Source organism: Halpernia sp. (genome assembly GCF_048269545.1).
GTDB lineage: Bacteria > Bacteroidota > Bacteroidia > Flavobacteriales > Weeksellaceae > Halpernia.
Genome location: NZ_JBLXIJ010000010.1, coordinates 1 through 52,214, shown reverse-complemented (window position 1 = coordinate 52,214; position 52,214 = coordinate 1). Strand labels below are relative to the sequence as shown.

The 52,214-nt window shown below is 32.0% G+C and carries 44 protein-coding genes, 1 tRNA gene and 1 CRISPR repeat array; of the genes, 12 read left to right on the top strand and 33 right to left on the bottom strand.

Annotated features, from left to right (window positions below):
• Positions 1–208: 208 nt before the first annotated feature.
• The 13 genes from ACN0WB_RS10670 to ACN0WB_RS10610 form a co-directional block, all read right to left on the bottom strand.
• Entirely contained in the window at positions 209–1,069 is an 861-nt protein-coding gene (locus ACN0WB_RS10670; protein WP_025069680.1) for an AadS family aminoglycoside 6-adenylyltransferase, read from the bottom strand.
• Between the two features lie 431 nt (positions 1,070–1,500).
• The gene (locus tag ACN0WB_RS10665; RefSeq protein ID WP_417431603.1) at positions 1,501–4,152 is read right to left on the bottom strand and encodes a hypothetical protein; all 2,652 of its coding nucleotides are present in this window, start codon (positions 4,150–4,152) and stop codon (positions 1,501–1,503) included.
• Positions 4,152–5,708 carry a glutathione S-transferase family protein gene (locus ACN0WB_RS10660; RefSeq protein ID WP_417431601.1) on the bottom strand — a complete coding sequence of 519 codons (1,557 nt, stop codon included), beginning with the start codon at positions 5,706–5,708 and terminating at the stop codon, positions 4,152–4,154. Before ACN0WB_RS10660 ends, ACN0WB_RS10665 begins: the two co-directional genes overlap by 1 nt.
• 222 nt (positions 5,709–5,930) lie before the next feature.
• Positions 5,931–7,913, bottom strand: coding sequence for an N-6 DNA methylase (locus ACN0WB_RS10655; protein ID WP_417431599.1), 1,983 nt, complete (start codon positions 7,911–7,913; stop codon positions 5,931–5,933).
• Between the two features lie 49 nt (positions 7,914–7,962).
• Positions 7,963–8,910 (bottom strand): hypothetical protein, encoded by a 948-nt coding sequence (locus ACN0WB_RS10650; RefSeq protein ID WP_417431597.1) that lies wholly within the window; start codon positions 8,908–8,910, stop codon positions 7,963–7,965.
• Positions 8,911–8,912: 2 nt separating this feature from the next.
• The gene (locus tag ACN0WB_RS10645) at positions 8,913–9,119 is read right to left on the bottom strand and encodes a helix-turn-helix transcriptional regulator (protein WP_417431595.1); all 207 of its coding nucleotides are present in this window, start codon (positions 9,117–9,119) and stop codon (positions 8,913–8,915) included.
• Between the two features lie 472 nt (positions 9,120–9,591).
• Complete coding sequence (locus ACN0WB_RS10640; protein WP_417431593.1) at positions 9,592–12,855, bottom strand: Eco57I restriction-modification methylase domain-containing protein; 3,264 nt, start codon at positions 12,853–12,855, stop codon at positions 9,592–9,594.
• 96 nt (positions 12,856–12,951) lie between these two features.
• A complete protein-coding gene (locus ACN0WB_RS10635) occupies positions 12,952–13,098 on the bottom strand; it encodes a hypothetical protein (protein WP_417431591.1) in 147 nt (48 codons plus the stop codon).
• A 203-nt stretch (positions 13,099–13,301) separates the two neighbouring features.
• Complete coding sequence (locus ACN0WB_RS10630; RefSeq protein WP_417431590.1) at positions 13,302–13,610, bottom strand: DUF6804 family protein; 309 nt, start codon at positions 13,608–13,610, stop codon at positions 13,302–13,304.
• Complete coding sequence (locus ACN0WB_RS10625) at positions 13,607–14,131, bottom strand: hypothetical protein (protein ID WP_417431588.1); 525 nt, start codon at positions 14,129–14,131, stop codon at positions 13,607–13,609. Before ACN0WB_RS10625 ends, ACN0WB_RS10630 begins: the two co-directional genes overlap by 4 nt.
• A 13-nt stretch (positions 14,132–14,144) precedes the next feature.
• Positions 14,145–15,173: a DnaJ domain-containing protein gene (locus ACN0WB_RS10620; RefSeq protein ID WP_417431587.1), complete on the bottom strand. Its 1,029-nt coding sequence runs from the start codon at positions 15,171–15,173 to the stop codon at positions 14,145–14,147.
• A gap of 1 nt (position 15,174) precedes the next feature.
• Positions 15,175–16,113 (bottom strand): hypothetical protein, encoded by a 939-nt coding sequence (locus tag ACN0WB_RS10615; RefSeq protein ID WP_417431585.1) that lies wholly within the window; start codon positions 16,111–16,113, stop codon positions 15,175–15,177.
• Between the two features lies 1 nt (position 16,114).
• Positions 16,115–16,339, bottom strand: a complete 225-nt coding sequence (locus ACN0WB_RS10610; RefSeq protein ID WP_417431583.1) for a hypothetical protein — start codon at positions 16,337–16,339, stop codon at positions 16,115–16,117.
• 110 nt (positions 16,340–16,449) lie between these two features.
• Between ACN0WB_RS10610 and ACN0WB_RS10605 the strand changes: the two genes are divergently transcribed.
• The 4 genes from ACN0WB_RS10605 (at position 16,450) to ACN0WB_RS10590 (ending at position 20,280) form a co-directional block, all read left to right on the top strand.
• Positions 16,450–16,599, top strand: a complete 150-nt coding sequence (locus tag ACN0WB_RS10605; protein ID WP_417431581.1) for a hypothetical protein — start codon at positions 16,450–16,452, stop codon at positions 16,597–16,599.
• 106 nt (positions 16,600–16,705) lie between these two features.
• Entirely contained in the window at positions 16,706–17,461 is a 756-nt protein-coding gene (locus ACN0WB_RS10600; protein ID WP_417431579.1) for a DNA adenine methylase, read from the top strand.
• A 444-nt stretch (positions 17,462–17,905) separates the two neighbouring features.
• Positions 17,906–19,264, top strand: a complete 1,359-nt coding sequence (locus tag ACN0WB_RS10595; protein WP_417431577.1) for a deoxyguanosinetriphosphate triphosphohydrolase — start codon at positions 17,906–17,908, stop codon at positions 19,262–19,264.
• 59 nt (positions 19,265–19,323) lie between these two features.
• Positions 19,324–20,280, top strand: a complete 957-nt coding sequence (locus tag ACN0WB_RS10590; RefSeq protein WP_417431575.1) for an SPFH domain-containing protein — start codon at positions 19,324–19,326, stop codon at positions 20,278–20,280.
• 60 nt (positions 20,281–20,340) lie between these two features.
• Here the strand turns inward: ACN0WB_RS10590 and ACN0WB_RS10585 are convergent, their stop codons facing one another.
• From ACN0WB_RS10585 to ACN0WB_RS10575, 3 genes are read right to left on the bottom strand one after another with little or no spacing between them, the layout of a single operon-like run.
• A complete protein-coding gene (locus ACN0WB_RS10585; RefSeq protein ID WP_417431573.1) occupies positions 20,341–20,859 on the bottom strand; it encodes a hypothetical protein in 519 nt (172 codons plus the stop codon).
• Positions 20,860–20,871: 12 nt separating this feature from the next.
• Entirely contained in the window at positions 20,872–21,183 is a 312-nt protein-coding gene (locus ACN0WB_RS10580) for an Mpo1-like protein (RefSeq protein WP_417431571.1), read from the bottom strand.
• Between the two features lie 50 nt (positions 21,184–21,233).
• Positions 21,234–22,910 carry an APC family permease gene (locus ACN0WB_RS10575; RefSeq protein ID WP_417431569.1) on the bottom strand — a complete coding sequence of 559 codons (1,677 nt, stop codon included), beginning with the start codon at positions 22,908–22,910 and terminating at the stop codon, positions 21,234–21,236.
• Between the two features lie 170 nt (positions 22,911–23,080).
• Between ACN0WB_RS10575 and ACN0WB_RS10570 the strand changes: the two genes are divergently transcribed.
• The 4 genes from ACN0WB_RS10570 (at position 23,081) to ACN0WB_RS10555 (ending at position 28,400) form a co-directional block, all read left to right on the top strand.
• Entirely contained in the window at positions 23,081–26,044 is a 2,964-nt protein-coding gene (locus ACN0WB_RS10570) for a tetratricopeptide repeat protein (RefSeq protein ID WP_417431567.1), read from the top strand.
• 112 nt (positions 26,045–26,156) lie between these two features.
• Positions 26,157–27,923, top strand: a complete 1,767-nt coding sequence (locus ACN0WB_RS10565; RefSeq protein ID WP_417431565.1) for a TonB-dependent receptor — start codon at positions 26,157–26,159, stop codon at positions 27,921–27,923.
• A 63-nt stretch (positions 27,924–27,986) separates the two neighbouring features.
• Positions 27,987–28,060: transfer RNA gene (locus tag ACN0WB_RS10560), tRNA-Arg, on the top strand.
• A 97-nt stretch (positions 28,061–28,157) separates the two neighbouring features.
• A complete protein-coding gene (locus ACN0WB_RS10555; protein ID WP_417431563.1) occupies positions 28,158–28,400 on the top strand; it encodes a GIY-YIG nuclease family protein in 243 nt (80 codons plus the stop codon).
• A 158-nt stretch (positions 28,401–28,558) separates the two neighbouring features.
• Here ACN0WB_RS10555 and ACN0WB_RS10550 read toward each other — a convergent pair whose 3' ends face one another.
• From ACN0WB_RS10550 to ACN0WB_RS10515, 8 genes are all read right to left on the bottom strand, one after another.
• Positions 28,559–29,725, bottom strand: coding sequence for an NAD(P)/FAD-dependent oxidoreductase (locus ACN0WB_RS10550; RefSeq protein ID WP_417431561.1), 1,167 nt, complete (start codon positions 29,723–29,725; stop codon positions 28,559–28,561).
• Positions 29,726–29,762: 37 nt separating this feature from the next.
• Positions 29,763–30,236: a CYTH domain-containing protein gene (locus tag ACN0WB_RS10545; protein WP_417431559.1), complete on the bottom strand. Its 474-nt coding sequence runs from the start codon at positions 30,234–30,236 to the stop codon at positions 29,763–29,765.
• A 17-nt stretch (positions 30,237–30,253) separates the two neighbouring features.
• On the bottom strand, positions 30,254–30,829 hold the full coding sequence (locus ACN0WB_RS10540) for a pentapeptide repeat-containing protein (protein ID WP_417431557.1): 576 nt from the start codon (positions 30,827–30,829) through the stop codon (positions 30,254–30,256).
• A gap of 13 nt (positions 30,830–30,842) precedes the next feature.
• Entirely contained in the window at positions 30,843–31,082 is a 240-nt protein-coding gene (locus tag ACN0WB_RS10535) for a hypothetical protein (RefSeq protein WP_417431555.1), read from the bottom strand.
• Positions 31,083–31,140: 58 nt separating this feature from the next.
• Positions 31,141–31,635 (bottom strand): peptide-methionine (S)-S-oxide reductase MsrA, encoded by a 495-nt coding sequence (gene msrA, locus ACN0WB_RS10530; RefSeq protein ID WP_417431553.1) that lies wholly within the window; start codon positions 31,633–31,635, stop codon positions 31,141–31,143.
• A 110-nt stretch (positions 31,636–31,745) separates the two neighbouring features.
• Complete coding sequence (locus tag ACN0WB_RS10525) at positions 31,746–33,629, bottom strand: chloride channel protein (protein ID WP_417431551.1); 1,884 nt, start codon at positions 33,627–33,629, stop codon at positions 31,746–31,748.
• 92 nt (positions 33,630–33,721) lie between these two features.
• On the bottom strand, positions 33,722–34,234 hold the full coding sequence (locus tag ACN0WB_RS10520; protein WP_417431549.1) for a GNAT family N-acetyltransferase: 513 nt from the start codon (positions 34,232–34,234) through the stop codon (positions 33,722–33,724).
• 117 nt (positions 34,235–34,351) lie between these two features.
• Positions 34,352–34,618: a hypothetical protein gene (locus ACN0WB_RS10515; protein WP_417431547.1), complete on the bottom strand. Its 267-nt coding sequence runs from the start codon at positions 34,616–34,618 to the stop codon at positions 34,352–34,354.
• Between the two features lie 244 nt (positions 34,619–34,862).
• Here ACN0WB_RS10515 and ACN0WB_RS10510 point away from each other — a divergent pair, with 244 nt between their 5' ends.
• The gene (locus ACN0WB_RS10510) at positions 34,863–35,837 is read left to right on the top strand and encodes a hypothetical protein (RefSeq protein WP_417431545.1); all 975 of its coding nucleotides are present in this window, start codon (positions 34,863–34,865) and stop codon (positions 35,835–35,837) included.
• A 39-nt stretch (positions 35,838–35,876) separates the two neighbouring features.
• Here ACN0WB_RS10510 and ACN0WB_RS10505 read toward each other — a convergent pair whose 3' ends face one another.
• Positions 35,877–36,395: an alpha/beta hydrolase gene (locus tag ACN0WB_RS10505; protein ID WP_417431543.1), complete on the bottom strand. Its 519-nt coding sequence runs from the start codon at positions 36,393–36,395 to the stop codon at positions 35,877–35,879.
• 478 nt (positions 36,396–36,873) lie between these two features.
• Here ACN0WB_RS10505 and cas9 point away from each other — a divergent pair, with 478 nt between their 5' ends.
• Positions 36,874–40,353, top strand: coding sequence for a type II CRISPR RNA-guided endonuclease Cas9 (cas9, locus tag ACN0WB_RS10500; protein WP_417431541.1), 3,480 nt, complete (start codon positions 36,874–36,876; stop codon positions 40,351–40,353).
• A gap of 95 nt (positions 40,354–40,448) precedes the next feature.
• Positions 40,449–42,526: a CRISPR direct-repeat array (repeat unit 36 nt; unit sequence GTTGTGGTTTGATTAAAGATTAGAAAAGACGATATT).
• Positions 42,527–42,632: 106 nt separating this feature from the next.
• Here the strand turns inward: cas9 and cas2 are convergent.
• Both cas2 and cas1 read right to left on the bottom strand, forming a co-directional pair.
• The gene (cas2, locus tag ACN0WB_RS10495) at positions 42,633–42,962 is read right to left on the bottom strand and encodes a CRISPR-associated endonuclease Cas2 (RefSeq protein WP_417431539.1); all 330 of its coding nucleotides are present in this window, start codon (positions 42,960–42,962) and stop codon (positions 42,633–42,635) included.
• Positions 42,953–43,846, bottom strand: a complete 894-nt coding sequence (gene cas1, locus ACN0WB_RS10490) for a type II CRISPR-associated endonuclease Cas1 (RefSeq protein ID WP_417431537.1) — start codon at positions 43,844–43,846, stop codon at positions 42,953–42,955. The genes cas2 and cas1 overlap by 10 nt, the downstream gene beginning before the upstream one ends.
• Before the next feature lie 378 nt (positions 43,847–44,224).
• Here cas1 and ACN0WB_RS10485 point away from each other — a divergent pair, with 378 nt between their 5' ends.
• Both ACN0WB_RS10485 and deoD read left to right on the top strand, forming a co-directional pair.
• Positions 44,225–44,956, top strand: a complete 732-nt coding sequence (locus tag ACN0WB_RS10485) for a hypothetical protein (protein WP_417431535.1) — start codon at positions 44,225–44,227, stop codon at positions 44,954–44,956.
• A 437-nt stretch (positions 44,957–45,393) separates the two neighbouring features.
• A complete protein-coding gene (gene deoD, locus ACN0WB_RS10480; RefSeq protein ID WP_417431533.1) occupies positions 45,394–46,104 on the top strand; it encodes a purine-nucleoside phosphorylase in 711 nt (236 codons plus the stop codon).
• A gap of 122 nt (positions 46,105–46,226) precedes the next feature.
• Here deoD and ACN0WB_RS10475 read toward each other — a convergent pair whose 3' ends face one another.
• From ACN0WB_RS10475 to ACN0WB_RS10450, 6 genes are all read right to left on the bottom strand, one after another.
• Positions 46,227–46,679, bottom strand: a complete 453-nt coding sequence (locus ACN0WB_RS10475; protein ID WP_417431531.1) for a hypothetical protein — start codon at positions 46,677–46,679, stop codon at positions 46,227–46,229.
• A gap of 268 nt (positions 46,680–46,947) precedes the next feature.
• Entirely contained in the window at positions 46,948–48,528 is a 1,581-nt protein-coding gene (locus ACN0WB_RS10470; RefSeq protein ID WP_417431529.1) for a glycosyltransferase family 39 protein, read from the bottom strand.
• 77 nt (positions 48,529–48,605) lie between these two features.
• Complete coding sequence (locus ACN0WB_RS10465) at positions 48,606–49,421, bottom strand: alpha/beta hydrolase (protein ID WP_417431527.1); 816 nt, start codon at positions 49,419–49,421, stop codon at positions 48,606–48,608.
• 265 nt (positions 49,422–49,686) lie between these two features.
• A complete protein-coding gene (locus ACN0WB_RS10460; protein ID WP_417431525.1) occupies positions 49,687–50,379 on the bottom strand; it encodes a hypothetical protein in 693 nt (230 codons plus the stop codon).
• A 137-nt stretch (positions 50,380–50,516) separates the two neighbouring features.
• On the bottom strand, positions 50,517–50,810 hold the full coding sequence (locus tag ACN0WB_RS10455) for a putative quinol monooxygenase (protein ID WP_065722183.1): 294 nt from the start codon (positions 50,808–50,810) through the stop codon (positions 50,517–50,519).
• A gap of 100 nt (positions 50,811–50,910) precedes the next feature.
• Entirely contained in the window at positions 50,911–51,771 is an 861-nt protein-coding gene (locus ACN0WB_RS10450) for a helix-turn-helix domain-containing protein (RefSeq protein ID WP_417431523.1), read from the bottom strand.
• Positions 51,772–52,214 lie beyond the last annotated feature (443 nt).

The window sequence follows — 52,214 nt, the reverse complement described above, 5'->3', positions numbered from 1 at the left end:
TTCAAAAGCCACCTTTTTTCCTTTCATTAGAGACTGCTTTTATTAGAAGCCGAATCTCAAATTGCACATAACGGTTTGGGTATTGCCGAAGGCGGGGATTTTTAGCGCAAAAGTTCAAACGAAGGACGAATGTTGAACCTTGCACAAATGTCCAATCGAAGTCGTTCAGCCCCGCTTTTGGCAATACCTTGTTGTACGACGTAGTTATTTATTTAGTTTTTAATTCGTCCAAATATTTTCGTATGTCTTTTTCTAATTTTTTGGGATAATCATAATTTAGTTTTTTCGATAATTCAGTTCCAATTTTTGAAACTAAATCAGCCATTGCAAATAAAGCATCCCAATTATCATTTTTTTTACTTCCTGAAAATGTTTGTTCTATTGTTTCCCACAAATCGGTAGTCAGGTATTTTTTAAAAAGTCTGCCGTATTTATTGGTTGTAATATTCCAATTATGTTCGCTTGAAATGTACCATTCGATTAAAGGGATTAAATAGTCTGTTCGGATATTATTTTCAGTCATAAACTTTGTATAAAACAAGTCATCCCTAATAATACATTTTGCGGTATGAGCAATGTCCCACCAAAAGTCATTTAAAACTTGTTTGAATTTTTTTTCTGTAGGTTTTTTTATTATAAAAATCTGGTGAGTAGGCTTTTTTAGACTATTTGTTAGCCCTTCTTTATCCACCAAAACTTTATAGCCAATATCCCAATCTTCGTGTAATTCATTTTTTTTTGCGTCAAGTAAAAATTCGGGTTTGCTGTATAATTTGAAATCTACTTTGACATAGTCAGCATATAAAACCATTTTCATAGCGTGTTTACCTTCGAAATAGGTTTCGTCTTCTTCAACCATTGCAATTGGATTTCCAAAATTTTCTGTCCAAGTATTGTCTGAAATATATTTGGCGTTATTTTCGAATATAAGTTCAATGTCTAAGTCGCTAAAATCGTCAACAGGTGCTAATGGATTTACAAGTGAACTTGTCAATAATACTGCTCTTATGTCTCGGTTATTTTTAGACCAATCAATTATTGCTTTTAGTTTTTCGTCACGAACTTTCATTTTTACGAGGTGGGTTTTACTATGTCGTACAACGTACGGCTCGGCTTTGTCGTCGTTCCGAAAAGGAAGTTGAGAACTTCTTTTTCGGAATGCGTCAAAGGCGACTGTTGTTACGGCTCGGCTTTGTCGTCGTTCCGAAAAGGAAGTTGAAAACTTCTTTTTAGGAATGCGTCAAAGGCGACTGTTGTGAAAACGTCGTGCGAATGCAACGATGGTTTCGCAACTGTCGGCGCAGTCGAGCCGTCCGTTGGGAAAAATCGTCCCGAAGGGCGATTTTTCCCAACGTTCCGGGTATTGCCGAAGGCGGGGATTTTTAGCACAAAAGTTCAATCGAAGAACGAAAGTTGAACCTTGCACAAATTTCCAATCGAAGCCGTTCAGCCCCGCTTTTGGCAATACCTTGTTGCCTGCTGCCCTGTTTCGTTCTGTCGTCATAAGTCAATTATTGTCAACTTTGTTAATGGTAAAGGTCGGTAAATTCTGTCGCCAAAATGATTGATATATTCGTTTTCTTGGTCGTTCCAATTAAACCCTGGTCTTGCCAAACAATACTCGTTTTGTTTTGTAGTAGAAACTACATAACAATAACCAACACCTGCGATTGATGAATAAATAATTTGTCCTTTGTCTGCTTTGTCAGCAAAGTTTCTGTTTTCTCTGTTTTTGGTTGCACGTCCAAACGCATTACAAACTTTATTTTCAAAATAACTTAATTGTTCGTCTAAATTTCTCGTTGCCTGTTTTAAGTTCTTGGATTTTTCTTTTACTTGTTTAATCAGATAGGTTAGGTTTTTGTCAATGTCTGTTGTTGATGTCCAACCTAAGTAATGTAATGCGTTTAATAAAAGTGTTTTCAAATATGGTCTTTCATCTTCTTTCCAGTAAGTGTTTAAAATACAAACAATCGTACTGATAAGTGCATCTTGTTGTAATTGCTCAAACTTTTTTCGTGTATAATCAAATGTATATTCTTTGAAACCATTTTTTGATAATCGTAAAAAGTCGCCAACTATATTTAGGCAACAACCTTTTACATTGTCATTTTCGTAATCGCCAGTTACAGGCAAATAAGTAAAGAAAAGTTGTTGCTGTTCATCTTCTATTTTTTCTGATTTCCCACCAAATTCGTGTATGAGTTCTAACGCAATTAAATACTTTGTTATGTCTGTTAAAGTCAGTTTATAGTCCGACACTTTCGTGTTTTTAAACAAAATGTCGTGATGAAAATAACTGTAAAGGTTTTTGAAAAAGTTTTTGAGTTTTCGTTTGTCGGTTTCTAAAATTTTCAAAGGAACGCTTTTGCCTTGTTGCACTTCGTTTTCATCATTCCCGCTTATGTTGCTAATGTCTTCTTCTTGTTCGTCTGTTCTTATGTCAGCTTCTAATGCTAAACTTTGTGTATGAGCCAATTTAAGTGCGTCTAACACACGAAGTGAAGGCGATAATAGCAAGGCGTTTTCGTGTAACTGTGAATTTGGTTCTATTGGTTTGTAACCTGATAAATCATAAAGTTGTGATTGGTCGGCTATTGCCTTTTCTTCTTTTGTGTTCAATTTGTTTTTAGAAGTACTGATAACCGAAGTTCCGTCTTCTTTCTCGCTTTCGTCAATTATGGCGAAATGAATTAAATCCAAAACATTTCGCAATTCGCCACTTTGAAGTTGTCCGCACAATCTTTCAAGTTCCGCATTTTTTGGATTTGGGTGTGTTTTAGCGATTGTAAAATAATTGCTGACAATGATTTTGTTTGAAAGAGTTTTATTGCTGTCTGTACTGTGTAATTGCACATACCGCAATTCGCTTTCATTAATATCAAGGTTTATTTCGTGCTGTGGTTTTAGTGATTGGATTATTTGACTTTTTATTAGCTGATTATTGTTGTCATACAATCCTACTGAAAAGAATGTATCAAAACCTTTTTCTGTATAAAGCGTTAATGTTGCGTAATTGATTTCGGCAGCCAACAGTTTTATTGTAAACCGATTGTTTTTGAGTATCGCTTGCTCTATTGAAACTCTATCATTGACCGCAAAGTTTGAAAGTTGTTTTTTACTACTTCCTTTTAGTTTCAAACCAATTTTATCTAAAATATTTCCTTTTTCTGAATGAATAAAAAGCGAAACTTCTGAATTTGCAGTGTTTGAAATTCCTAATCCTGCCGAAGTAATGTTTGCACTGCCGAACAAGCAAAATTCTTTGTTGCTTTTCGTCTTAAAATACAAAATTTTAGCGTGTAATTTTGATTGCTGTTTTGCACCAATATTCCTGCATAAATCCAATTCTTTCCAATCGTGAAAAACATATTTTTTATTGTCAGGTAATTCCGTAGGAATTGTGCCACTTTCATCAATTACTACATTGATTTTTGCATTAGGAAAAGTATTTTTAATTTCTTCTAATGCTTTTCCTTGTTTGTCGTAATAAGGCGAAACAGCAGTAATTTCTGTTATCTTTTCATTTGCCGTAAACCGTTTTACCTGTTGCCAAATGGTGGTTTTGTCTGTATTGAACAAAAAAGCCGTTTGGTTATCGGGTAAATCTAAAAATTGAAAATCATTGACTTTTGGCAATTCCATTAGCCATTGCGAATGTTCGTCAATCCAACGTGTTGTTTTTTCGCTTGCAATTCCTTTTGTGGTTGCACTTAGTTTTGAAACATAATTCCACGCTGTAGAAAATATAGGTGCATTTTGCGGTTGCTTAATGTCAAAATGGTAAGCACCCCAAATTTCGTCATTACTTCCATTTCCAGAATTGGTAAGATTGCCTGAACCGACAAGCAATAAGCCTTCATTTTCGCCAAAAAGCAACCAAATTTTTGGGTGGAAAATAGTTTTTTCAAAAACAGGATAAAGTGAATAACCTGTTGCTAATTTCATTTCATCGCCTGTTGCTTGTTGCATCAATTCAGAATAGAAATGTCCGTCAATAAAAACATTTACGTTCCTAATTCCGCAGGAACGTAGCCATTTCATTACTTTCATTTCAAAGAAATAAAAGTCAAAACTGAAAGTTGTGAGTATGCAAGAATGGTATCGTCCGTTACCAATAAGCGAAAGTATGTTGTTGCGTTTGATAGCCATTATTGGTAAGCAATTTTAGTGTGTAGTTCGGTGATATTCCCCTCGTCATTGATAACCTGTAAATCAAAAAGTAAATTTCTCAATGCGTTCATTCGTGGCGAAGTCCAACGTGCAGGAAAAATATCAATAAGGCGTATCATTTGTTCTTCAATGATAAATTTATTGGTTGCTTGTGTTCCATTTCCGATTTTTCGCAAGGCAACCATTTGGTGACGATAAATGATATTTTTATGAATGAAGAATGAAATAAAATCTTTCAAGTCATTTTGCAAATGGTTTGTAATTGCAAATAGTCCGTCTGTCATATTTCCCTCTCTGATAATTCCGTTTCGGCTCAAATATTCTTTTAGTTGTGGCAGTTGCTCTTTGTTGTTATCGTAAAGTTTGAAAAGTAAATCAAAACCGATTTTTGCATTTTTTTGTGGTGTGTTGTTTCTTTCAATTTGCTCTAATAAGTCAATTTCAGTTTCATCAATATTTGTGATGTAATTTTCAAGTGTTGTAGTTTTGTTTTCTTTGTTGATTAGCTTTGAAAAATCAGAAATGAATTTTGGCAAATATTCTTCTGTATGTAAGGTTTCTAAATGCTGAAGTGCGCCAAAGAAAATTAGTCCGCAAGCAAACTGCCAATATTCGTTTAATTGGTAGCAATACCAACCAACATTGGTATTTTCTTGGTTTTCAAATTTCTGTTCGTAACAATCGTCAAGATAAACATACCAATTGTATTCTTGATTGTTTTGTTCTGCTCTTGATAGCAAAGAAGTGATTGTATTTCTTCTATGAAATGTAAATTCTTCTTCAATTTCTTTGCTTGGATAATCTTTGTCTAAAAGCATTTCAACATATAGTTTCCATTCTGTGCTTTCGGGATTTACTTTATCAATAGCAAAATAGTCAATCAGTTCAGAAATGTTGTTTTGCGACAACTTGCCTTTCTTTATGCAGTTGTAAAATAGCGTTCTTATTTCATCTGTCAATCCTTCGTCAAATGCATTTGCTAATTGCTTTCCCGAAACTTTTTGTTTCGGGTGTGGTTGTGTAATGTTGAAAATAATATCACCTTCGTCATTTTCATAACGAACTGCCAATGACAATGCTTGCAAAGCACCAAAATAATATTGTCCGAAAGCACCTGACGGATATTTCCAGTAAGTTTTTTCGTTTCCGTTGTCTTTGTCTGCACCTGATGCCAAATCAAATGTGTTAGATGTAGCGTTGTTAATGAGATTAGAAGCAAAGTCGCTACCAGTAATTTGCGTAATTCCTTTGCGTTCCTTTTGCATTAAAATAGCAATCAATAGTTCGGCTCTGCGAATGAAACGATATTGTTCTGTCTGATTTCCTTGTTTTTCTTTTTTGAAATAAAAGTCAAGAAGCCAGCAGTAAAAGCCGTAATAACGAAGTCTGTTAGTCAAGTTAGAAATTCCGGGCAACATTGTTGCGTAAGTCGCTTCTGATGTTACTTGAAGCCCTAAAGGGTCAAGCCCTGTAATCAGATTTACATTTTCGCCCCAAAACGGATATATGGAATTTCCTTTCTGTAATACAGCCATAGTTTAATTTGTCAGTTTTTTGTCCTTCGTCCCGTCCGCTCAAACTTGCAGGCTGTGTCGGTTAGGGTTGCAGGCAACGGTTTGCAGCTTGGCGAAGTGGCGGATTTTGAAACACTTACTTTCAATTTAACACTAATGTTTATTTGAAAACCAAATGTTCAATTTAGCACTAAACCCGCCATTTTGCCAAACTGCTGTTATCTGTCGTTCTTTTTTCGTTTGTTATCCAAGTTCTAATTCTATACTTTCTATTTGTTGTTTCGATGCTTGTCGCAATTCAAATGCTTTTTTCATTTTGTTGCTGATGTCGACAATCGTTTTTTGTTCGGGTAAATGAATGATAATGTTCGCTAAATCTGTGTCTGAAACATTTGGAATAGCTGCACCTGTTCGATACATAAACATTTGTTTTAAAAACATTTCTGATTTCAAATAATAAAGCAAATAATAACTGTCAATTTTGAAGTTTCGTAAAACTCTAAAACCGTTAGTGCAAATACTTCCTGCTAAGTCTTCTGTTACAAAAGCTGTTGCGTGTTTTCGTGTTCCAACCGAATTTCCCGCGATTGCTGTAATAATGTCGCCTTGTTCAATTTCATAACTTGCTCTGCTTGGTAATTCGTGAACTTGATTTGTTGTAGAGTTGATGATTTCGTAAGAATGTGTGTTTATGTCGGAAAGTTCAACGTATTCAACAATCAAATTCGGGTCTTTTAGTTTTCTGCTTTTTGTTTTTACAATTTCACAAATATCGCCTAAACGAACAGTTTTAAAATTCGCCAAGTTCGAAAATAATTTACGATTTTCTGGTGAATAAAAATCGTAGTCAAATCGTCCGTTTAGTTCGTTGAATTGAATAGAAAAAGAGTTTTCTGTTTCAATTTTTTTGCCTTTTAGAAATGCTTTATAGTTTTCGATTGTAGTCGAAAAGTCTTCGTCCAAAATCGGTTGTTTGTTTTCGCCTTTTATAATTTGTCCGAATTTATCCTTTTGATAAATTGGGGTTCCATTTTTATTTCCTTGATAACCTAATTTTGTAATTCTACCGAAGAAAATCGGATATTGTTTTTCTTCGTTTTTACTATTTTTTTCCAAAAACAATAACGAAGTTTTTACACCTGTTCCAAATGGAATAAAGGTTTCTTGCGGTAAGTTTACAATAGCCAGAACTTTTGCTTTTTGTTTGATGTAATAACGTAAATAATCCAAAGAAGGATTTTCAAAATTTCCGTTTGGTAAAACGATTGCCATTCTTCCGGCTTCTTTCAAAAGTTGCAAACAACGCTCAATAAAAAGAATTTCAGCATTTTGGTTTGCATAAACAGTTTTTGTTTGGTAAAATTCACAGTTTTTTCCCCACTTATGCCCCAAATCAAACTTTGACAAAACAGATGATTGAGTAATTTTTGCACCAAAAGGCGGATTAGTCAAAACCAAATCAAAACCATTTTGTTGACCTAATGAAAGTTTAACGCTGTCCAAATCTTCTAATGAATTTGTGCAAAGAATATTCGTTTTGCCGTTTGCCTCTAAAAGCAATTTCATTTTAGCAATTCGGGCAATACTTCTATTGATGTCTAACCCAAAAATGTATTGAGAAATGGTTTTTGATGTATCTAAATTTTGATTAGCGGATTGCAAATATTTCAAAGCCGACATTAAAAAACCTCCACTTCCACAAGCTGGGTCAATGATAGTTTCTTCGGGTTTGGGTTGCATCATTGCCACGCAAAAATCAATTACAGGTTCAGGTGTGAAAAATTGTCCTCGTCCGTCTTTTTCGTGGTGTGATAAAAACTTTTGAAATGCTAAACCTTTTGCATCCTGAGAAGAACCGAGCAATGAAATTCCTTGTAATTTGTTGATTGTAAAACCAAGTGCGTTTGGACTTAATTTTATACGGTCGTCTGTGTCAAAAATATCTTGATATTCTTTTTGTGTTTGAACAAATAACGAAGTTATTCTGTCAAAAAAAGAAGAAATATTTTTGCCCGATTTTATTTCGTTCCATTCATCAGAAGAAACGGAAAATTGTTTCAGTTTTTTGTTTTCGTCAAAAATTTTGATGAACAAAATTTTTACAAATTCTTCCAATGTCTGTTGTGGTGACAAACCATCATTGGCATAAATATAATCGTGAATTTCCTCAAACCTTTTTAAAAGGTTATCTTCTTTAGAAAGTTCAATATCAAAAAGTAATTCCATAATTTACACATTTGTGTCAAATATAATACACATTTGTGTAATATGCAAGTTATCGACCGTCTAATTGACTTTTGTCTAACTTTCTGTATCTCGGTTTTGTTTCTTGAATACACAAATCAAGGTCGTCATACCAAGGTTTTAACAATTTATGTCTCTGAAAATTTTCTTTGGCGGTTAAAATATCAATCGTATAATTTTGTTGTAAATGGTTTGGTGATTTTGCTTGATGATTTAAATCGGCACTGTTGACAAAAACCAATTCGTGTTTTCCTGTTTTGAGAAATAAATCAACGCAAAGAATGTTAAACTCTGAAACCAAAGGTCCAGTACTTTTTATTTTGGTTTCTGTATCTATTCTTGTTGACGGCATATGTGTTTGTAGTAAACGGATTGGTGCGGTCAAATCCCAAAATGCGTTTTCGTCAAACTCCTCTTCTTTGAAAGTTTTTAGCCATTTTGCAATTTCATCTTTCGACTTCCAAAGTCCTGTTAAATCAGGAACTCCTGCACCAGGATTTTCTTTATTCCAACGAAATTTTGGAAACTTGTTTGAATTTTTCTTTTCCCAATCTTCTTTCGCTTTCTCATAATTACGATTACCTGAATTATTGATGCTTTCAACGTGTTTTACCCTTTCAATAGCGTGTTTATTGAGTAAAGTCAAGCAAGAAGATGTTTTGGTCAAACCGCTTCTTTTTTCTGCATTTGATTTTACACCTTTACATTCAACAACAAGCCATTCATCTTTAGTTGAGCCAATTTTACGAATATAGAAATCTCCTCTTGCATCTTCACTTTTAGCGTTGTTTCCTCCCTCGGGTTTTTCTTTTATTCTCAATGCTTCATAACCGATTGAGTTTGCATATTCCTTAAAAAGTTCTTCTCCTAAATTTCCTAAAATATATCCTTCTGCACCTGGACTTTTTATAAGAACCTCTAAAAATTTGTTCTCGTCAATTCCGAATTTTCGGTTAATGTATTGTTTTAATAAATCCATTTTTACTCTTTAAATAGTTCTGAAATCGGAACATTTAAAGCAATGGCAAGTTTCTCGGCAATAACGATTGATACATTTCTTTCGCCTTTTTCAATGCTTGGAATGTATGTTCTGTCAATGTCCGCATTTAGAGCAAGTTTTTCTTGTGATAATCCTTTCTCTAATCGCAGACGTTTTAAGTTGTTGCCAAATTTTTGCTTAATGTCCATATCGCAAAAGTCTCTATTTGTAGAAAGTTGTACAACGGACAATCGTCAACATAATATTTTTTTAAAGAATACTTTCGGGTGGTGGGTGGGCTTGGTATGTTTGATTTTTTTCGTATTAGTTAATGTTAGTACTGTCGTTTTTAGAATGACAGATAACGTACGGCTCGGCTTTGTCGTCGTTCCGAAAAGGAAGTTTTCAACTTCTTTTTAGGAATGCGTCAAAGGCGACTGTTGTGAAAACGTCGTGCGAATGCAACGATGGTTTCGCAACTTTCGGCGCAGCCGAGCCGTACGTTGGGAAAAATCGTCCCAAAGGGCGATTTTTCCCAACGTTTTGCAGCTACCCGAAGGTGGCGATTTCGAAGCGATTCACTGTCAACCAAGCACGAACTTTGATTGAAGCACAAGGCTTGATTGAACCACAGAACCGCCACTTTTGGGTAGGTGCTGTTAGGCGTTCGTTGTTCTATTCTCATTTCAGTTTCGTTACTAGTTCATCAAGTCTTTTGTCAATTTTATTAATTTCGTTTTTGTCGGCATAGTGCTTATGAGCCTTGATTGATAATTCAGACAGTTCTTTATGAATTGAATTTTTAATGTTAAACTCTGGAATGTAAATAGGTGGATTTATTTTAAATGACCTTGAGTCTGAAGAGTTTAGAATATATGATTCTGTTACGGGTGCATTTAAAATGGCACAAATAAAATGTGCTTCTTCAAGTGAAATAAATTCCCCTGTACTTTTTTGAGAAATTGTAACAGCGTGATTTTGAAATTGAGGTCTTTTCTTTTCGCCCCAAGGAGTTAATACAGAACTAACGACACAGGATTGCCATTTTGTATTATCTCTAAATGCCACATAGTGGTCTGCAAAACTGTATTCGCCAACACGAGCCAAAGCATAAAATTCTGTATTATGTTTTTCTCCAATTATTTTTTCATTGTATTGGGTTTGTGATTCAAAAACCTTTTTAAACTTGTTAAAATACGTGGCTAATAATTTGGAACTTTTGGTTAAATCTTTAATTGAAATTGGACTTCTAGTATTAGTCTTTTCATATGGAAAAGGAACTATGTAATTTGAAGGCAATAAATTAAATCTTTCAATGTCAACTCCTTTAACTAAAGGATGCAAATACTTTTTTTCTAAAGGAAATGATTCTAATGGGATTTTATATTTTGATTTTTTATTTTGATAGTTCTTAACTATCACTGTTTCTTTGGAAACAGGCATATCTGTATCTACTTCTAATAAGAATAATTCTTGAGGATAAAATTCAACGCCTTCTCTACCTTTATAATTTGCAACTCCTGAAATTTTGCTAAACGATTTCAACTCGGCTTCATTTTTAGCACAAGAAAAAATCGTACTATTCTCATTTGCTTGTCCTGCTAATTGTAATGTTTCTGTAAATACATCCTTTAATAAATCAAAGTCTGTGAAATTTGAATATTGTTTCAAATCATATCCCTTGTTTTTTATAAAATATTTCAAAGGAATACCTTTTTTATAATCTACTTTTTTGTTTGAAAAAAAGAATGTTAAAAATTTATGTGTCACTGGATCAAATGGATGCCCTGCTTTTGTCCAATCGAATAATTGCTGAAAATATAGATTTGTGCTATCGTCAAGTTTAAATTGTCTGAACCCTTCATAAGTTTGCTGAAATATTATAGTTTGAGGCATTAAAAAAGCCAAAACACCATTTTCTTTTAACCAGTTCATTGCTGAAACATTTGAAATCAATGCACAAATATTGAGGTTTATTCCGCCTGTTAAACTGTCGCCTGAAAACAAATGTCTTTCTATACAAATTGATTTGACTCTTTCTCTATATCCTGCTGGCAAATTCTTCCAGTCAATCCAAGGCGGATTGCCTACAATTAAATCAAATTTACCTAGGTTGGCTGTAGTTAAAAAGTTTGTTACAATTCTAGCCCATATTCCATTCCATTCATTTCTTTCCAAGTCAACAAATTGTTCTGCTAAAGATTTAATTCTATTTTTAATTTCTTCAGTTAAATCCTTTTTTGGAATAATTGCTGATAACTTTTCTTGTATTGAACTAGCATCCAAATTATGAATGTCTTGTTCGATACTTGTCATTGTTTGGGAGAATAATGCAGGATTAGAAACAGCACTTTGGGGTAAGTCAATGTTTATGTATCCCTTTATCGTTTTAATACTATAACTGATGCACTCTATATTGTCAACTAGAACTTTTGTAGGAACATATGAAGAATCGCCAAGATAAACAGGTATTTCAAACTCATCATCATCTGAAATTAAGTGAGAAACGTTAATAAAGTAGTTAATTCTAGAAGTTAAAACCGCCAATGGATTTAAGTCAATTGCTTTTACTCTATTTAATACTGAATTTAATCTTTCTTTTTTTGTTTTGTTAATCGTTTCAAGTAAAACGTGTTTTATTAATATAGTAACAAATGTTCCAGAACCGGCACAAGGGTCAAGTGCTGTCCAGTCTTTCTTTATTGGATTCAGATTAATTGTTTCCCTAATTAAATTGTCTGCCAACCAAGATGGAGTATAGAACTCCCCAAGACTGTGTCTAACTTTGTCTGGAATTATCTTCATAAATAATTCTCGAAATAAATCTTGAACATTTTCGCCAGTTTGAAAAAGTGCTTTGTCTTCGTATTGCGTTAATATTTTAAATATTTCTTGAACTAAACCACCAATTTCGTTTGTCCATTGATTTGAAGAACAATACCAAGCAAAAAAATCACCCTCTAATAAATTACCAATACCAAGACTTCTAAAGATTGCTCCTTCTTCAAGGGAATTCATTTGGTGTCTTAATGTATCAAAATCTGTTTCTGATAGTTTATTAAAGTCGATTAGGCTTTTATTAAAACGGATTTTACTAATAACCTTGTATGCAATAATTTTTACAATAATTGCATAAGTTGTCTGTATTGCATATAATGCTAAATATTCATCTTCATTTGTTTTTAGCTCTTCGTCAATAGTTTCTTCGAGTGATTTTTTCCTTTCTTCAATTGCTTTTTGTTTTGAATTATCATCGTGAGCCAATCTAAATAACTCTTTCCACTCATTAAACAACATCAAAGAACGGCCCGTAGGGCTGTTTTTTAATGTGTTAAAAAGACAAAGCGTAAGTTTGTTTGAAAGACTAATATCAGATTCACAAAAGTCTTTTACTAAATTCTCAGGAGTTAACGCAATCTTGTCAAGAAGTACGATACTTTTTATTATTCTATCAATGTGTTTAGAGGAAAGTTTTTCAAAAGCACCTTCATTGATAACACCATTTTCAATATTAATGAGTTTGCATTGAGTTCCATCTGTTACGATACCGAAATAGTCTAAATTATGCTTAGCATTTAGTCCTTTTAAATAGTCAACAAGTTGTGAAGAAGCCTTTTCTTTATGTTCAGTCGATTTTAATTTCGAAGTATGTTTAAATTCTATAACGAGTGCCCCAATTTTACTATCAATTCTGCCTTTGGAAATGTGCCTTTCGGTATTGATAGTTTTTTCTTTTTCAGGGTAATATTTAAGTCCAAGAGTTTCTTTTATAAATGAAAATAATTCGAGTTCAAAAATGGAAACAATACTTGCTTCATTCTCTGCATTTTTGGATTCTGTGTATATGTCGTGGCTAACTTCTGATAATAATTCAGCATATTCAGTTGTCCGAATAAGTAATTCTATTTGCTTTAGTTTGAACTTGTTTTTTTTCGTTTTGTCCATTGATTTTATAAAGTGTCAAAGGTAAGATATTCTACCTGTCATTTATTTTTTTTTAGTCTTAATATATTCTGATTCTGTGGTTCGGTGCAATGACGCCTAACGTTTGGCGGCTTTGCGAAGAAGCGGATTTCGGAGCTCAAAACTGTCAACATAGCACAAAAGTTGATGCGAGGTAGAATGTTCAATTAACCACTGAACCCGCTTTTTTGCAAAACCGCTGTTACCTGCTGGCCTTCTGTCCACCGTGTCGTTGTATGCCTTGTCAATATTGAGTTTTCTTGTCATTGTCTGCTGTGTTTGTCGGGCTGTGTGTCGGTGTATTTTTATTTTTTTTGAAGCGTTGGGGAATTTTTTTAAAAACAATTTTTCTCTGCGTTGGCAAAGCAAGCTCTTTTGCAATTTTTGGTCTGTGCGTTGGCTTGTGTGAATTGCAAATGTGCTTGCTTTTAGGGCTGGCTTTCCTTTGGTTTCATAAATATTGATATTAGAAGGCCTATTCCTACAACTACGTCAACTACATTCCACATCTGTCTGCCAAGTGCGATTTTAAGAAATGGTTGAAATAGTAAAGCAAGTCCACCGTAAATAATCATTTCTGTTTGTCTGCCTTGTTCGTGTGCTTGATAAGCTAATATTGCAAATCCAACAAGTCCAGCGAACCTAACAAATTGGTAAAAGCCATAAGGCATATCTGCCAAACAGAGAAAGAACAAAATCGTTAGAATTACTTTTATGACGTTTGTTAAATTTATCATTGTTCAAAATATTTTTTGTCCACTCTAAATAGCAGCATTAAAAGACCAGATAAGAAAGAAAATATAGAAGTCAGTAACCAAGTAATTAAAGCAATTCCAAAAATTAAAATTAAAATAGCCACAAAGTATTTTCCATTGGCAAAGTTTTTATAAACTAAATAGAAACCAACAATTGTTGAATAAAATTGAACTAAAGCCATTAATAAATTGGTCATTATTACAAAGCTAAATCCAAAACTTTTAAACTCTTTTACATCGTCATCCGTAACTCCCCAATCGTCAGCAAATACATTTCTAATGATTGATAGCTTATAGCCATAATAGCCATAAACTAAAAGTTGTAAGTATGTAAAAAAATGTGGGAATGGTAGATTTATTAGCGACAATACTATTGAAAATAGAACTGAAATAATTATGCCTGACAACATAAAGTTTAGTCCTATGTATGCATAGCCAAAAGGACCTAAAAATAATGATAGTAACCCTGCTATTATCGGATTTCGTTTGTTTAATGAATTCATAGTCTGATTTTATTTACTCGTTTTCTTTATTTTCATCTTTGCAAACTGGATTTTCAAGTCTTGATGCACCCACCCATCCAGTAAGGTTTTTATACTTTATTTTATAACCGTCCAATGATGAACAGTATAAAAGAACTGTTACTTCTTCGCCTTCTGAAACTTCTCCAATGACAAGTCCTAATTTGTCGGGAATATTTGAAATATCTGCATCACGTTTTATTTTGGTTGTTTCTTTTGTGCAAACAGTATAATATTCAGAAAGGATATAGCTTATCTCCGCATCAGTTGCAAAAAATTCATCTTTATAATATTTCTTTTCTTCTTCTAAATATTTGGCATTCAATTCGGATTTTGATTTGAGAAATTCCTGTTGTTCAGAAGAAGGTTTGAATTTTGAGTAAAAATAATAGCCACCAAGAACTAAAAGGCATAGGATAAATATTGCTGAAAACAATCCTTTTCGCTTATCAAGTATTGAATAGCTTTCTTGGCTAATCCAAAAACTTTCAAAATCTTCTTTGTAGATTGTCATTTCAGAATTGCCCCAATGAGCAGTGCAGAGTGGTGTTTTATTGAAGTCAAATTTTACTGCTTTGGCAAAATCATCTTTGCATTCCGGGTCAAAAATATTTTTAACAACAACATCAAAATACTCTTTACTCTTGTATTTCCAGGTAATAATTGATTTGTCTATTTCAACAAGATAGTAAATAGTGTCGCCAACTTTTAATTTTGAATGTCTGCCCTTGCTATCAGTGACAAATAATTCATCACAGAAAATATGATTGTATGAATAGGAATAGTTTTGTTTCTCTTCATATGCACCATCAAAGGATATGGTGCTGTCATACCACTTTTTTTTCTCAGGATTGGAAAGTATAGAGTAAATGAAATTTATTTCTTTCATTTTACTATCACTAAATTCCTTGTTTTGATTTCTGTCAGGATGGAATTTAAGTGCCAATTTGCGATAGGCAAGTTTTATTTCTTCTGCAGTAGCAGTATGTGATATTTCAAATATGTCGTAGTAAGTATTTCCCACTTTATCCAGCTAAACTTGTGAACCAAAGAATTAGAAATGGAACAACAAGACCAATTCCAATAGCAATTAATGTTTTCACTGCCCAATGTTGGTCTGTTTCACCAATAAGAACTTTTCGTAAATAATCCATTAGATAAATAACTAATGATGCAATCAATACAATAAAAAACAGTCCGCCCCAAGCCACATCTAAAGCATTACCTTTATCTCCGTCTGAACCGCCAAAAATCGTTGTCCATTTGAAATTTTGAATTAAGGTAACTATTGTGTGTCCTATTTTGTAAATGAGGTTTAGGATGATTTGGCTATAAAATGAAATTGGAATAAACAACCAAAAATAGTGATACCATTTAATGTCTAAAAGTGTTCCATTAACGCTTTTGTCAGTGTTGTAGTAAGGGTCATTAATTACGTTAGCTCCTGATTTCATAAAATATATTGCGGATGCAAACATTGCTATGTAGCTTAGAATTACAAATGTCGCATTGAACACTGATGATGAAATCGCAAAAAATGCTTCACCGATTAGATTATTAAAATTTGCCGAATAGTTTGGAAAAAAGTTGTCTATGACAACCGAGAACAATCCTAAAAATAAGAATCTAATGAACACATACAATGTTGTAAATATTATTTTATCAGATAAGCTAATTCTACGAGACAAATAGCCAAAAATAAATCCGAATAGTCCAGCAGTAAAAGCTAATATTAAAACGTGAAGAATATTTAGCCAAACTGTTTCACCCCATATCATATAGCTTGCTTGGAAGTCAGAACCCAAACCTAAAAGTCCTTTTTGGTTTAAGTTTTGAATAAAAACATTAACTGCATTTCCCAAAACCCAGTCTGCAAGTATTGCAGCAGCAAGGAAACGTTTTAGTTTGCTGAAAATAGAATAACTGACCGTTGCAGTTGGTTTTAAAATGTGGCTTGTGTCCATATTAATATTGTATTTGTAGGGTTGGAAAAATTGCACTCTTTTGGTTTTGCGAAGGGTCGGCTTTGTGTGTTGGGGCAAAACCAAATGTGTGCAATGTGTGTCGGCTTAAAATTGCTTTTAAAAAATGTGCGGTGGGGAAAAATAAAAATACGGAAGCGTTGGCTTTTGGGTCGGCTGTCTGATGGTTCATTTGTCCCGTCACTTTATGTTTATTTCTGTCGTTCATTCTTGCTCTGTCGTCTTTTAGGCTTGCAGGTAACGTACGGCTCGGCTTTGTCGTCGTTCCGAAAAGGAAGTTGAAAACTTCTTTTTAGGAATGCGTCAAAGGCGACAGTTGTGAAAACGTCGTGCGAATGCAACGATGGTTTCGCAACTGTCGGCGCAGCCGAGCCGTACGTTGGGAAAAATCGTCCCAAAGGGCGATTTTTCCCAACGGATGGTGCTATGAGCAGTAGCGGATTAAAAACAATAAACTTTCAAATATGACAGAAGATAATAAACAGCAGGAACTATCCGATAGCACGGACACCGCTATTGCTTATAGCACGTGTTATGTGTCTGGTTTTATTTTAATTTTTTAGCGTGGGCAATTATGATATTAAGAAGACTTGGAAACAAAAGCAAAATAGCGGAAATGATACAAACTAAATTTCCCGAACATAAGGTTTATGTAGAGCCCTTTTTCGGTGCAGGTGGAATGTTTTTCAATAAACGAAAAGCGAAGTATAACATTGTGAATGATTACGACAATGATGTGTTTAATCTTTTTAACGTGGTTATGCACCGAAAAAATGATTTTATTGATGCTTTTGTTAAAATTCCTGTTCACGAAGGATTATTAAAACACTGGAAACAGACCAAAGAAACAGATGAAATACTTAAAGCATTAAGGTTTATATTCCTTTCAAACTTCACATATTTAGGGAAAGGAACAACTATGTGTTTTGGAACTGAAAACCCAAAAGGAATAATATTAAAAAACCTTGATGCTACTCAAAAGTATTTAGAAAACGTGCAGTTTGCAAACAGGGATTTTAGAAGTTTTTTTGAGCAGTTAAGAGAACGAAATTCGGATGATACTTTCATTTACTGCGACCCACCATATTTGGAAACGGATGATAATTACGAAACTTCATTTAAAGAACAGGACAGCGAAGACTTATTTAATTTGCTTATGCAGTCAAAATGTAAGTTTGCAGTAAGTGAGTTCGACCATCCATTTATACTTGAACAGGCTCAAAAAAACGGACTGAATACGATAATAATTGGAGAACGTCAAAACCTTAAAAATAGAAGAACAGAAATACTAATAACGAATTATAAACAACAACCAACTTTGTTTTCCTGAGTGCGGTGGGAAAAAAATTAAAATAAAACTTGCACATAACTTGTTTATATGTATCATAAAATGATACATATCCACCCAAATTTGGTGGGATATGTATCACTTCCGTCATACTTTTTTAATAAATCAAATATAGCAATTAAGTTTATATATAAATATAAAAATTTTATTCCATCTTCCAATGTCCCTCTTTCCAAGATTTCTGCTCTTCTTTTTCTAAGAAAGTTCAAGCGATAATTCTACTCGAATTTTTCCACGTTCCAAGCAGGATGGTTTTAATATTCATAACTTTCATTTTATTTATAATTTTTAAATTTCTTTCATATCAGATTGTATAGAAACTAAAGTTGAAAACAATACTTTTTCAGCTAAATTTTTAATTTTCCTTTAACTCTACAATTAAAAGTTTTAAATTAAATCAATTTATATTTTTCCGATATTTGTAGAATGACTTCACTCAACCATTTATTTACACATCAACGAACTGGAAATCATTCCGCAGTTGTCACTTCACGCACCGATTTTCAGCGGGATTTTGACCGGATTATTTTCTCATCCGCATTTAGAAGATTACAAAATAAAACTCAGGTTTTTCCACTTCCGGGAAGTGTTTTTGTTCACAATAGATTAACACATTCTTTGGAAGTATCTTCTGTCGGAAGAAGCTTGGGAAGTATGATTGGTGATTATTTGGTTGAAAATTTTAGTTCCGATTTAGATGAAAATTCTAAACAATTTTATCAACATCAATTAAGTAATGTGATTGCGGCGGCGTGTTTGTGTCACGATATTGGAAATCCCGCTTTTGGACATTCCGGCGAAGATGCAATCGCAAGTTATTTTGAAAAAAATGAATCGGATTTAAAACAAAAATTTTCTGAAAAAGAATGGGCAGATTTAATTAATTTTGAAGGAAACGCCAATGCAATTCGGGTTTTAACGAACCAACAAATCGGCAAAGATTTGGGTGGGACGCAACTCACTTTTACCACTTTAGCGAGTATTGCAAAATATCCGTGTGAAGCGATTGCCAAGAAAAAAGGATTTATTAATCGGAAAAAATTTGGCTTTTTTCAGACTGAAAAAGATACTTTTAAAAATATTGCTAAATCTGTCGGTATTTTAGAAGAAAATTCGGAACCTTTAATTTTTAAAAGACATCCTTTCGTTTGGCTTGTAGAAGCGGCAGATGATATTTGTTACAATATTATTGATATGGAAGATGCGCACAGATTAGGAATTGTTTCAACTGCCGATTGTGAAAATCTCTTTTTTGATTTAATAAAATCTGAAAATGAAAATACCGAAAGGGTAGAAGAGAAATTGACATTTATTACCAATCCAAACGAACGGATTTCTTATTTGCGTGCGAAAGTGATTAATGCGTTAATCAATCAGTCTTTACATTTATTTAAAACTAATTTTAATGAAATTTTAGATGGAACTTTAAATGAATCACTTTTGGATATTTACAAAAATAAAAATCCGTCTTTACAAGAAATTGAATCTTTTTCAATCCAAAAAATTTACAATCATAAAGCTGTAATTGAAATTGAAAATGCAGGTTACAATGTAATGTACGAATTGCTGCATCATTTTATTCCCTCCATTTTAAAACCAAAAGAAGCGCAAAAATCTTATGATAAAATGGCGTTGAAACTTTTGCCAAAGCAATTTATTTATGAAAATGGAACAGATTACGAAAAAGTAATGGGCGTTTTAGATTTTGTTTCCGGAATGACTGATAATTTCGCCACAGATTTGTACCGAAAAATTAAAGGAATTGATATCGGAATGACGATGTAAAAATTAGATTATCACAAAAATTTTTATTATCTTTCCATTTAATTTAAAAATAAAAATTTATGTTTCCAATCCTTTATATTGTTGCGTTTTTCGCATTAATAACCTTATTTGCTTCTTTCTTTACGGTAAAGCAAGAATCTGCTGCTGTCGTAGAAAGACTCGGAAAATTTTTAAAAGTTTGTGATTCTGGATTGCACTTAAAAATTCCTTACATAGACCAAATTTCCAAAAGACTAAACCTGAGAATTCAACAATTGGATGTGATGATTGATACCAAAACTTTGGATAACGTTTTCGTTAAAATGAAAGTTTCTGTTCAATATCAAGTGATTAGAACCAATGTAAAAGATGCGTATTATAAACTTGAGAATCCAGAAAATCAAATTACATCTTATGTTTTTGATGTGGTTCGTGCAGAAGTTCCGAAAACCAGATTAGATGATGTTTTCGTGAGAAAAGACGATATTGCAAATGCGGTGAAATCTGAATTGCAGGAAGCAATGCAAAGTTATGGATATGACATTATAAAAGCTTTGGTAACAGACATTGATCCGGATGAACAAGTAAAACATGCGATGAATAGAATTAACGCAGCAGAACGTGAAAAAACCGCCGCAGAATACGAATCTGAGGCACAAAGAATTAGAATTGTAGCAGTTGCAAAAGCAGAAGCAGAATCTAAAAAACTTCAAGGACAAGGTATCGCAGATCAAAGGAGAGAGATTGCAAAAGGTTTAGAAGAATCTGTAAGAATGCTAAATAAAGTCAATATTGGATCGCAGGAAGCATCTTCATTAATTGTGGTAACGCAACATTATGATACTTTGCAAGCAATTGGCGCCAATAATAGAAGTAATTTGGTTCTTTTACCAAACTCACCAACTTCTGCAAGCAATATGTTAAATGATATGATGGCTGCAATGATTTCCGTTTCTAAATTGGAAGAAGCAGATAAAGGAAATTTTCCACCTGCGCCAGAAAGATATGGACATGACAACAAAAATGGAGAATATTAATTTTGCCGTTTAATAAAAGCAAAATCCCACTTTTTTAGGTGGGATTTTTTTGGTTAAATTTTAAAGAATAATTCCACCATATTTTAGAAAAGTAAGTTTTCCACCTTTTACAAAGTCTTCAAAAGAAGTTCTATCGGTTGCAATATCATTTTGAAGTTCAAAATAATATTCTGTCGGATTTACACTATTTAATAATGGGTTTTTGTTTCCGTAATTAGAAATCCAAAATCTGAATCTTTTAGTTTGTAGATTAGGATTTAATAATGGTAATTCTTCGAGAAAGCTAATTTTTATATTATAATTTTGATTAATGTAAGAAGGATTTAATAATCCACTTTCTAAAATTAGTTTTGTTTTAATATCACTGTTTTTTGCATATTCAATTGATTTTAAACCACTAAATATAACTTTATTGTTTTCAACCTTTATTTGTGATTTTGAAATTTTTGAAAATTTTTGTATTTTATAATCTTTATCAAAAACTTGTTTTGCAGTATAATATTTTCCAGTATTTAAACTATCAGTTTGGCTAAAAACATTAATTGAAAAGAAAACCAGAAAAAATAAAAACTTATTCACGAGGAATTTTTTTTAGGCTTTAAATTTCTGTTTCCCAATCAATAACTCAAAAAACAATTTAAAATCTGAAATCAAGGACCAAATCGGATAACGAAAAGTTGCAGGTTGGTTTTTCTCGAAAACCGCATGTGAAAACCACGCAAAACCATAACCAAAAATTGGAACGTACCAAAGAAATCGCTCTTTTCCACTTTTGATAACGTAAAAAATTACTAAAAAAATTAATAGTGTTCCCACAAAATGGAAAATCCGAGTCCACATTTTAGAATGTTCGGTCAGATAAAACTGATAAAATTCTGCAAAGTTTTTTATTTTTTCTGCCATGTTTTTTAATTAATTCAAAATGTATAATTTTTTAAATTTTAAAAACTAAATTATTCATTTTCCGTTCTCAATTTACTTTTTCTATAACCATAAGCAAAATAAATAATTAAACCAATCGCAAACCAAATACCGAAATATTTCCAGTTTTCATGGCTCATTCCCGTTAAAAGATAAAGACAAGAACTTAAACCAATTAATGGAATTAAGGATAAATTTTTAATGAAAGCCAAACCGCATAAAAACAAATTAATTAGGATAAAAATAACAATTGAGATTTTAAATTCCTTTTCAAGCGGATTGCTAAAATCAAATAAATTATGGAAAAAATTGGGTTGCCAAAAGTAAAAGAAAACCAAACCGCCAATAAATAAGATTGGGAAAATTATTTTTGAATTAAAGTACGGCATATGAAATCTTCCAGGTAGTTTTTCTTTTGCGGGTAAAAGTAAAACACCACCACAAACCAATACAAAAGCGAAAATGGTTCCGATACTGGTGAAATCTAAAATGAAACTTTTATCTGTGAATAAAATGGGGATTCCAACTACAATTCCTGTAATAATTGTCGCGAAAGAAGGTGTGTGGTATTTTGGATGTATTTCCTGAAATTTTTTGGGCATCAAACCATCACGACTCATCGCGTACCAAATTCTTGGTTGTCCCATTTGGAAAACTAGAAGAACCGTTGTAATCGCCACAATTGCAACAAAAGAAACTACCATTTCCATCCAAGCAACATTCGCGTTTGCTTTTTCAAATATAAAAGAAAGTGGATCTCCCACGCCATCGAATTTTTTATAATCAACCATTCCTGTAAGAACCAGGGTTAGAATAATATAAATTACGGTACACAAAACAAGAGAAATAATCATTCCTCGCGGTAAAGTTTTTTGTGGATTTTTCGTTTCTTCGGATAAAACACTTAACGCATCAAAACCAATATAAGCAAAGAAAACTCCAGAAACAGCACTCATAACTCCTGCAAATCCATTTGGCATAAAAGATGAAACATGCGTTACAGGATTTATAGGTTCCCAATTATCAACATTTACATAAGCCACGCCAACTAAAATAATTAAAACAATCACAGCTAATTTCATTAAAACCAAAGCATTATTGAAATTTTTACTTTCACGAACGCCTCGGTAAACTAACCAAGTGATTAAACCATTGATAACCAAAGCAGGAATATCTACAATTAATTTTAAATTACCGATTAAAGGCGCATTTTTCCATGCGCTTAAAAGTTCTGTATTTGCAGAATGTCCCAAAAATGCTTTATGCGCTTCTGGATAACTACAAGTTAAATATTCTGGAATATGAACACCAACTCTTCCCATAAAACTGGTAAAATAGTCTGACCAGGAAAATGCAACATAAATATTTCCAAAAGAATATTCCATTATTAAAGCCCAACCAATTATCCAAGCAATTAATTCACCAAAACTCGCATATGCATAAGTATAAGCACTTCCGGCAGTGGGAATTCTACTTGCAAATTCGGCATAACAAAGCGCAGTAAAACCACAAGCAAAACCACAAATAATATAAAGAACAATTACGCCCGGTCCGCCACGGAAAACCGCTTCACCCAAACTACTGAAACTTCCCGCACCAATAATAGCTGCAATTCCAAAGAAAACGATATCCCAAGTTCCGAGAACTCTTAGAAGTCCGGAAGGATGGTCTTTTGCACTGTAATCTTTTCTTTTGAATATTTGGTTCATGTGTAAATTTTTAGTTTAGAAAAATCAAATGTAATGATTTCTAAAAAAAAACCTAAATATTTCTTAAATATTAGTCAATTTTTTATCAATTTTTATTCTATTAATACCACTAAACAATAAGTTTTCGCTAATTTCGTTACTTTAAAAGATTAATATTCTCAACTTCAGGAATGAATTCAAAAAAAGTAATTATCGCTGGTTTTATTTCAGTTTATGGAATTGCACAAAGCCAACAATCTCAATATTTTACCGACCAAAATGCATACAGATTTAATTTAGCAGAAAATCTTTATCAGTCTAAAGTTTACAATGCTTCACAATTTGAATATGCTCGACAATATTTTTATAATCAAAATTTAAGCGCTTCAAAAAAAGAAGCAGCACAATTTTTTGATAATGTAATTGGTGTGATTTTAAAACGCGATCATGCGGAGCAAGGTTTGGAAGCTTTTATAAAAGAATATCCAAAATCAGCATATTTTGCGCAAGCGAACTTACCTTTAGCTGATTATTATTTAACTCAAAAAGATTTTCCCAAAGCACTAGAAACTTTGCAAAAAGTGAATCAGACGCAATTAAGCAGAGAAGAAAACACACAATATATTTTAAAATTGGGTTACGCCAAATTTATGACAGGCGATTCTAAAGGCGCAATTCAAGCCTTGGAAGAAGCATACAATAATGTACCCGAAACTGAAAAATCTGAAGTTTCTTATATGCTCGGACATTTGTATTATGCAGATAATCAAAATGATAAAGCTTTTCAGTATTTTGACCAAGTTAAAGATAATCCAAAGTTTTCCCGTTTGGTAAAACCATATTATGTGCAACTTTATTTTAATGATCAAAAATATGATGAAGCCATTTCTTCTGGGAATGAATTATTAAATGAAAATTTATCTGACGATTATAAAGCGGAAGTTCATAAAATAATTGGTGAAAGTTATTTTATGAAAAAAGATTACGTTTCTGCGTATCCACATCTTAAAATTTATGCTGATTCCAAAGCCAATCCATCAGAAAATGATTTGTACGAAATGGGTTTTGTAGCGGCAGAAATTAAAAAATACGATGAAGCTGTTTCTTATTATAACCAATTGATAAATAGTAATTCACCCATTGCACAAAACGCTTATTACCAATTGGGAAATGCCTATTTGGAAGTCGGAAAAAAGCAAGAAGCTTTAAATGCGTTTCGATCTTCTTCGGAAATGACTTACGATAAAAAAGTGCAAGAATTGGCTTTTTTACAATACGCAAAATTGAGTTATGATGTTGGAAATCCGTACGAATCTGCGCCAACTGCAATTCAAAAATTCATCAGAAAATATCCAAATAATTCCCAAGTTCCAGAACTAAAAAATTTATTAATTAAATCTTATCTCTATTCTGGAAATTACAAGGAAACTTTAGCAGCAATCGATCAACTTCCCAATTCTTCGCCGGAAACTGATAAAATTGATCAAGAAGTTTCTTATCTTTTAGGAACGGAAGAATTTAATAAAGGCAATTATAAAGAAGCAGAAAAATATTTTTCAAGAAGTTTAGAACTTAAACAAAATAAAGAATTTACGCCACTAGCTTTGTATTGGTTGGCTCAAACTTATTATCAACAAGGAAATTATCCATCTGCCATTGTGCGTTTCGAAAAATTAAAAACTGCCGATAATTTCCCAGAAAAACAACAATTAAACTACGATTTAGGTTATGCTTATTTTAAATCTAAAAAATTTGATAAAGCGCAAAATTATTTTGAAGAATATTTAAAAAATCCAAAACCAGAGTTTAAAAATGATGCGCAATTGAGATTAGGCGATAGTTATTACGCAAATAATCAGTTAAATGAAGCCATTGCAGTTTATAATGATAGCGAAGGAAATGATTATACCAGTTTCCAAAAAGCAATGGCGCTTGGATTTAAAGGAGATTCTGTAGCAAAAATTGCAGAGTTGAAAAAACTAATTTCAAATTTTAAAAATTCTGATTATGTAGACGATGCGCAATACGAAATTGCGACGGCTTATGCGGCAAATGATGATTTTAACAGTTCAAATGATTACTTTTCACAAGTCATAAAATCAAGTTCAGATCAAGATTTAGTTGCAAATGCGAAAATCTATAAAGCGCAAAATTTGATTGATTTAAACCAAAACGAAAAAGCCTTGTCAGATTTAAAGCAACTCGGACAAGAATATAAAAACACAGCTTACGCGGAAAAAATTGTTCAAGCAGCGCGACCGATTTTTCAGAAAAATGGCGATACTTCCGGTTATCAAAAATTTGCTACGGATTTAGGAGTTAAAATTGATTCATCTGAAATTGATGAAATTAATTTAAACACAGCGAAACAATTTTACGCTAAAAAAGATTTCAAAAGTGCCGTTTCTTACTATGAAAAATATTTAACTCAAAATCCAACAGGTGAGAATTTATTCCAAGCGAAATATGAATTGGGAGAAAGTTATTTCCAAAGCCAAAATCCAACAAAAGCCTTATTGATTTTGCAGGAAGTTGCAGCTGTACAAAATGATTATCAAGAAGATGCAGCGACAAGAGTGGCGCAAATTTATATTTCTCAAGGAAATTCTTCTGACGCCAAAAAATATCTTTTAAATTTAGTAAATTCTTCAAATGCGAATATTAAAAATTATGCAAATGTAGAATTAATGAAGATTTTCGCGGAAGAAAAAGATTTTTCACAAGCCGATAATTATGCAGATTTAGTTTTAAATAATACTAAAAATTCTGCCACAATTATTGAACAAGCGAAAGTGATAAAAGCGAGAAGTTTTATGAACAAAGGCAAAGACAAAGAAGCACAAAACGCTTTTGCAGCCTTGGAAAAATCGTCAAACACAGAAGTTGCAGCGGAAGCTCTTTATGCAAAAGCTTTTTATCAAAACAAAGGAAAAGCCTTCAAATCTTCCAACGAAACGATTTTTAAACTCGCAAATAATTACGCCTCTGAAGAATTTTGGGGTGCAAAATCTTTGGTTTTAATGGCGAAAAATTATTTGGCTTTAAAAGATAATTACCAAGCGAGTTACACTTGCGACCAGATTATCGCGAATTACGGCGATTTCCCCGAAATTGTGGCAGAAGCGAAAGAGGTGAAAAAAATGATTAAGAAGTAAAAAGTGAAATGCAGAGAGCCACGAAGTGGCGGAATCAATAGCAATGGGTGAAGTCCATTGGAAAAGAAATATAAATTTAAGTAAGCCACGAAGTGGCGAAATCAAATAATTAATGAACAAACGAATTCAAATTTTAAGTTTCCTTTTCTTAGGAATATCTCAGATTGCTTTTTCCCAAATAAAAGAAGAAAAATTGATTTTAGATAAAAAAAGAGAACCAGAAGTAAAGAAAATAGAAAAGAAAAAAACTTCCGTTGAAACAATTAAAAATTACCCACCGGAAGAAAAGTCTGCAAATCCTGTGAATTACGATATTACAAATGTTCCACCCGTTTCTGACTTTAGAACTTCTACCATTCAAGGTGCAGATATTTCACCAGAATTTAACCAAGATTATCAAAACAATTACGTCCGTTTTGGAATGGGAAATTATGGAAAAATTTTGGGCGATGCGCATATTTCCACAGTTTTGGAAAGTAAAATGGAAGTGGGAGCAGATGTTCATTATCTTTCTACAACCGGTTTAAAGAAAGATTATGATTGGAATTCCAAACAAATGGGAGCGACTTTGGGCGCTTTTTTAAATTCTTATGGAGAAAATGGAAAATTAAATTTAGAAGTAAATTATAATTTGCGAGATTATAATTATTATGGAATTTATGCATTGCAACCTTCTTCTGATATTGATTTGAAACAAAAAACCAATCAGTTTTCTATTAACGCAAACTATGATTTTTATTCCAATGAAATTTTAAATGATGTCCGTTTGCAAACTTCTTTTTTAACGGATTATTTCGATGCAAAAGAAAACCAAGGCGCAATCGCTGTAAATCTATCGAAATACGATTTATTTCAAAATGATAATTTTAAACTCAATACAGATTTAGGTGTAAAATTAGAAACTTTGAAAAGTGATTTTTCATTATTAAACAAAAATAGTTCTAGTTTTTTTAATGCTTCTTTAACGCCACAAATAAGCTTTTATAAAGATCAATCTTATTTAAAAATAGGCGCGAATGTAAATTTCTTAAATCGAAGAAATGAAAGTCTAATTTTACCAGAATACAAAAAAAGTGAAATCCTTTGGTCGCCAAAAGTGGAAGTTTTATTTGCCCCACAAGATGAATTTAAATTTTATGCAGGAGTTTATGGAAGCTTAAAACTGAATTCTTACGCCGAACTTTTACAGGAAAATCCGTATTTGATTTCGGATATTCAACTTCGACCAACACACACCAAATATCATTTTTATGTTGGATTAAAAGGTGATATAGACCAAAGTTTGAAGTATGATTTTTCTGCGGGTTACTCTAAAATCAATCAAATGTTATTCTTCCAAGCAAATTCTATTTTTGATAATGTTTATACTTTAAACCGATCTGCTTATAATTTTGCAAACACTTATTCTGCGATTTATGATAATGGAAATGTGAGTGAAGTAAAGGGAAGTGTAGAATTTTTTCCTTTGGAAAATTTAGATTTAAGTGGAGAGATTTTGTTTCAAAAATATAAATTAGATCAATTAGATGAGGTTTTTAATAAACCTTTGGTTCAAGCAACTTTTGGTGCAAAATATTCTATGTTGAATAAAAAATTAAATTTTGGTTTTAAAGGCATTTTTGTTACAGACCGAACTTCAAATTCTTTTGAAATTTCACCGGATAATGTCGCATTTCCTACTGCGTATGTTTCCACTGAAAAAAGAAATGAAAAAGTCGGTGGTTACGCAGATTTAAATTTATCTGCCGAGTATAAAATTCACAAAAATTTCAGTATTTTTGCACTCGGAAATAATTTACTGAACACTAAATATCAAACTTTCAATGGCTATAAAGTTTTGGGAGCGCAAATTACAGGTGGCGTGAAAATTACTTTTTAGATATGAGTAATAAGCAATATTTAAATTACTCATTATTTATTACTTATTGCTCATTAAAGATTTGGCTGCGTAGTTCAACTGGATAGAATATCAGATTTCGGCTCTGAGGGTTGTGGGTTCGAATCCCGCCGCGGTCACAAAAAAGAGAAAAATATTTATATTTTTCTCTTTTTTAGTTTTAAATAATTGTTAATTTTAATTGTTAGAAATGTACATCAAACAAATGATGAAAAAATGGAATATTTTGTATATGTTTTGAAGAGTGAAATTGATGGACGACTTTATAAAGGACAGACGTCAAATTTAGATAGACGATTGAAAGAACATAATGCAGGAAAAACAAAATCTACAAAAGGATTTACTCCATGGAAATTAGTTTATTTTGAAATTTTTAAAACAAGGGAAGATGCGCTTGTCCGTGAGAAATATTTTAAATCTGGAATTGGGCGAGAATTTCTGAAAGAAAAAATAAAATAATATTAAATTTCATTTAAATCCATTGAATAGAATATCAGACCTGTCTGTCGGCAGACAGGTTTCGGCTCTGAGGGTTGTGGGTTTCTGCCTGTCGGCAGACAGGCGAATCCCGCCGCGGTCACAAAATAAAAACCAAAGTTGAAAGATTTTGGTTTTTTTTAATTTTTTCCTATAGAATTTCCTACCCAAAAACCTGTACTGAAACAAGCTTGCAAAAGATAACCTCCAGTTGGAGCTTCCCAATCAATCATTTCTCCGGCGCAATAAATATTTGGAAATTTTTTCAGTTCTAGGTTTTCAGTTAATTCAGAAAAAGCAACGCCGCCCGAAGTGGAAATCACTTCATCAATCGGGCGAAAACTTAAAATTTCTATGGGAAATTTCTTAATTGTTTTTGCAAGATTTTCAATATCCAAATAACTTTCTTTATCTAAAGTTTTTAAAAGATTAAGTGCAGTTGTAGAGAGTTTTATTTTCTTTTTTAATATTGGACTAATTTTTTCTGAACCTTTTAATTGTTGTAAAATTTCAGCTTCGGATAAGTTTGGTTTTAAATCTAAATTTATAATTAAAGGAAAATTTTGTTTTCTTGTAAAACGATTCATAAAATAAATTGGACTTCCTTCGATGCCGTATTTTGTGAAAACTATTTCGCCAATTTTCTCAATATTTTCAAAAGAAACTTTTATGTTTTTTAAATATTGTCCTTGCAATTGATGTAGAAATTTCTGAGTATTATAACCAGAATTTGCAGATTCTAAAGGTGTAATTTTAATATTTTTTGATTTAAAATATTCCACCCATTTTGCATCAGAGCCTGTTTTTTTCCAGCTTCCACCGCCCATTGCAAGAATTAATTTTGAATAATTTAGTTTTAAATCTGTGGTATTATTTTTTAAATAAACATAAGATTCATCGAAATTTAAAAATGTGTGATTGTAATAAATTTCAACGCCGAGTTTTTCTAAATAATCTAACCAAGCTTTTAAAACTTGGATAGGTTTAAAATTCTTTGTTGGAAATATTTTTCCAGAACTTCCGACGTACGTTGTAATTCCAAGTTTTGAAAGCCATTCAACTACTCTTTTATTATCAAAATTTCTGACGATATTTTGAATTTCTATAGATTCATATTTTTCTAAAAACGTTTGGATTTCTTCGCTGTGCGTCAAATTGAAACCACCATTTCCGGCAACTAAAAATTTTCTAGCGGATGCTTTATTTTGCTCAAAAACTTGCACTTTAAAACCTTTTTCCGCTAAAATTTGTGCAGAAATTAAACCAGCTGGACCTGCTCCAATAACGATAATTTTGTGGTTTTGCATTATACTTCAAAAGTAGGGATTTTGTTTTCTGGAAATATTATTCTTTCCAATCTTTGCATGGATTTAGTGTTAAATTGGAGTTGTAATATTTTTGGTCAGATGTAACTTCTCGGTCAATCCAATCGGGAAGTTTGAAATTTTCATCTTCGCTTTTAAGCTCAATTTCCGCGATAATTAATCCTTCATTTTCATCTAAAAATTCATCAATTTCCCATAATTTGTTTTCAAAATTAATTATATATCTAATTTTTGAAAGTTCAGAAACTGCAAAATAGTCTAATAATTCTTCGGCTTCTTTTAATGGAATTTCATATTCATATTCTGTGCGAGTTGCACCGATGGAAATCCCTTTGATGGTTAAAAATCCTTTCTCAGAGGTTTGACGAACACGAATTGTTTTATTCGGATCAGTGAATAAATAACCTTGCCGAAATAATTCTCCAGTTGGTTTTTTTTCTTTTTGCCATTTATTTTTATCGACTAAAAATTTTCTTTCAATTTCTGTGGGCATTTTTAATAAAATTTATTTCAATTCTCAATCTCAATTCCATATTGCTCCAAAAGTCCTGCAATTCCTGAAATTGAGAATTTTGCTTTTTTAATTTGGTTTATTTCTGGGTTTAAAGAATAATTGTAAGAAGTTCTAAAATCTGCTTTTTCCAGAATCGTATTTTGAAAAACTGCCCTTTTGAAATCACAATTATCAAAAATAGAACCTGTTAAATCACTTTCAGTAAAGTCCACTTCTTGCATTTGTGAATTTTTAAAAATGGTTTTTTTAATTTTAGTTTGGTAAAAAGAGGAATGATTGAGATTACAAAAATCAAAATTAATGGCAAGTCCGAATTGATTACAATCTCCGAATTGAAGTCCTAACATTTTGCATTCTTTAAATTTAATATCTCTGAATGCAGTTTGATGAAGTTTTGCTAAACTTAAATTACATGAAATAAATTCATATTCCAGAAATTTTATTTCAGATAAATTGGCATTAGAAAAATCACAAGTTTGAAAAGTACAGTTTTCGTATTCGCCTTTTGGTAATGGATTTTGTGTAAAATCTGTTTTATTGAAAGTTCTATTTTCTGTGAAAGTTTTCTGCATTTTTAAAAATAATCTAATTGGATTTTTTAAAACGCATCATTGCAATATCGCCAATTAACAAGACTAATTTTCCTTCAGAATCTTTTGCACTACTTTCAGCAACAAAAACTATAGATTCATTATTTTGAAATCTTTCGTTTAGAAATTTTTCTGCCGCTTGCAAATCTGATTTTTTCTTGTAAAAAATTCTGTATTTATCAAATAATTTTGAAAGTTCTTTAATATCGTTTCTTTGGATTTCTCTTATATTCATTAGTTTATAGTAATTTTAAATCAAATAATTACTTAAAATTTTATATGAAGATTGATTCTTAAAGAAAGCTTTCCGAAAATCTTTCAAAATGACAAGTGTAACCATCTGGATTTTTCACTAAATAATCTTGATGATGAGGTTCCGCTTCCCAAAATTTTGAATAAGGTTCTAAAGTTGTTGCGACTTCACCGTCCCATTTTTTGGAAGTATTTACAATTTTTATAACTTCTTCTGCTTCAGATTTCTCTTCTTCATTTTGAAAAAATATTGCAGAACGGTAACTGGATCCAATGTCGTTTCCTTGTCGGTCAACTGTTGTGGGATTGTGAATTCTAAAAAAATAATCTAATATTTTTTTAAATGAAGTTTCGTTTGGATCATAAGTTAATTCAATTCCTTCTGCGTGACCAGGATGATATTTGTAAGTTGGGTTTTCGTTTTCCCCACCAATGTAACCTACTTCCGTGTTTTTAATTCCGGGTTGATTACGGAAAAGATCTTCCATTCCCCAAAAACAACCTCCTGCAATGTAGGCTTTTTTATAATTGTTCATATTTATATATTTTATTTTTTAAAATTGAAGTTTTGAATCTGCAAAATGATTGCCAAATAAACGCTTTTTTCACTTTTTATTTTAAGAATTATTTTCAAGTTTTTAGGATATTATCTGCGTCGCCTCTTGGTATGTCGCACTAATTTTTGTCCACGAATCAACATTTTATAACTGCTTCTTTTTAAGGAAATGTTTGGATGTTTCATTTCGTGGCTTTCCGTTGCACGTTTGTAAGTTGAAAGAATATCGTGATAAGAAATAATTCCCACCACAATATCATTTTCTACAACTGGTAAAACATCGGCGTTTTCTTTTGCCATCGTTTCAGCTGCAATTAATAAGGAATCATTTAAATTAACAGTTGCATAATTTCCTTTAATTAATGTTCCAATTTTATCTTCTGGTGAATTGTTTGTACTAAATAAAGTTAGAAAACTAACAATTCCTTTGTATTCTCCATCTTGATCTGAAACAACAAGATAATTTGGTTTTGAATCTTTTTTTAAATTTATTTTCTCTTTTACAATTTGAATGGTTTCATTTTCATTAATTGTTGTTCCGATATCATTTACTACTTTTTTTACCGTTAAAGTTTCTAGTAAATCTGGTTCGTAAGAAACGGGAGTCTTCACGCCACGACGTGCAATTTTTTCTGTCATAATGGTGTTTTCCATAATGAAAAATGAAACAATATAAGCAGCGAGACAACAAGCAAGTAATGGCAGTAAAGCGTGAGACTGCGCCGTAGTTTCTAATGCAAAAATAATTGAAGTTAATAATGCTCTAGAAGAACCTGCAAACATTGCAGCCATTCCAACTAAAGCTGCAAGTGGAAGTGAAATTCCAGAATCGGGAAATAGAAATATAATTGCCATTCCTAATAATATTCCCACTGCACCGCCAATTGTTAATAAAGGTGCTAAAGTTCCACCAGAAGTTCCACTTCCAAGAGCGATTGCCCAAGAAATAAATTTTAAAAAACACAAAGACAAAACTGCGGAAAGTGCTAAATTCCCTGAAAGAATATTGGTGATATTTTCATAACCAACACCTAAAGTTTCTGGCGCAAAATAACCAACTATTCCAACGGCGAGTCCACCAATTGCAGGCCACCACATAAAATGAATTGGTAATTTTTCAAATCCTTCTTCTACTAAATAAACAATTTTACTTACACCGACGGATAAAACACCGATGATAATTCCCATAATACTGTAAGCAAGAAGTGCGTAATTACTGGGAATTGCAATCGCTGCCATTTCAAAAACTGGATTTGGACCAAAAAGAAAATGATGTCCTGCAGCTCCAGTTATACAAGCAATTGCAACCGGAATTATAGAACGTGCAGAAAATTCAAATAATAATAATTCTATGGCGAGAAAAATTGCAGCAATTGGACTTCCAAAAATTGCGGCCATACCTGCAGTTGCACCTGCAGCTAATAAAACTTTCCTTTCATTATCTGAAATCTTTAAAATTTGACCAAGAGTAGAACCTAAAGCGGCGCCAGTTGCTATAATTGGACCTTCCGCACCAAAAGGACCACCTGTTCCGATTGCAACTGCGGAAGAAAGTGGTTTTAAATAAGTAATCGTTGGTTTTATTTTGCTTTCATTGGTGAGAATTTGTTCCATCGCTTCTGGAATTCCGTGACCACGAATGGCTTTTGAACCGTAAAGAACCATTAAACCAACTATTAATCCCCCAATTGCAGGAACAAATATGACGAAAATTCCAAGCGTATTATGAACGGGCGTTACATGATCTGTGGAAAATTCACCGTAAAAAGAAATATCGGTTAATAAATAAACGAGCATCATTAAAAATTTCGCGATAAAACTTACTGCAATTCCTAAGGCGAATGCAAGTGCAGAAATAATTAGAATTCTTTTTTTATTTTCTCCTTTTCTAGGTTCAAAATGTTCCGCCAATAAAGTCGGGTTTAATGAAGGAGAAATTGGAATTCCATTGTGTAACAAGTCGTTTTTTTTCATTTTGAATTCGGTCGCATCATAAACTAATTTGCGAATTCCAAATTTACGGAACTATCATTAATTATTACAAATTTTCAAATCTTTTTAAACTATTACTCTAATTCTATTTCAAAAAAACAAACATCCGCGTTGTGATAATGCAATGGTAATTCTGAAAAGTTTTTTAGTTTGCGCATTCCAAGAAAATCAAAACCGCAACTTTTGTAATGATTAATTAGCTTATCATTTTGTCCACAAGTATCCATTCTAACGAATTTCTTGCGGTGTTTTTTAGCATAATCAATTGACCAATCCACAATAATTTTTACAAAATTGCTTCCTCTAAAATCAGGGTTAGTCGCAATTCTGTGAATGAAAATTGAATCGTTTTTATCTTTCTCTTCCCAAATTTGCGCATCATTAAAAGTGATTGCCCAAATGCAAGCGATTTTTCCATCAATTAAAATCTTAAATTGTCTGTTTTCTTTTATTTCAGTTTTAATTAAATCTTGGTCAAAGACAGGCCAAATATTTCCACGGAATTTTATTTTCTGAAATTCCGTTGCCAATTGATATAATCTGAAAATTTCTGAAATATCTTCTGGATTACTTGTCTCTATTGTCATTTTAAAGTGAATAATTATTTTTGATTCATTGTTTTTAACTTACAATTATGTAACATAAAAATCCAATATACAAGATTATTTGTAATTAAAAAAACCACCAAAAAGGTGGTTTAAGTTTTAAGCGTTTTGTTTAGCTACCTTTTTTTCTATGGCTTTGTTCATTTTGCAGTCTTTCATATCCATTTTGCAATCTTTCATTTTCATTTCGCAATCTTTCTTCATCATTTTAGTGTCTTTCTTAGTATCGCTGGTTTTTGCCATTTTTTTATTGTCCATTTTGCACTCTTTTTTATCTTTTCCAACGCAACAATCTTTCTTCGGCGTTTGTTGTGCAAAAGTGAAAGTAAAAGCACTTAATGCTAAAATTGAAATTATTTTTTTCATATGTAGATTTTTATTGTTTTTTTAAGGTCATATAGAATCGCCTTAATTTTCATTTGTGTTTGTTTGCAAACTTAGAAATGGCGATTTCATATTGAGTAATTTTTATTAAGTGTTAATGACAATCAAATATAAACATAATTTTATAATGACAAAATGTTTTAAATTAGGATTTAATCACCCATGAAAACCGTAGTTTATGGTTATATTTGCAGATATTTTTTAAACTTAATTATTCTAATTGTTTATGTCCGAAACGCTTTATAATCCATTTGAAGATTTAATTTTCGATGAACATTTTTGCTTTCTTACAGGCGTTTTAACTACTGAAAAGATGACTGTTTTCCCAGAATGGTTAATGAATCATTTTAAATTTGGTGAAGACAGAATTGAGATGATGGATAAAACCAAATCTTACAATTATTCTGATTTAAAATTGCCTTGTTCTGCGGAAGTAAAAAAAGCTTTTGACGATTTGGATGTGAAAATTCAAATTGCTTATAAAAATGGTTTTGAAGGCATGAATTCGCTTGATGAGGAATTAATTTTTCTTTGGACAGGAAGAATGGTTTATGGACTTTTGTATTATGAAATGGTTTATGAAAGCAATCGTTTGAGAAAAATGGGACAAGAATTTGTGCTTTCAGATTCTTTAAAAAAACGTTTCGGTTACTTTCATTTGATGTTGCAATCCATTGTAAAACCCATCACTTTTGTGGGTAAAAAACCTTGGACAATTGTTGTGTTTCCACTCAAATATTCTGCGGATATTTTTAGTTTTCGCGATGACGCTATTAATTTATTATTTTCTTTTGGTGTGAATGGTTTTGGTTTTATCGCTTGTTTGCAAGATAATGGTGTGATTGGAGAAAAGCAAAAAGAGATTTTAGAAAAAATGAAAGATCACGTTTTACATCCAATTCAGTTTGAAGAATTGTACGCAAGATTCCATTATTCTGATTATATTTTGAATTATGCGCCCAAATATAAAGTTGAAAATCAAGAAGGAAAAATAACGATTGAAATTGCTAATAATGAGCAAGAACCGCAGTTTGGTTTTTGGGACGAAGATGTTTTTTCACAATTACTTTCCAATTATTGGCAAGTTTACGGCATAGGAAAAAAGGAAATTCTTCAGTTTCAAAAACCTATTTTAAGCTATTTAGAAAACCCTTATTCCAAAGATTTTATTGAGCCAGAAAGTATTAATTTGCCCTTTTAAATAAGTATATGAGTTCAAAATTAATATAACTACGAGCTTTTAATTTTTAATTATTTCATCGCAAATTTCTAACGCTTTTTCTTTTTTCATATAAAAATTGTGTTCTTCTTTTTTATAAATTTTAGGTTGTAGATTAAGCTGATTAAACCAAGAATTATTAGGTTTATAATAATCGTTTTCTCCATAGATTAGATTAATGCTACAATTAGGTTTTTGGTTTTCATATCTTAATCTTGTAGAAGAAACTGCAATTAATTCTTTTATTTCCAAACCTTCACAGGCAGTTTTCCAAGCAATAAATCCGCCGATGCTAAAACCTAAAACAGAACTATTTCCTTTTTCTTCTTTAAGTAAATTTTGCACGGCTTTGTCAATTCCACCATTAATAAATTGTTGATGAATATTTTCCTCTGAATAATCTGTTAAATTGATTTCTCCTAGTTCACAACAATCGTAATATTTTATTTCAAAATTGGATTTTAAAATTGTAGTGTAATTTGCAATCCAATCCGATTTTTTTGAGCCCCATAAATCAGATAAGATGATTAATTTTTCCATTTTGCAAAATCGCGTTTTATTAAAACCTAAAGTTGTTTGGTTTTTTAAAAGTCTTAAAATATTAAAGCCTCGAAATTAAAGATAAAACTTTTTAATTAATTTATTTATAGATTGAAGATTAAGTGTTGATGGGATTTTAAACTTTAATAAATTTTCAAACTTTGGCAAAGATGGTAATAATCTCAAGCACTTTCAAGGATAAGAAGAATTTTCTAAACTTTGCCAAAGTTCCAAACTTTGGCAAAGTTGGTTTCTTTACAACGGAACTGTTTACTGAGAACTTAATTGTTTTCAACAAAAAAAAGTCCCACCGAAGCAGGACTAAAGATTTTCATCTACGGCATATAGCCTTATTGTGATAAGATTAAAGATTAGAATAAAATTATCTTGCAACAAATATAGTAATAATTTGAAAATATTATTACAAATCAATTAGTTTTTTCACTAATTTTAAAAATCTTAAAAAAACTAAGTAATTATGGCAAAAATATTAGGATTGGATTTAGGAACAAACTCAATTGGATGGGCGATTGTTGATGATCTGAAGGGTACCATTATCGGAATGGGAAGTCGGATTTTTCCCATGGGAGTTGATAATTTAGGCGAAGGTGAAGGACGAGAAATGTCAAAAAGTGCAAGTAGAACTGGAGCGAGAGGTGTAAGACGACAATTCTTTAGAAGAAGATTAAGAAAGCAAGTTTTATTAAAAGCGCTTTCAGAAAATGATATGTGTCCTTTAGATTCTGTGGATTTTAAAGAATGGAAAGAAGTGAAAAAATTCCCAGAAGGAAAATTGGCATCTTGGTTTTCTTTGAATCCTTATGTTTTGCGAAAAAAAGCATTAACAGAGGAACTTTCCTTAGAAGATCTTGGTAGAATATTTTATCATTTAATTCAACGACGAGGATTTTTAAGTAACAGCAGAAAAGGCGGAAGTGATGATGGTGCAATTTTTAAAGGAAATCCAAAGGAGGGAAAAATAGGAATTACAGAAACTCAAGAACATATTGAAGATAAAACTTTAGGCGCTTATTTATCTGAAATTTATCCGAAAGAAAATGAACCTTTTAAAGAGGGTTTAGAAAGAATTCGAAATAGGTATACAACTCGTAAAATGTATGTTGATGAATTTGAATTAATTTGGGAAAAGCAAAAGCAGTTTCATTCTAATTTAAATGATGATTTAAAAGCTTTGTTTGGCGGTAGAAAATTGGATGGTTACAAAGAAGATGGCATTTTATTTCATCAAAGACCACTGCGTTCGCAAAAACATCTGGTTGGTTTCTGTTCTTTTGAAAATGAAGTAAAGGATGAAAATGGGAAATATATTAGAAAAGGAAAAACTAAATGCCCAATAAGTGCAATTCCATTTGAACAATTCCGAGTGTGGCAATGGGTAAACACGGTAGAGATTAATGGAAAGAAGATTTTAAAGGAAGAAAAAGAGAAAATTGTAGAATTTTTATACGCTAATGAAAAGCCTGAATTTAAAAAAATTAGAAAAGTAATTGGTAAAGAAAGTGCGGAATTCAAATTCAATTATAAAGATGAAGATAAAATCGTTGGAACACACACGATTTCAAATTTATCAAACAAAAAATATTTCGGTAAAAAGTGGTTTGATTTTTCTGAAAAAGAACAGGAAGATATTTGGCACGTTTTGTATTTTTTTGATAGTAAATCTAATGTAAAAGAATATGCATTAAAGCATTGGAATTTCACAGAAGAACAAGCGGTAAGTATTTCTAAATTTAATGTTAAAGATGGCTATTCAAGTTTAAGTAGAAAAGCAATTCTGAATATATTGCCGTTTCTAAAAATGGGTTATACTTATGATGTTGCAGTAGTTTTAGGCGGAATTAAAAATGTTTTCGGTGCTGATTGGTATCAATTATCTGATGAAAAGAGATATTTTTTCTATGATAATATTTTTGAAATAGTTCGGTCTAAAAACAAAGGTGGATTTATTGAAATTGTAAAAGATATTTTAAGAAGAGATTATCAAATTTCAGAAAAGCAATTAAAGAAATTGTACCATCATTCCGCCGCAATTGAAGTGGAAGAATTATTAGAAAAATTACCCTTAGGAAAAGAAGCGGACAAAGAAATCCAAGCCATCAGAAATCCTGTTGTAATTACTGCTTTATTTGAATTGCGAAAATTAGTCAATGAATTGATTGATGAATATGGTAATATAGACGAGATCAAAGTAGAAATGGCGCGAGATTTAAAAACATCAAAATCGCAACGCTATGAAATTAGAAAAAATAATCAAAGACTAGAGCGCGAAAATGATAGAGTAAAACAAAGACTAAATGAAGAGGGAATAAGAATTACTCACGATAATATATTGCTTTATAAACTGTGGGAAGAATGCAAAAAAACTTGTCCTTATACAGGAAAACCAATTTCTCTAACACAACTATTTTCTGGTGAAGTTCAAATAGAGCATATCCATCCTTGGAGTCGTTCTTTGAATGATAGTTTTGGAAATAAAACACTTTGTTTTGCAGATGAAAATAGAAAAAAAGGAGATAAAACACCTTTTGAATTTTATGGAGATAATGAGCAGAATTGGGCTTCAATAAAAGAACGTGCATTAAAATTATTTTCCGATACAAAGGAGTATCCTAAAGCCTATTTTAAGTTTAAACACTTTGTAAAACAAAAATTCGATGATGACTTTACTTCCCGCCAGTTAAATGATACAAGATACATCAGCAAAGAAGCCAAAAATTATTTATCTAAAATATGCAAAAAAGTAAATGTTTCACCTGGACAAGCCACTTCAAATCTTCGACATAAATGGGGATTAAATAGTATTTTGAATGATGAAAATACCAAAACAAGAGAAGACCATAGACATCATGCAATAGATGCTTTAGTAATGGCTTGTACGAAAATATCTTATGTACAAGAATTATCAAAATGGAACCGATATAATAGAAATTATGAAATGAAGAATTTTCCTTTACCGTGGGAGAGTTTTGTAAATGATGCAGATATTGCTGTTGAAAATATTTTAGTTTCTCATAAAAAAGTTTCAAATGATATTACAACTAGAACGCATATTACAGAGAAAAATGGACAGAAATATAAAAATGTAGGCGTTGCAGCAAGAGGACAATTGCACAAAGAAACTGTCTTTGGTAAGAGAGATTTTAATGGCGAAGAAGCATTTCATGTTAGGAAACCAATTGATAGTTTAAATAAATTAAAACAAGTAGAAAAAGTCGTTGATGAAACTACGAGAAAATTAATTTTTAAGAGAATACAAATAAGACTTTCGGAATTAAACAATGAATTAATGTTGTCGTCAGATAGCAAAATATCAAAAGAAATTCAAAAAGAAATTGATAACTATGACAATGGTATAATTCCTACTAAAACATTTTTCACCATTGATGAAAACGGAAGTAAAATACCGGAAATTTTTATGCCTAATAAAAACGGAGATCCAGTTCCAATATTAAAAGTAAGAATGCGTGAAAATTTTAGCGGAGCAGAAAAACTAAAAGATGACCTGAACCAATGGGTGAACCCAAGAAATAACCATCATGTTTTAATTTATAAAGACGAAAGTGGAAATTTAAAAGAAGATGTCGTTACATTTTGGACGGTTGTAGAACGGAAAAGACAAGGTTTTCCAATTTATCAATTACCAACACACGGCAAAGAAATAGTTACAACTTTACACATTAACGATATGTTTTTGTTAGGATTGGATGAAGATGAAATCAATTGGGAAAATCCAAATTATAATCATCTGAAAAACCATTTGTATAGAGTCCAGAAATTAACTTCAGGAGATTATTTTTTTAGAAAACATTTATCATCCACAGTTACTGATGATGCTTATAAGCAAATCAGAGGTTTTGGAGAAGGGAAAACGGGCTGGTTCACTTTCAATCCAATAAAAGTAAAAATTTCAGTTTCAGGTAAAACTTTTAAAATTTAAATTTTAGAAAAGTTCTTTGACATACAGTTTTTCAGAGGTCATAAGCAACCAAACCACAACGGAAAATCGTCCCGATTTTCTGCAACGGATTTTCCGTTGTGGTTTGATTAAAGATTAGAAAAGACGATATTTCCGGTAATAACGTGAATTGGATAGTTTCAGTTGTGGTTTGATTAAAGATTAGAAAAGACGATATTTATATACTTTTTATGTATCTTTACACCATAGTTGTGGTTTGATTAAAGATTAGAAAAGACGATATTTTCGCCCTAGTATAGAAAGGATTATTTAATGTTGTGGTTTGATTAAAGATTAGAAAAGACGATATTATGGTCAATGAAATCAATTAATGTTTTTACGTTGTGGTTTGATTAAAGATTAGAAAAGATGATATTCGACACGGTTCAAAGCCAAATCGATATTGCGTTGTGGTTTGATTAAAGATTAGAAAAGACGATATTCTTAAATTTATTATTATGAAAACACTAAACGTTGTGGTTTGATTAAAGATTAGAAAAGACGATATTATAATCAACTAACTCTTGTCCATTATTATCGTTGTGGTTTGATTAAAGATTAGAAAAGACGATATTTAAGTCATAATATTGGTCCCACGCGCGTGTGTTGTGGTTTGATTAAAGATTAGAAAAGACGATATTTACAAAGAAATTTTACCACTTGTAGAAGTAGTTGTGGTTTGATTAAAGATTAGAAAAGACGATATTCTTTGTACATTTCCGATAGTTCCATGAATGGTTGTGGTTTGATTAAAGATTAGAAAAGACGATATTTATATACTGGATTCAATATAGAAGTGAGTGTTGTGGTTTGATTAAAGATTAGAAAAGACGATATTAAACAGAATTTGCAGGAACTTTTGATATTGGTTGTGGTTTGATTAAAGATTAGAAAAGACGATATTGTTTTGATGCAAGACTTTTTACAGGTATTAGTTGTGGTTTGATTAAAGATTAGAAAAGACGATATTGAACTTCTTAATGGAACTGCTATTTCATTAGTTGTGGTTTGATTAAAGATTAGAAAAGACGATATTTAAACAAATATGAGTTAGAATATGAGCAGGTTGTGGTTTGATTAAAGATTAGAAAAGACGATATTTTATTAAATTAATTTGTTGGTAGACTAACCGTTGTGGTTTGATTAAAGATTAGAAAAGACGATATTGCGGTGGCTTATTTTCATTGTGCCAATCTTGTTGTGGTTTGATTAAAGATTAGAAAAGACGATATTTAGTAACGAAAGGGTATGAACCCCCATTATGTTGTGGTTTGATTAAAGATTAGAAAAGACGATATTTAAATGCTTGACTTCCTAAACAAGTGAAATGTTGTGGTTTGATTAAAGATTAGAAAAGACGATATTCAATTGAAATGGTTGTAACTGTAGAGACTGTTGTGGTTTGATTAAAGATTAGAAAAGACGATATTAAACCAATCCATTTCTAAAGTTATTTTTATGTTGTGGTTTGATTAAAGATTAGAAAAGACGATATTCCATTCAATTATATCGTAATGACACGCCAAGTTGTGGTTTGATTAAAGATTAGAAAAGACGATATTTTCGCTCTTTGATTTAATCAATGCATCGGTGTTGTGGTTTGATTAAAGATTAGAAAAGACGATATTGAAGACAACCACGAAATGTGGCGCACTTGTGTTGTGGTTTGATTAAAGATTAGAAAAGACGATATTGTAATCTTTGGTCGAAATAATCTAAGTAATGTTGTGGTTTGATTAAAGATTAGAAAAGACGATATTGGCGGCGCTTCACGCATGTCGCCTTCCTCTGTTGTGGTTTGATTAAAGATTAGAAAAGACGATATTATAAAAGACTAAATAATGTGGTTTGAACCCGTTGTGGTTTGATTAAAGATTAGAAAAGACGATATTTTATTAACTGGCGTTTACAACGGTCTTATGTTGTGGTTTGATTAAAGATTAGAAAAGACGATATTAAATCATTTTTATTAAATGCTTGACTACCTGTTGTGGTTTGATTAAAGATTAGAAAAGACGATATTCTTTAGTCACAATAACTGCAGATCCAAAAGGTTGTGGTTTGATTAAAGATTAGAAAAGACGATATTCAGGAAGATACAACGAGCAGCCAAAGAATTGTTGTGGTTTGATTAAAGATTAGAAAAGACGATATTAGTTGGCTCGCTACCTTCTAGTAATCAACAAATTAAATAGAAATGTCGTTCTAAAAAATGCTTCTTTTTTGCACAGATAAAGCAAGATTGAAGCATTTTTTTATTCCTAAAATAATTCCAATTGCACAGGTCCCGGTGGTTTTGGGACTTCCGCTTTGCCCCAAAAATTCATAATATTTCCAAATTGTTTATCCGTAATGCGCAAAACACTCACTTTTCCAAAAGGCGGAAGTAATAACTTTACCCGTTTTTCATGTACATCTGCACTTTCACTACTCGCACAATGGCGCATATAAACAGAAAATTGCATCATATTAAAACCGTCTTTCAATAAATTGGTTCTAAATTTAGACGCGTTGTGTCTGTCTTTTTTCGTTTCGGTTGGTAAATCAAAAAACACAAAAATCCACATAATTCGATAGCCGTTTAATTCCATAATTTTGGAAAATTAATTTTTTTCTTTTCACCTGTAAAGCATTGTTGCAGCGAACTGGTAGTTTTTTGCAAACCCACCATTAAAGGGCTTTTCTCATCATTAAAATAAACGGTTTGTGTTAGAATTTTTAATAATTCTACTTTTACACCAGTTGTTAAATCTTGCCCTTCATTTCGTTCTACCAATTCAAAAACTTTTTCATCTACCAAAGGTCTAAATGGTTCCATCATATCATCCGCCAATGCATACGCGTTATATTTATTTCTGTGGTGAATTCCCAAAGTATTTAGAAGTCCGCTTCCAGAAAGTGCTCTCGCCGTAGCAGCGCGTAAAATAGCGTAACCGTAGTTTAGAAAATTATTGGGAAAATCACCAAAACGCTCTCGTTTAAATTGTAAAATACTATTTTCAAAAAATGCGCGCCAGTAAAGATTAGCTGCAACGCCTTCCATATTAGAAGTATCACCACTCAAAACCCGCGAGGCTAAAAAAGGGTGAGAATTGCTTTCACCAGTTATTTTTTCTAACAATAATCCTTGGTTCGTAATTTTTTCTACCACAGTTTGTTGCCACAGTTGTTTTTTAAGTGGCAACGAAGCTTCCATTTGGACGCGGAAAATCTCTTGTTGAATATGATGGCTGTTCAAGTTTAGAAACATTCCATTTGGCAAATGATTATTTCCGCAAATGATAATTGCAGCGTTATTTTCAATCAATAAATTCATTGCAGGAATACTTAAAAAAACTTGGGGATGATCCACCACCAAATATCCAATATCTTCCGCTGGAATCGTGCTTTCCCGCAATTCTGTTTTGATAACTAATTGTAAATTTTTAGTACTTACCGAAGTTTTATTTTCTAATAAAATAGTTTTCTTGAGCATAATTTTTTAAATTAAATTATTATCTAAGTTACTAATTTTCAGTATATAATGAATTTTTGTATTATTTTTAAACTATATTTTTAGTCATTTTACTCCTTACTTTAAATTTTATACTAACAATTTCAAACATTAAATAAATTATATTGACAACTTAATTAAAATACCAAAACAATATTTATTTGTAACTTTACTAAACAGCGTATCCCTTTCAAGTTCAGTCTTTCTTCGTTAATTCTCCATAACAAGTCCATAATAAGTCCATATCAAGTCCATAAAGTATATAGTTAAACAATGCTTTTAGTGTAGATTTATAATGTATCTTTGTACTACATATCCTTTAGAATGCCACTGTAAAATATTTCTTTAAAAAGACAAAAAATGGCTAGAATTTTAAAAAACGGACAACTTAGCGGTGTAGTGAGTAATCTGGTCTTTGTGCAAAAGGGCACAACTCAGTACATAAGAAGCAAACCCGCAAAAGTAAAACAAAACGCCAAAACCAAAGCAGCCGCCTCGGTTTTTGGATGGATAAGCGCAAAAGATAAATTGTACAGACAACTTTTGCTTGAAAAATTTCCCTTAATAAAGGACAACCGTTATGCGGCGCGACACCGCGCGAGAATGGGCAAAACTTTGGTTACTCCCTCTCTTTCTTTACCAAAATCCAATCCGTCGGTCTTTCAAAATCCAGAAGCTTTGATGGGTTTTGATTTTAATAATGATTTTTTGTGGACAAAAGCCACGCAGTTTTATCCGGAATTTAGCAATAATTCTGATGAGGTTCAATGCAAAATCCCATTAATACAATGGGGAAAGCAAATAAAAGCACCAAAAAATACCATCGAAGCACAGCTGACTTTTGAAGCTTTTAGCATTAATCCAAATGCTGAAACCATGGAAATTGTGTCTTTATCAACTTGGACGGTTCATTTGTCCTTCGGACAAAATCAGGACGCCACCGATTGGAATTTTGCCGTTCCCGATTCTGCAACTTGGGTGTTGATTCTTGGCAAAGTAAGTTTTGGCGGTGGAACATCGGTATTAAGTTTAAATCAAAAAAATGCGGCTACTTATCTGTGGGCGAAAAATTTCGGAGAAGGGATAGTTTAAAATGACCTAAAGCACTTAAGGAAGCATTTAGTAAACAAATGCAACAGTTTCATTATCTGTTCTTTTGTCTTGAAACAAAAGAACCAAAAATTCAAGACTGGAAACTACGGCTAAAATTTTAAATAATTTCCTAAAATTTCCAAAACTCGGGCGGAAAGAAAGTTTTATTGTTTAATATTAATTTTTGCCGCCACTCAAACAGTGGAAATTTTTTAACGGAAATTCTTTAAAATTTATTAACGCCTCCATTTCCTAGGTCCATAAAATTGTTTTGTTATTAATTTTCAGTTAGTTAAAATTTTATTTATAAATGCTCAACAGGTATTCTTATTTTTTTTTAAATTTAAATAGAAGCTAAATCTCACGTTAAATTTTGTGCTGATTCCGTACTGTAATTTAAAAGTCATTATCTTTGTCTGACATTCAAAAACTAAAATATGAGCATTCACATTAGTGCAAAGAAAGGAGAAATTGCCAAAGTGGTTTTACAACCCGGAGATCCGTTAAGAGCGAAATACATCGCTGAAAATTTTCTCGAAAATCCACGTTTGGTCAGTCAAACCAGAGGAATTTTATATTATACTGGACTTTTTAAAGGCAAAGAAATCTCTGTCGGCGCAAGTGGAATGGGCTTCCCAAGTATCGGTATTTATTCTTTTGAATTGTACACAGAATATGATGTGGAAACCATTATCCGCATCGGAACTTGTGGCGCTTATTCCACAGAGTTAAAGGTTTTTGACTTGCTCAATATTGATAATGCCGCGAGCGAAAGCACCTACGCGAAATACGCCTGGGAAATGGAGGAGGAGTTAATGCCGCATCAAGGACAAATTTTTGATGTCATCAACGAAACAGCAATAGAATTATCTTTAAATACGAAAAGTTGCAGCGTTCACAGTAGTGATATTTTTTACCGTAAAAATCCTTCCGTTCCTACAATTGCCACGAAATACAATTGTCCTGCGGTAGAAATGGAAGCGTTCGGATTGTTTGCCAACGCACGTTATTTAGGTAAACAAGCGGCGACCATTTTAACCGTTTCAGATATTATTCCCACTGGTGAAAATATTTCTGCGGACCAAAGACAAACCGCTTTGAAACCAATGATGGAACTGGCTTTAGAAGCGGCGTGGAAAACCATATAAAGTAAATTAATGCTACAAAATAAAAGCGCTTTGCAGAAATGCAAGGCGCTTTTTTTAATAAAGAATCACAGATTATGAATTCTTGAAGGCGGTTTTTTAGCTTCCTAATTGCAACTCAAGGCTTATTTCCCAGAATTGTAAACTTTTTCCTGAGCTTTTATAACGTCGTTGGCTTTCTTTTTGTCTTCTGCCGAAAGTTTTTGGTATTGTTTTATGCCTTCGCTTGTAATTTTAGGCGCATCATTTTTATTTTTATATTTCGCGAGCAATTCTGCGGCTTCTTTGTTTTTGGGATTAGTTTTCAATGCTATAGCGAAATTTGCAGTAGCATAACCCTCTTCGTCTAAACCAAGATAGGCTTTTCCTCGCCCAACGCGGCATTCTCCTAAAGGATCGCCTTCTTCTACGCAGGCAGTGAAATATTTTACAGCTTCTTTATAATTTTTTTTATTGAGCTGCTCCTGTCCAAGACTTTGGTTGGAGACAGAAACGGTGGATTTTGAAACTACGGATTGTGCAAAGGCGCTATTTGCAAACAATAAAAAGGCCGCACTTATAGTTATTAAATTTTTCATTTTGAATAGTTGTTTCTTATTTTTATTAATGAAATGTCTGTAGATTTTACAATATTTCCTTCATCAAAATTAACTTGTATTTTATCATTAGAAAATAGGGCATTTAGCGTATTTTTATCAATTAGTTATTTTTAATTATTGTCGTGCGGCGCAAAGTCAGAAGAATTTATACTTGGTTTTAGCAATTAGAGTCAGTCGGTCTAAATCTTCGTAATTAGAAATATCAAACTCATTTTTTCTGTTAATAAGGTTAAAAAACCTTTGCTTTTCATGGATAGTTCTTCTCTTCGGCAATTCGTTTTTTAATTTGGTCTCTTAAATCAATTTTTGATCCACTAAAACTGAAAATTGTGGTTCCAAATTCCCTTGCATATTTGTTGATGATGGAGTTTGCAAGAATTGAAGTCTGGAAATAGGGAGAATTGTCTTGAAGGACATCTTTTGCATTTTCTTTTTCTGTGACTTTAATTAGATTGTCATATTTTTTGGATAAGTCAAACCAATTGATATAATCTGCATTGTAAGAAACAGCCTTCAAATTTTGGTGAGAATAAAAGTTGATGGCTCCTGCTTCTCCATAATTATCACAAATAATCAGAGTATTTTTTCTGTTTGGTAAACTTAAATAAGCACGATCCACTTTTAATGCCAATTCTTTCCAAGCCAACATATCTGCAAAATCTTGTGGTAGCAAATGGTCTTTGCCATCTTCCCATCGAAGTAAACCCAATTTTCTATAGTTTTCTGAATGTTGAACCATATATTCTGGACTTTTAATAGGAAAGGCAACATTGTAAATGGGAATAAATAACAATAGTGGAATTAATAATACGATGGGTTGTAAATATTTTTTCCACCCATGTTTTAAAATATTGGACAAATAAACAGAACCAAAAGCCAGGTAAATTGGATAAATACCAATCGCATAATAATCTTTTGCTTTAAAGTAAATAAAAGTTAATAAAGTAAAGACAATGGAATAAAAGAAAACCCGATAATTTTTAAACGGCTTGTAAAAAAGCAAAGCATAAAAAGAAGCAAATAAAACAATTAATGAGCCGACAAAAAAGAGAAGTTGGTTTTTTAAAAAATCAATTCGGTTTACATTGACCAATTGCGTTTCCGACAATTCTTTTAAATGATGAAAGATGGGGAAATTGTTTTGGTATTGCCAAATAAGATTGGGTGAAATGAGAACCAAACCCAACAAGGCAGCGAAATAAAGATGAGATTTTAAGAATAGTGTTCGCTGTTTACTTAGTAATAATGCAGGAATAAGACCAATGAATAAAAATACAATATTGTACTTATTCAAAAAACCCAAAGCAAATACAACAGCACCGATGTAGAGCCATTTTACTTTTTCGGTATTGATGAATTTGAGCAATATAAAATACACTAATGTCCAACTTAAAACATCAAAAGAGTTCGGTTGGTAAAGCATATTGATTCGTAAAAGTGCCGAAAACAAAACGCAAGTCGCGCCTAAAACTAGAGCAAAAAGATTTCCTTTTAATTCTTCACTGGCTTTCCAAACGACATACATTGTTAAAGCGCCATATAAAGCGGGAAAAAACTTAATCCAAAAAATAGAATTCCCCAATAATTGAATAATAGATGACGTCAAAGAAGTAAAAGGTGGAACAGAAAGATAACCCCACGCTAAATGATTGGCTTGATCGAGATGTAAATATTCATCGCGTTGCAGATCATATTCAGAATTTAAAAGAAAAAATTGCAGAAAAAATTTTAGTGCAATAAACGCTAATAAAATGATTGTTTTATTTCTACTATTGTTAGAATTATCTCTAAAGGTTTTTGGTTTCAATAGGCTGTTCTTTATCTGCATAAACTCCGAGACTTTAAGTTTTACATTAAATTCTTTATGATTTCTATTTCATTTATTATTTTCAATCTTTTGGCGTTTTACTGCGTTTTGACTAAAGTCCAAATGAGTGCTTTTACTTTTGTCGCTCGGAAAATGGTATTGTGTTTTTCTTTTGGTTCCGGCGAATATTTCCATTTTACATTCGGTAGGTTTTCACTTTTTAAAACATCGGCAAATTTGCTTACGATTTCTGAAGTGTCTTCTGAACCTGCAAACCAAATTCTTTTTTGATTCGGGGGAAATTTGGCTAAATATTCCTTACCCGTTTTTATTAAATATTGATCATTCCACCAAAGTGATGGGTCAAATGCAATATAATTATCAAACATATCGGGCGTTAAAAGGAAAGTTTCTACCACAAAAAGTCCTGAAGCAGATTCTCCAATAATACTTTTCGAAGCAGTTGTTCTGTAGCGTTTATTGATTTCTGGAAATAATTCTTCTTTAATAAATGCTCTAAACTTTGCCGAACCTCCCACAACCGGTGCAATTTCTTTGTCTTTTTCCACTTTTGTGGGTCCCGTTAAATCTCGTCTTCTTTCTGTATTGGCAATTCCGACCAAAATTATAGGTGGGATTTTCTTTGATTTTATAAGTTCCGCCATAGTGTTTGCGATGTGCGGAAAATCTTCATCTTTGATTCCGCCATCCGCCATATACATCACTGGAAGTGAGTCGGTTTTTGCTTTATATTCTGGTGGGGTCCAAACATTAATATGTCTAATTTCGCCTACTTGTTTGGAGTTGATGGTGAATTCATCGTGAACTGGAATAGGATCGTTGTAGATTGCTGCTTTTGAGCAACTTGTAAATAGTACAAGAATCTGAAGTAATTGTAAATAATTAAATTTCATGCTTTTAGTTTAAAGTAAAAGTAATGATTTTTTTATTTTGGTTGGAAAAATGTTTTGGGGTTTATTTTTGTTGTGGATTGCAAATCTGCAATATAGAATCCACACGATGTATCGTGTGGCTGCGAGGGTTTAAAGAGTTTTATTTTATAACGCTTTGTAACCTTTTAAAAGGTTTATAAAACTTATTAAATTTGACACTAATTTAAAAAATTACAAAATAAATAACTTTAAATTTTAAACAAATGTTATAAATATTTTTTTTATGCTACGGGCGTTTTCTGTATTCTTCCATACGTGCTTCTCTCGCAGATTTTTCATTTCTTTCTTGTTGCACTTTTCGTAAATCATAGACAATCTCGTTATATGATTTTGCAGGTTGGGTATAATTTTTCCCTGAAGATGGCGCAGAACTGGTAGTATTTTGCACATTATTATTAGAATTTTTTTCGGCCAAAACTTTTTTTCTCTCCTTACTTTGACTTATTAAAATGTCCCCCAAACTAGGCGCATTTGCGTTTTTCTGCTGCTCATATTTTTCTTTTTCCAATTTTCGTTTTTCTACTTCATTATAATTTTCTAAAAGTTCCTTTAAATTTTTCGCATAATTTGCATCACTTTCCTGATCCCACAATGGATCACAAAATGAAGTTGCAACGCCGTTTCTTACGAGATAGGCTAATCCTCCGGTTGCATATTTATTATTAAAAAGCAGCCAATAAATATAATCTCCTTCCTGTGGCAACGGCACAAGTTGAAATCCTTCAATCTTTGGCAATGTAGGTAAAGCGCTAAATTTTTTAACTAATTTTCCAGTTTCCAGATTGTGGATTTCTATTTCATTATTCGAATTATTAATTGCATAATTTTTTCCATTATCACTTACGATAATATCCGTTGCAGTGGTGTAGCCCTTTAGATATGGTATAAATTCTTTTGTCCGTACTTCTCTTGTCTTCAAATTAACGACAACTCCGTTGAAAAACAGCAGATAATTTAAATCTTTTGTAAAAACTATTGGACCATCATACCAATTAATATCTGTTCTATCAAATTTTATGTTTTTTTCATTCGGTCTTAATATTAGACCTTTACTATTTATTTAGCCGCTAAAACATCCAATTTCTCAATAGATGGTGCAGTAGCCAACAATTCAGGTGCATTTTCCATTAACGCCTTTGCAATCTTACCACCAAGATGTGCTTCTCTGCCCTCTTCATCTGAAAAAGTGTCAAAAATGCCAAATGTAGAAGCGTCAATACGGAACGCATACCATGTAATAGTACCCGTTTCTTCATTAGCAAGTGGCAATGCACTTGTGATAAAGGCTTCAACATCTTTTTCTTTTCCTGCTTTTGCTTCTAGTCGAACTAATAATCCTAATTTTTTCATGTCTTTTTATTTTTAAATTAAACCAATTTTGTTTTAACAAATGTAGCACCTTTAAACTTGTGGTGCTTTTTTATTTAGTTCAAAAACTTATGAAAAAAGGTCAAGTTTTCATCATGTTTTTTGGACTGTAACCAAATTCATTTTTAAAGGCTGTGCTAAAATTTGATAAGCTATCATAACCAAAGTCCATATAGATTTCTGATGGGGTTGCTTCATTATTAAGCAATAATTTTTTGGCTTTGTTGAGCCGTTTTAGTTGAAACCATTTTCCTGGAGACTCTTGATATAATTGTAAAAATTTCCGCTTAAAAGTAGACAGGCTCATGTTGCATAGAAAAGCAACCTCGTCAATATTCAAACTCGTGTACAGATTTTTTTCAATGACCATTTTAAAAGATAATTCTCTTTCATTGATTAATAATGAATGTAGATAAACAAAAAAACTTTGCCCATACTTATCAGCCAGATACAGCATAATTTCTTCAAATTTCAATTCCAGAATCTTTTGAGAGATTGTTTGATTCAAGCCATAAATTTGTTGAATAGAATTAATAAAATGGATAATAAAATTGTCTTTTTTGATAAGGAAATAGGGACTATTGTTCGTTGTTTTATTTAAGTCTTTTGGGTTAAATAAATGCCCATATTTCAATAAAAAATCATTAATGTTTTTTTGAGAAAAGAAAAAGAGTAGGCAACTATAACTATTTGCCCCTACAATTTCTGTTGTTAAAAAATTCCCCGATGCAAGAAGTAAGGATTGTGCAGGATTTATCGAAACGATGTCATTAGAAAAGTGAATGTCCTTTTGTCCATCCAACAAAAAACTGAATACATTTTTGTTTAGGTTAATCTTATTTTTGGAAACATGTTTATACACCTCGTAATTAGCAATTTGAAGGTCTAAAGTGTCCGTGTAGTTATTTTCAAATAAATCTTCTGGAAAATTTGTAATGTCCATAATAGTGTTGTTTTAAAAAACATTTTGGCATTCTAAATATATTAAATTTCTATTTCAAAAATCGTTTGCTCAAGTTTGGATGAAGAGGTCGTTTACCCTTGCACGTTGGGAAAAATCGTCCCAAAGGGCGATTTTTCCCAACGGAAAAAGTATTGGCGAAGTGCGGGCTAAATGGAACGAAAAGTTCAATTTATACTGAACGTAGCCGATGCTTTTTTCTTACACTAAATTACTTTTTTTTGTGGAATAAAAAAGCAGCGGCGGATAAATTTCACAAAAGTTCAGCTTGTTACTTTCCCCCGCATTTTGCCAATACAATCTTTACTTTACTTCTATAAAATTAATACCTTTAAATAAACAAGACAGAGGTGAACTAGAAATACCTTTAAAGATTAATAGTCTTCACTAACATATCAGTCCTCTGCCTTGTTTTAAAAGGTTGA

Excerpts from the sequence above, each read along its gene's own strand:
- ACN0WB_RS10670 (WP_025069680.1), bottom strand. The coding sequence starts at position 1,069 with ATGAAAGTTCGTGACGAAAAACTAAAAGCAATAATTGATTGGTCTAAA.
- ACN0WB_RS10665 (WP_417431603.1), bottom strand. The coding sequence starts at position 4,152 with ATGGCTATCAAACGCAACAACATACTTTCGCTTATTGGTAACGGACGA.
- ACN0WB_RS10660 (WP_417431601.1), bottom strand. The coding sequence starts at position 5,708 with ATGGCTGTATTACAGAAAGGAAATTCCATATATCCGTTTTGGGGCGAA.
- ACN0WB_RS10655 (WP_417431599.1), bottom strand. The coding sequence starts at position 7,913 with ATGGAATTACTTTTTGATATTGAACTTTCTAAAGAAGATAACCTTTTA.
- ACN0WB_RS10650 (WP_417431597.1), bottom strand. The coding sequence starts at position 8,910 with ATGGATTTATTAAAACAATACATTAACCGAAAATTCGGAATTGACGAG.
- ACN0WB_RS10645 (WP_417431595.1), bottom strand. The coding sequence starts at position 9,119 with ATGGACATTAAGCAAAAATTTGGCAACAACTTAAAACGTCTGCGATTA.
- ACN0WB_RS10640 (WP_417431593.1), bottom strand. The coding sequence starts at position 12,855 with ATGGACAAAACGAAAAAAAACAAGTTCAAACTAAAGCAAATAGAATTA.
- ACN0WB_RS10630 (WP_417431590.1), bottom strand. The coding sequence starts at position 13,610 with ATGATAAATTTAACAAACGTCATAAAAGTAATTCTAACGATTTTGTTC.
- ACN0WB_RS10625 (WP_417431588.1), bottom strand. The coding sequence starts at position 14,131 with ATGAATTCATTAAACAAACGAAATCCGATAATAGCAGGGTTACTATCA.
- ACN0WB_RS10615 (WP_417431585.1), bottom strand. The coding sequence starts at position 16,113 with ATGGACACAAGCCACATTTTAAAACCAACTGCAACGGTCAGTTATTCT.
- ACN0WB_RS10610 (WP_417431583.1), bottom strand. The coding sequence starts at position 16,339 with ATGAACGACAGAAATAAACATAAAGTGACGGGACAAATGAACCATCAG.
- ACN0WB_RS10600 (WP_417431579.1), top strand. The coding sequence starts at position 16,706 with ATGATATTAAGAAGACTTGGAAACAAAAGCAAAATAGCGGAAATGATA.
- ACN0WB_RS10595 (WP_417431577.1), top strand. The coding sequence starts at position 17,906 with ATGACTTCACTCAACCATTTATTTACACATCAACGAACTGGAAATCAT.
- ACN0WB_RS10590 (WP_417431575.1), top strand. The coding sequence starts at position 19,324 with ATGTTTCCAATCCTTTATATTGTTGCGTTTTTCGCATTAATAACCTTA.
- ACN0WB_RS10580 (WP_417431571.1), bottom strand. The coding sequence starts at position 21,183 with ATGGCAGAAAAAATAAAAAACTTTGCAGAATTTTATCAGTTTTATCTG.
- ACN0WB_RS10575 (WP_417431569.1), bottom strand. The coding sequence starts at position 22,910 with ATGAACCAAATATTCAAAAGAAAAGATTACAGTGCAAAAGACCATCCT.
- ACN0WB_RS10570 (WP_417431567.1), top strand. The coding sequence starts at position 23,081 with ATGAATTCAAAAAAAGTAATTATCGCTGGTTTTATTTCAGTTTATGGA.
- ACN0WB_RS10565 (WP_417431565.1), top strand. The coding sequence starts at position 26,157 with ATGAACAAACGAATTCAAATTTTAAGTTTCCTTTTCTTAGGAATATCT.
- ACN0WB_RS10555 (WP_417431563.1), top strand. The coding sequence starts at position 28,158 with ATGGAATATTTTGTATATGTTTTGAAGAGTGAAATTGATGGACGACTT.
- ACN0WB_RS10550 (WP_417431561.1), bottom strand. The coding sequence starts at position 29,725 with ATGCAAAACCACAAAATTATCGTTATTGGAGCAGGTCCAGCTGGTTTA.
- ACN0WB_RS10545 (WP_417431559.1), bottom strand. The coding sequence starts at position 30,236 with ATGCCCACAGAAATTGAAAGAAAATTTTTAGTCGATAAAAATAAATGG.
- ACN0WB_RS10540 (WP_417431557.1), bottom strand. The coding sequence starts at position 30,829 with ATGCAGAAAACTTTCACAGAAAATAGAACTTTCAATAAAACAGATTTT.
- ACN0WB_RS10535 (WP_417431555.1), bottom strand. The coding sequence starts at position 31,082 with ATGAATATAAGAGAAATCCAAAGAAACGATATTAAAGAACTTTCAAAA.
- msrA (WP_417431553.1), bottom strand. The coding sequence starts at position 31,635 with ATGAACAATTATAAAAAAGCCTACATTGCAGGAGGTTGTTTTTGGGGA.
- ACN0WB_RS10525 (WP_417431551.1), bottom strand. The coding sequence starts at position 33,629 with ATGAAAAAAAACGACTTGTTACACAATGGAATTCCAATTTCTCCTTCA.
- ACN0WB_RS10520 (WP_417431549.1), bottom strand. The coding sequence starts at position 34,234 with ATGACAATAGAGACAAGTAATCCAGAAGATATTTCAGAAATTTTCAGA.
- ACN0WB_RS10515 (WP_417431547.1), bottom strand. The coding sequence starts at position 34,618 with ATGAAAAAAATAATTTCAATTTTAGCATTAAGTGCTTTTACTTTCACT.
- ACN0WB_RS10510 (WP_417431545.1), top strand. The coding sequence starts at position 34,863 with ATGTCCGAAACGCTTTATAATCCATTTGAAGATTTAATTTTCGATGAA.
- ACN0WB_RS10505 (WP_417431543.1), bottom strand. The coding sequence starts at position 36,395 with ATGGAAAAATTAATCATCTTATCTGATTTATGGGGCTCAAAAAAATCG.
- cas9 (WP_417431541.1), top strand. The coding sequence starts at position 36,874 with ATGGCAAAAATATTAGGATTGGATTTAGGAACAAACTCAATTGGATGG.
- cas2 (WP_417431539.1), bottom strand. The coding sequence starts at position 42,962 with ATGGAATTAAACGGCTATCGAATTATGTGGATTTTTGTGTTTTTTGAT.
- cas1 (WP_417431537.1), bottom strand. The coding sequence starts at position 43,846 with ATGCTCAAGAAAACTATTTTATTAGAAAATAAAACTTCGGTAAGTACT.
- ACN0WB_RS10485 (WP_417431535.1), top strand. The coding sequence starts at position 44,225 with ATGGCTAGAATTTTAAAAAACGGACAACTTAGCGGTGTAGTGAGTAAT.
- deoD (WP_417431533.1), top strand. The coding sequence starts at position 45,394 with ATGAGCATTCACATTAGTGCAAAGAAAGGAGAAATTGCCAAAGTGGTT.
- ACN0WB_RS10475 (WP_417431531.1), bottom strand. The coding sequence starts at position 46,679 with ATGAAAAATTTAATAACTATAAGTGCGGCCTTTTTATTGTTTGCAAAT.
- ACN0WB_RS10470 (WP_417431529.1), bottom strand. The coding sequence starts at position 48,528 with ATGCAGATAAAGAACAGCCTATTGAAACCAAAAACCTTTAGAGATAAT.
- ACN0WB_RS10465 (WP_417431527.1), bottom strand. The coding sequence starts at position 49,421 with ATGAAATTTAATTATTTACAATTACTTCAGATTCTTGTACTATTTACA.
- ACN0WB_RS10455 (WP_065722183.1), bottom strand. The coding sequence starts at position 50,810 with ATGAAAAAATTAGGATTATTAGTTCGACTAGAAGCAAAAGCAGGAAAA.
- ACN0WB_RS10450 (WP_417431523.1), bottom strand. The coding sequence starts at position 51,771 with ATGGACATTACAAATTTTCCAGAAGATTTATTTGAAAATAACTACACG.